The organism is Streptomyces sp. NPDC093544 (genome assembly GCF_040683495.1).
Classification (GTDB): Bacteria; Actinomycetota; Actinomycetes; order Streptomycetales; family Streptomycetaceae; genus Streptomyces.
The window spans coordinates 168,759-218,420 of sequence record NZ_JBFBEA010000018.1 but is presented as its reverse complement, the minus strand read 5'-3'; the positions used below and the strand labels follow the sequence as shown (position 1 = coordinate 218,420).

The window sequence follows — 49,662 nt, the reverse complement described above, 5'->3', positions numbered from 1 at the left end:
GCGTCACCGGACCCCCGCATCCTGCCCAACGCCTGATCCGGCGGCGACGGGCGGATGTACCGGCCCCCGGCCCCGACCCACCCACCGGACCCCAGGCGCAACGACCCCGCCGCCAAACCGCAGACGCAACGGCCCCGCCGCCGGCGACCGCTCACGCCCCGTAGAACAACTCGTCCACCAGCGCCCGAGCCCGCCGAGTAGTCCGCCGATAGTCGTCCAGCATGTCCCCCACATGCCCAGGCCCATACCCCAAGTACCGCCCCACGGCAGCCAGTTCCCGCCCGTCCGAGGGAAACGTATCCCCGGCCCGCCCCCGCACCAGCATCACCGCGTTCCGCACCCGCGTGGCCAACACCCACGCCTCATCCAGAACCGCCGCGTCCTCCCCGCCCAACAGCCCCGCCGCACAAGCCGCGGCAAGACCACCCCGCGTCCGGGTGGTCCGCAACCCCGGCTCCGCCCACCCATGCCGAAGCTGCATCAGCTGCACGGTCCACTCGACGTCGGACAACCCACCCCGCCCCAGCTTGGTGTGCAGCGTGGGATCCGCCCCGCGAGGCATTCGCTCCGACTCCATACGGGCCTTCAGCCGCCGAATCTCCCGTACGGCATCGTCCCCGAGCCCCTCCGCCGGATACCGCAGCGGATCGATCAGTTCAATGAACCGCCGCCCCAAGTCTTCGTCCCCCGCGACGACTTCGGCCCGAAGCAACGCCTGCGCCTCCCACACCAGCGACCAGCGCCGGTAGTAAGCCTCATAAGAACGGAGTGTCCGTACGAGCGGCCCCGACTTCCCCTCGGGCCGCAGATCGGCGTCGATCAACAATGGCGGATCCGCACTGGAAATCTGAAGCAGCCGCCGCATCTCGGAGACAACCGCGTTGGCGGCCCGAGACGCCTCGTGCTCATCGACACCGTCCCGGGGCTCATGCACGAACAGCACATCGGCATCGGACCCGTAGCCCAGCTCATGCCCCCCGAACCGCCCCATGCCGATGACCGCGAACCGAGTCGGCAGGGTCTCCCCCCACCCGGCCCGCACGACGGCCCGCAGCGTCCCCGCAAGGGTCGCCGCCGTCAGATCGGACACGGCCCCGCCGACGCGATCCACCAGCGCGCCCTGGTCGGCGACGGCCGGGTGCTCCTCGGTGCCGTAGGAGGCGACGATGTCCATCGCCGCCGTACGGAACAGCTCACGCCGGCGCACTCCACGCGCCGCCGTGACGGCCTGCTCGCCTCCGCCGGCCCGCCCCACGGCCGCGAGGATCTCCTGCTCCAGATGGGCACGGGGCCGCGGTTCGAGCCCGCCCCTCCCCCCGTCCCCGTCGCCGAGCAGCGCGACCGCCTCCGGGGCGCGCAGCAACAGGTCGGGGGCGAGTCGCCCGGCGGACAGCACCCGCGCCAGGTTCTCGGCAGCGGCGCCCTCGTCCCTCAACAGCCGCAGATACCAAGGGGTCTTGCCCAACGCGTCGGACACCTTGCGGAAGTTGAGCAGCCCCGCGTCGGGATCGGCGGAATCCGCGAACCACCCCAACAGCACGGGCAACAGCGTCCGCTGAATCGCGGCCTTCCTCGAGACCCCGGAAGCCAGCGCCTCCAGGTGCCGCAGCGCCGCGGCCGGATCGGCGTACCCGAGCGCGACAAGCCGCTCGCGGGCCGCACCGGCACTCAACCGCGTCTCCCCCGGCGCGAGTTGGGCGACGGCATCGAGCAGTGGCCGGTAGAAGAGCTTCTCGTGCAGTCGCCGTACGACGGCGGCGTGCCGCTTCCACTCGCGGTTCAGCTCGGCGACCGGATCGGCGCGCAGGCCGAGCGACCGGCCGATGCGCCGCAGATCGGTGTCCTCCTCGGGCACCAGATGGGTCCGCCGCAGCCGATAGAGCTGAATGCGGTGCTCCATCGACCGCAGAAATCGGTACGCCTCGTCGAGCTGCACGGCATCCGCACGGCCCACATACCCGCCGGCCGCGAGCGCCTTCAGCGCGTCAAGGGTGGTCCCACTCCTCAGTGACGTATCGGCCCGCCCGTGCACCAACTGCAGCATCTGCACGGCGAATTCGACATCCCGCAACCCCCCGGGCCCGAGTTTCAGCTCGCGGTCGACCTCGGCGACGGGGATGTTCTCCACCACCCGGCGCCGCATCCTCTGCACGTCGGGGACGAAGTTCGCGCGCTCGGCGGCGTGCCAGACGAGGGGCGCGAGCGTGGCGACGTACTCCTCGCCGAGCTTGAGGTCCCCGGCCACCGGTCGCGCCTTGAGGAGCGCCTGGAACTCCCAGGTCTTGGCCCACCGCTGGTAGTACGCGAGGTGGCTGCTGAGGGTCCGCACGAGCGGCCCGTTCCTGCCCTCGGGCCGCAGGTTCGCGTCGACGGGCCAGATACTGCCCTCGACAGTGGTCTCGGAACAGATCCGCATCAGATGCGAGGCAAGCCGACTGGCAGCCTGAATCGCCTTACGCTCATCAGCCCCCTCCACCGCCTCGCCCACAAAGATCACATCGACGTCGGACACGTAATTGAGCTCGTGGCCACCGCACTTGCCCATCGCGACGACGGCGAGCCGGCACAGCGCGGCGTCGTCGGGCGCGTCGGCCTGCGCGATGGCGAGCGCGGCACGCAAGGTCGCCGTCGCGAGGTCGGCGAGCTCGGCGGCGGTCTGTGCGAGATCGGTGGTGCCGCACACGTCACGGGCGGCGATGGACAGCAGGCAGCGCCGGTAGGAAACCCTCAGGGACACCGGATCCGTCGCCGAGGCGAGCCCCCGCTCGAACTCCTCCACTCCGGGGTGCAGGTCCTGCGGCTCGTACCGCACAAGCTCCTGCCAGTCGCGCGGGTGCCGGGCGAGATGGTCGCCGAGCGCGGCGGAGGCCCCGAGCACCCCGAGCAGCCTGTCCCGCAGCGGCTTCGCCGCGATGAGCGTGTCAAGCAGTTCCCGCCGCGCCGCCTGCCCGTCCTGCGCCTCGACGAGCCGTACGAGCCCGAGCAGCGCCAGATCGGGGTCGGCGGTGGCCCCCAACGCGTCGAGAAGCACCGGGTCGGCCTTTATGGGCGCCAGCTCAGCACTCTCCAGAAGCCGCTCGGCGCCCGACGGATCAGTGAAACCGTGCCGCAGCAGCCGAGTGAAGGTACTGCTCCTGCGCCCCGGCGCCGTCATCCCCGGCCCTCCCGTCGGATCAAGGTCGTATACGGACTTGAGCGTAACCGGAGACCTGGTGGGAAGCGCCGGGGCGGGCGCCACGGCCGGGACCGATGACTTCGCCCGCTGTGCGAGGTCTCCTTTACAGCGGGACCATGTCGACCCAGGAGGACCCCCATGCCCGAAACGCAACCGCAGACCGAGCTGGACCCGCGCTACGGCAGCCCCGGAGCGACGCCGACCCCCTGGCCGCAGGCCCTGGAGCGGCTGGCCGCGGCCGAGCTGTACTGGCTGTCGACGGTACGGCCGGACGGGCGGCCGCATGTGACGCCGCTGATCGGCGTCTGGCAGACGGGTCGCTGCCGGGGGTCTGGGGGTATCCCCCAGTAAGCACAGCACGACGGGTGTGCAGGAGCGCAAGGCGCACAACCTTGCCGAGAACCCGGAGGTGGTCCTCACCACGGGCACCAACACCTGGGCCGAGGGTTACGACCTCGTCGTCGAGGGCGAGGCGGTCCGTGTGTCGGACGACGCCCTGTTGCGCGGCCTGGCCAAGGCGTGGGAGGAGAAGTACGGCGCCGAGTGGCACTTCGACGTACAGGAGGACGGGACGTTCGACGGAGGCGGCGGCCCCGCTCTTGTCTTCGCTGTGGCGCCCCGCACCGTTTTCGGATTCGGTAAGGGAGAGCCGTTCAGCCAGACGCGCTGGCGGTTCGAGTAATCCAGTAGACCCAGTACATGGCGCCGTTCGACATACGACGTACGGCATACGACAAAGGAGTCGCCCCATGGACATGACCCTCGAAGTGATCCTGCTGCCGGTCACCGACGTGGACCGGGCCAAGGAGTTCTACCGGGACAAGGTCGGCTTCCATGTCGACCTCGACGGAGAGGTGATGGAGGGCGTACGGATCGTGCAGCTGACGCCGCCCGGTTCCGGGTGTTCCATCGCTCTCGTCGACGGCCTCCCGATCCCGACGGGGACGCCGCAGCCGGGGACGTACCACGGGATGCAGCTCTGCGTGGAGGACGCCAAGGCGGCGTACGAGGAGCTGAGGGAGCGCGGTCTCGACGTCAGCGAGCCGCAGGCGTACTCACCGCAGGACGGCGCCACGTTCATGTACTTCAAGGACCCGGACGGCAACGGCTGGGCGATCCAGGAGTACCGCCAGCGGGCGACACGGCCCCTGCACCAGCTGCTCAGCGAACTGGCCGCGCAGCGCCAGTAGTTCACCGTCGACGAACACGGCGACACGACACTGGAAGCCGCATCGCCCGAGCGCCCCGGCTTGCCTTGCGACAGCGTAGGGGGACAAGAAGCCTTGAGCCCGCTTTCCGGCGGAGCCGCCCTCACCGAACCCCAGCTCACCCGCCGGCTCGCCGACCTGGGGATCGGTGAGGGCGGCGTCCTGCTGGCGCACGCTTCCCTGCGCTCCCTCGGAAAGGTCGAGGGAGGAGCTGCCACCGTGCTGCACGCGCTACGCCGCGCGCTCGGCCCCGACGGCACCCTGGTCGTTCCCGCGTTCACCTCGGACAACTCCGATACGTCGGCCGCCCACAGGGAACGTGTCCGTGGCCTGAGCGACGAAACCCGAACCGCCTTCCGGGAGCGCATGCCGCCGTTCGACCCGGCGACCACCCCGTCGACCGGCATGGGCATCCTGGCCGAGACGACCCGGCTCCACCCGGAGTCCCTGCGCAGCGCCCACCCCCAGACCTCGTTCGCCGCCCTCGGCCCCCACGCCGCGCTGGTGACCGACGACCACCGCCCCGACTGCCACCTGGGCGAGAAGTCACCGCTGGCCCGGCTCTACGAGCTCCGCGCCCAGATCCTGCTGCTCGGCGTCGGCTTCAACCGGTGCACCGCTTTCCACCTCGGCGAATACAGAGTCGACTCCCCTCCGCATCGCTCCTACAGGTGCGTGGTCCGGCTGGCCGGCCGACGCCAGTGGTGGGAGTACGACGATGTCGCCTTGGACGACAGCGATTTCGCCACCCTGGGCGCGGAATTCGAGCGCGCGACCCTGGGATCCGCCGTACGAACCGGCACGGTGGGGGCGGCCCGGTGCCGGCTGGTGAGTCTCGTGGACGCCGTCGACCACGCGCGGGGGTGGTTTCCCGAGCATCGCGCCATCGGCCCCTAGTTCTGTGGCGGACCTGCGGGGCGTCCCGTACGTCCCGTACGTCCTCTGCAACGACATGGCATGCGAGGCCGGCACATGTCCGGTTCTACGCGGCCGGTGCCGCCAGGCGGAAGCCCACGCCGATCGCTTCGAGATCCGGCTCGTAGGCGCCGTGCCGGCGGGCGCACCGGGCCAGGTCCCGGTCGTGGCGGAACGCGCCGCCTCGGGTGATGTGCCGGTCGAAGGCCCAGTCCTCGGTGTTCGGCACCTGGGCGGGCGCGCCGGGGTAGGGGGCGTAGAGGGTGGAGGTCCACTCGTCGGCGTTACCCGCCATGTCCAGCACCCCGAAGGGGCTGGCGCCCTCGAGGAACGAACCAACTGCCGTCGTGGTGCCGATACCGAGGTCCACCAGATTGGCCAGGCCGGTGCGGTACTCCGCACCCCAGGGGAACTCCCGGCCGTCGTCGCCCCGCGCGGCGCGCTCCCACTCGTCCTCCGTGGGCAGCCGTACCTCAAGGCCGTCGAGCCGTTCCCCGAGCCACCGGCAGTAGGCCGTCGCCGCCTCCCAGTCGACCCCGATGACCGGGTGGTCCGCCGGCGCCCGTGGGACCGGCCGGCCGGTGGCCGCTGCGAAGCGGGTCCACTGGCCGACCGTGACCGGTGTACGGGCGATCCGGAACGCCGGGACGTGGATCTCCGCGCGCGGGGCTTCCTTCATGTACCACTCCGCCGGCACCCCGGTGTCCGCATAGCGGCGGGCCACCGCCGCCACCTCGCCGGCCGGCGTCCCCCGACGCAGCAACCCGGCCGGAACCCCGACCCAGTTCACCTGCTCCACCCGCATGTCTCCTCCTCGGCTCGATCGGACAACCCCCATGATCACCTCGGTGGTCGGGGCGGGCATCGGCCGACGGACCCATTTCGAGACCGACCTTGGAACCAGGGCTTCGGGGCACGGACAGGAGTCGGCGTCAGGCGGAAGTCGATCCCACCGGGACGGCCTCCTCGTTGAAGCTCGCGATGTCCTCCAACAGTTTCGCCAGCATGTCCTCCCGGCTGTGGGCGACAACTCCCAGGCCGATCTTGCCGGTTCGCCACGGGGCGTCGTCCCGGGCCGGATACTCCAGCTGCACGAAGGGGAAGAGCTCTTCGAGGTCCTCCTTGCGCAGTGTGCTTCCGGAGTCCTGGCGGAGATGGATGTAGCCGTGCAGCTGCTCGGGTTCGTGAGGTGCCACGTTGGCCTTCTCGCCGAGCGAAATACTCACCTCCGCGTCGAAGAGGTTGACGCCGTAGGTCATCTCCAGCAGTTCGGGGTACTGCGTTCCGCTCAGCCGCATGGCGCACTCGCTGAAGGCGGTCCGCTCCTCGTTCTCGAACGCCTCCATGTGGAAGATGCAGTCGGGGGTTTCGAGGGACGCGAGGCTCTTCTCCGCCAGCGCGACCGCACGCCGGAGCGACTCCGCGGACTGTTCGGGGGACGCGATGTAGTCGACCAGGACGTGTCCCGCGGCGAGCTGTACGAGCGGCTCCCGGTAGCGGCCAAGGGCCGCCCACTGCAAGGCGCCGTCCTGCCAGATCCCGTCCACGTGCAGTTCCCGGCCGGAGACGAACGATTCGGCGACGAAGGCGACGTCCGAGGACTGGGTCGCCAGCGTTCCGAGGAACCGGTGCTTCTCGCTCGCGAGGAGCAGCTCGTGGAACTGATCCTCGCTGCGCACGACCGAGGTCCTGATGGAGCCGAAACCCGCCGCCGGCTTGACCACGAAGGGAAGTCCGAGGGCGCGGGACAGCTCGTCGAACCGGGTACGGGATGTGACGTACCGGCACCGGGCCCGGGGGATGTCGGCGGCGAGCTTGCTCTTCTGCTGGTACTTGTCGCGGAACACGGAGGCACGGGCGTGGTCCCGGCACCCCGGCAGCCTCAGCTCGTCTCGCAGGACGGCGGCGCTGAACACCCCCTGCTCGTGTCCGGTCACGACGCCCTTCACGTCCGACAGGTCGCTGCTCGCGACCGCTCGCAGGACTTCCTGGACGTCCTCCAGGTCGCTGACCCGGCAGAACTGTCCCTCCTTCAGGCCCGGGACGTCCTTCTCCACGACGAAGAACGGCACCTCGCCGTGGCGCTCGATGGCTTCGGCCAGAGGCTGGCGGTAGCCCAGCAGGATCACAGTCGACATATCAGAGCACTCTTTCTGTGAGTCACGATGTTTCGAGAACGGGAGAACTCGATAGCGGGAGAACTCAAGAACAGGAGATGGGGAGGGGATTTACGGGATCTGGACGAGAGCGGACCGCAGTTCCTCCACCTCGAAGTCCGTCATCCCGCTCTCCCGGGCCCACAGGTCCCAGCCGCCCCAGGTGCTCGACACGTGGTCGAGCAGTTTCTCCATGGCGTGCGGGGGCGCGTGGTGGACCTCGGGCGGCAGCAGGTTCATGGCGGCCTCGGCGCTGGGACTGCTGCCGTAGAGCTCCATGATGTTCGCGAACGCGGCGTCGGAGCGGTGGTAGTCGGCCACGATGACCTCGTGGGTGGCGCCGAGAAGCCCGAGGAGCGCGGCCACGAGGACTCCGGTGCGGTCCTTTCCCGCAGTACAGGCGATGAGCACCCCTCCTGCGGCGAGCGCACGTGTCACAGTCCTGAGCGCGTCGACCAGATCGGCGGAGCACTCGTCCAGCAAGTGCCCGTAGGTGACAGGGAGCAGATCGTCGACGGGGATCCGGCTCAGGTCCGGGATCGCCGTTCCCAGGGGGATCCGGTAGAGGGTCTGCGCCGCGGACACGGGGGCGGTCCCGTCCATGCCCGCCTCGCGCTCGGAGCGGAGGTCGACGATGCCGTGGATGCCGAACTCGGTCCCGAGCTCGCGCAGTCGGGCCGCGTCGAGCAGATGGAGGCCGGCTCCACGGAACAGTGCCCGCGGCGCTATGCATCCTTTCAACACCGGTGTTCCGCCCAGATCACGGAAGTTGACGGGGTCGCGCATCATCAGTTCCCCCTGGGGCGAGAAGGTCCGGAGCGCGCTGCGCCCATGTGTGGTGTCACCATTCGACGTTCAGACCCTCCACGCCGTAGACGAAGGCGCCGTCGGCGAACAGGGGAGGCGCCCCGTCCGGGGGAAGGCGCATGTTCGGAAAGAGCCTGGGCAGCGTCTCGAACACCGCGCGCAGTTCCGCACGGGCGAGGGTGTGGCCGAGGCACAGATGCAGGCCGTAGCCGAAGGCCAGATGCCGCGGTCCGACGCGCTCCGGGTGGATCCGCTCCGGCGCGCCGAACACGGCGGGATCGTGGTTGGCCCCGGCGAGCAGCGCGATGACCCCCTCGCCGGCGCGGATCAGCGTGCCGGACAGCACACCTCACCCGCGTGTACCGGAAACTCTCGATCAAGCGGCGGCCGGACCTCTCCAAGGTGCTGGGGTCATCCGGTCTCGGCATCGATCGGCAACACTCCTTCACCGGGAACATCAGCTGACCGCAGGCGCACCGGCCGGGGCAGCAGGTCAGCGGCGGCGGGGCGGCGGCGCACCCCGGAGAGGAGGGCGCCGCCGCCCCGTTCCAGGAGGGGAGACCAGCACGCCGTAGGGCCGACGGTCCACGACCGTCGGCCCTACGTGCCGTTCCGTTCTGGCGGGAAAACCCGCTGACCCTCGCCTACAGCACCGGCAGGTTCTTCCGGAGTTCGAACGCCGTCACCTCGGAGCGGTACTCCTCCCACTCCTGGCGCTTGTTGCGGAGGAAGAAGTCGAAGACGTGCTCGCCGAGGGTTTCGGCGACGAGCTCGCTGCGTTCCATGAGGGTCAGGGCCTCGCCGAGGTTCTGGGGCAGGGGCTCGATGCCCATGGCGCGGCGCTCGGCGTCGGAGAGGGCCCAGACGTCGTCGTCGGCGCCCGGCGGGAGCTCGTAGCCCTCTTCGATGCCCTTGAGGCCGGCGGCGAGGAGCATCGCGTACGCCAGGTAGGGGTTCGCGCCCGAGTCGAGGGAGCGGACCTCCACTCGCGCGGAGCCCGTCTTGCCCGGCTTGTACATCGGGACGCGGACGAGGGCCGAGCGGTTGTTGTGGCCCCAGCAGATGTACGAGGGTGCCTCGCCGCCGGCGCCCGCGGTGCGCTCCGAGCCGCCCCAGATGCGCTTGTAGGAGTTGACCCACTGGTTGGTGACCGCGGAGATCTCCGCGGCGTGCTTCAGCAGGCCCGCGATGAAGGAGCGGCCGACCTTGGAGAGCTGGTACTCCGAGCCGGACTCGTAGAAGGCGTTGCGGTCGCCCTCGAAGAGCGAGAGGTGCGTGTGCATGCCCGAGCCGGGGTGCTCGGAGAACGGCTTGGGCATGAAGGTGGCCTGGATGCCCTGCTCCAGCGCGACCTGCTTCATGACCAGGCGGAACGTCATGATGTTGTCCGCCGTGGACAGCGCGTCGGCGTAGCGGAGGTCGATCTCCTGCTGGCCGGGCGCGCCTTCGTGGTGGGAGAACTCGACGGAGATGCCCATCGACTCCAGCATGGTGATCGCCTGGCGGCGGAAGTCCATGCCGACGTTCTGCGGGGTGTGGTCGAAGTAGCCGGAGTTGTCCGCGGGGGTGGGCCGCGTACCGTCCAGCGGGCGGTCCTTCAGCAGGAAGAACTCGATCTCCGGGTGGGTGTAGAAGGTGAAACCCAGGTCGGAGGTCTTGGTGAGGGTGCGCTTGAGGACGTAGCGCGGGTCCGCGAAGGACGGGGAGCCGTCGGGCATCAGGATGTCGCAGAACATCCGGGCCGTGCCCGGGGCCTCCGCGCGCCACGGCAGGACCTGGAAGGTCGAGGGGTCCGGCTTGGCGATCATGTCGGACTCGTATACACGGGCGAAGCCCTCGATCGCGGAGCCGTCGAAGCCGATGCCCTCGTCGAAGGCCTGTTCCAGCTCCGCCGGGGCCACGGCCACCGACTTGAGGAAGCCGAGTACGTCCGTGAACCACAGGCGTACGAACCGGATGTCACGCTCCTCCAATGTCCGGAGCACGAACTCCTGCTGCTTGTCCATCTTCCGCTTCCACCCATCGTTGCTGGTCAGGCCGCCTGCTCCCACGCCTCGGGGACGGTCGGGGCTCCTGAGCATCCCACCACAACACCATTTCATGCGCGTTGCGGACCTTGATCGCCCGGCCTACCGGCGCCTTAACGCCTCGCATACGCCAGGTGTCCTGCTCTGATTCTGCTGCCGGGCCCTGCTCCGAGTCCTGCTGTGGGGCCTGATGCGGGTCCCGCTGTGGGGCCCGATGCGGATCCCGCTGTGGGTCCTGATGCAGGTCCACTCCGAGTCCGCTCCTGGGCCGCCCTGATCCTGCCCCTCTGCCCATCTTGCCTGCTCGGGGGCGCATCTGTAATGGGTGACCCCCCTCCCAGTACGATCAACCGTCCCGGCCGTCCCTCGACGTATAAGGACTCACCATGGGTTCCCCGAAGACCACCAGAAACGCCTCGCGAAAGGCGCGCATAGCGGAGATGCGTCGCGCCGAGCAGTCCCGCGAGCGTCGCAACCGGCTGCTCACGATCACCACCGGCGTGGTCATCATCGTGGCGCTCGGTGCGGGCGGTTTCGCACTCGTCCGGTCGCAGTCCGGCAAGGACGACACGGCGAGCGACTCGAAAGGGGCCCCCGGGCGCTTCGTCACGGGCTCGGACGGTGTGAAGACGTGGAGCGCGAAGCTCTCCCAGACGCATGTCACCAAGACCGTGGACTACCCGATGGAGCCCCCGGTCGGCGGTGACCACAACCAGGTGTGGATGAACTGCAACGGCGACGTCTACACCAAGGCGATCAACAACATGAACGCCGTGCACTCGCTGGAGCACGGCGCGGTCTGGGTGACGTACAACAGCAAGGCCGCGGACGCCGACGTGAAGGCGCTCGCGGAGAAGGTCAAGAAGACCCCGTACACGCTGATGAGCCCCGTCGAGGACCAGAAGGACCCGATCATGCTCAGCGCGTGGGGGAAGCAGCGCACGGTGACGAGCGCGACCGACGCGAACGTCGACAAGTTCTTCGAGTCGTTCGTGCAGGGCGACCAGACGCCGGAGCCGGGTGCCGCCTGCACCGGCGGGCTGTCCAAGTGAGCCGAAGGAACCGGGTCGTACGGATGAAGCAGATCGGGTGGATCTCGGGGGCCGCGGCGGCGGTGCTCGTCGCGGCGGGGGCGATCACGTACGCCGTCGCCGACGGCTCCGGTGACGACTCGGCGGTGGAGATTCCCGCCGCCGATTCCGCGGACGCGGGGTTCGCCCGGGACATGTCGGTCCATCATCAGCAGGCCGTCGAGATGTCGTACATCTTGCGGGACCGCACCAAGGACGTGGAGGTACGGCGTCTCGCCTACGACATCGCGCAGACGCAGGCCAATCAGCGGGGCATGCTGCTGGGCTGGCTCGATCTGTGGGGCCTGCCGAAGGTGTCGTCGGACGGGCCCATGACGTGGATGGGCATGGGCGGTATGGCCTCCGGCGAGGACGGTGCGCTGATGCCGGGCATGGCGACCAACACCGAGCTGAAGAAGCTGAACACGCTGAGCGGCAGGCCGGCCGAGGTCCTCTACCTCCAGCTGATGACCGAGCACCACGAGGGCGGGATCCACATGGCCGAGGGCTGCGTGGCGAAGTGCGAGGTCGACGTGGAGCGCAAGCTCGCGACGGGCATGGTCCAGGCGCAGCAGTCGGAGATCGACCTGATGGCGGATCTGCTGAAGGCGCGGGGGGCGAAGGCGCGTTCATGAGCACAAGGCGCGCGTAACTCCCAAATCCCCTGCGGATACGGTTCCTTGGGCTCTTCTTGGCTCACCCATTGTCCGCCCATTCCCCTGGCATGGACGGTTCATCGCAAGAGTGACCCCTGCGTGATCCATTCCCTGTGCACCCATCTGGCACGAGGAGTTCACGGATCACCGACCGACCACTACATGCGACGAACCGCATCGCAGGGGGTTACATGAGATCCAACCGCGCAGCGTTGCGCGCCGGAGTGAGCATGGCAGCGACACTGCCGCTGCTCGCCGGCGCGCTGGCGCTCGGCATACCCGCGGCCCAGGCCGCGGACGGCCCGAGCCGGGACACCCTCGCGGGCACGAAGCCCACCTGGGCGACGGCCAAGGCGGACAAGGGCGCCACCGCCGACAGTTCCCAGGTCTCCGCCCGGGTCTACCTCGCCGGCCAGGACGCCTCAGGTCTGGCCGCGTACGCCAAGGCAGTGTCCGACCCGGAGTCGGTCTCCTACGGGAAGTACCTCACCGCCACGCAGGTGCAGAATCGCTTCGGCGCCACCAAGGCGCAGGTCGCCGCGGTGACTTCGTGGCTGAAGTCGGCGGGCCTGAAGGTCACCGGCTCCACGGAGCACTACATCTCCGTGACGGGTGACGTCACCGCCGCCGAGAAGGCGTTCGACACCCAGCTGCACAACTACGCCAAGGGCACCAAGACCTACCGCGCGCCGTCGAAGACGGCCTCCGCGCCTGCCGCCCTGAACGGCGCCGTCCTGACCGTCACCGGCCTGGACACCGCCCCGCACAAGGCGACGCACAGCGACACGCTGCCGCCCCCGGACTCCGTGTTCAAGAACTCCGGGCCGTTCTCCTCGTACTACGGCTCGAACACCGCGAGCACGCTGCCGGACGCGTACGGCACGAAGATCCCGTACGCCGTCCAGGGCTACACCGGCAAGCAGTTGCGCGCCGCCTACGGGGCGGGCACGAGCACCGGCAAGGGGGTGCGGGTCGCCATCACCGACGCGTACGCCTCGCCGACCATCGCGTACGACGCGGCCACCTACGCCAAGAAGCACGGCGACGCGAAGTACAGCGGCGGTCAGCTGCGCCAGGTGCTGCCCAGCGACTACACGAAGACCGAGGAGTGCGGCGCCGCGGGCTGGTACGGCGAGGAGACCCTCGACGTCGAGGCCGTGCACGCGGTCGCGCCCGGCGCGAGCATCAGCTACGTCGGCGCCGCCTCCTGCTACGACGACGATCTGCTCGACTCGCTCAACAAGATCGTCGACGGGCACCTCGCCGACATCGTCTCCAACTCCTGGGGCGACATCGAGGCCAACGAGACGACCGACATCGCGGCCGCCTACGACCAGACCTTCCAGCTCGGCGCGGTCGAGGGCATCGGCTTCTACTTCTCCTCCGGCGACAACGGCGACGAGGTCGCCAACACCGGTACGAAGCAGGTCGACACCCCGGCCAACTCGGCTTGGGTGACGGCGGTCGGCGGTACCTCGCTGGCGGTCGGCAAGGGCGACAAGTACCAGTTCGAGACCGGCTGGGGCACCGAGAAGGCCGCGCTGTCCACGGACGGCACGAGCTGGACGGACTTCCCCGGCGCGTTCACCTCGGGCGCGGGCGGCGGCACCAGCAAGACGGTGGCGGAGCCCTACTACCAGAAGGGTGTTGTCCCGGCCTCGCTGGCCAAGGCCAACAGCACCGCGGGCAACCGCGTCGTCCCGGACATCTCGGCCGTCGCCGACCCCAACACCGGTTTCAAGGTCGGCCAGACGCAGACCCTGCCGGACGGGACGCAGGCGTACAGCGAGTACCGGATCGGCGGCACCTCGCTCGCCGCGCCGGTGATCGCGGCCGTCCAGGCGCTGGCCCAGCAGACGCGCGGCGGCAAGGCGATCGGCTTCGCCAACCCGGTGATCTACGCCAAGTACGGCTCGAAGGCGTACCACGACGTCACGGACAACCCCACGGGGTCCGGGCTCGCCGTGGCGCGCGTCGACTTCGTCAACGGCTACGACGCGACGGACGGTCTCCTCACCTCCGTACGCAGCCTCGGCAAGGACAGCTCGCTGAAGGCCGTACGCGGTTACGACGACGTCACAGGGGTGGGCACGCCCGCGAGCGGCTACATCCAGTCGTTCCGGCGCCACTGAGGTCCACACGGTAGTTCCCCGCGCCCGCCCCCGACGGAGGTCTCGTCGGGGGCGGGCGTACGTCCAAGGGCCGGGCGTACGTCCAAGGGCCGGGCGTACGTCCAAGGGGCGGGCGTACGTCCAAGGGGCGGGCGTACGTACAGGGGGCGCGAGGTGTCGCCGGGCGCCCCCCACCCCATCGCGTCGCTCTGACGATTACACTGACCCTCGTGCCTCCACTGAACTTCCGGTCGCTCTACCAGCACGGCTTCGCACGCGTCGCCGCCTGCACGGGCCACACCGTCATCACGGACCCGCACGCCAACGCCGAGGCGGTGCTGCGCCACGCACGCAGGTGCGCCGCGGAGGGCGTGGCCGTCGCCGTCTTCCCGGAGATGGTGCTGTGCGGCTACTCCATCGAGGATCTGCTGCTCCAGGACGCGCTGCTCGACCAGGTCGAGGAGGCGCTCCAGACCGTGGTGGCGGGGTCGGCCCAGCTGCTGCCGGTCCTGCTCGTCGGTGCCCCGCTGCGCCACCGCAACCGGGTCTACAACTGCGCGGTGGTCGTGCATCGCGGCCGCGTCCTCGGCGTCGTGCCCAAGTCGTACCCGCCGAACTACCGGGAGTTCTACGAACGTCGGCAGATCGCCGCCGGCGACGACGAGCGCGGCGGCACGATCCTGGTCGGCGGGGAATCGGTGCCGTTCGGCGTGGACCTGCTGTTCGCGGCGGACGACGTCCCCGGTCTGGTGCTGCACACGGAGATCTGCGAGGACATGTGGGTGCCGGTGCCGCCGAGCGCCGAGGCGGCCCTGGCGGGCGCGACCGTCCTCGCCAACCTCTCCGGTAGCCCGATCACCGTCGGCCGGGCCGAGGACCGCAAACTGCTGTGCCGCTCGGCGTCATCGCGCTGCCTCGCCGCGTACGTCTACGCGGCGGCGGGCCTCGGCGAGTCGACCACCGACCTGTCCTGGGACGGCCAGACCCTGATCTACGAGAACGGGGTGCTGCTGGCCGAGTCCGAGCGCTTCCCGCTCGACGACCAGTTCGCCGTCGCCGACATCGATCTCGACCTGCTGCGGCAGGAGCGGCAGCGGATGGGCACCTTCGACGACAACCGCCGTACACACGCCTCCCGTACGGCCGACTTCCGGACCGTGTCGTTCCCACTCGACCCGCCCACCGGGGACCTGGGCCTGCGGCGGCGTATCGAGCGCTTCCCGTTCGTGCCCGCGGATCCCGACCGGCTGGCCCTGGACTGTTACGAGGCATACAACATCCAGGTCGCGGGGTTGCAGCAGCGGCTCGCGTCGATCGGTGGCGCGAAGGTGGTCATCGGGGTGTCCGGCGGGCTCGACTCCACGCACGCGCTGATCGTCGCCGCTCGCGCGATGGACCGCGCGGGCCGTCCGCGCAGCGACATCCTGGCCTTCACGATGCCCGGCTTCGCGACCAGCGACCACACCAAGGGCAACGCGCACAAGCTGATGGCCGCCCTCGGCGTCACCGCGGCCGAGCTGGACATCACGTCGACCGCCCGGCTGATGCTGAAGGAGATGGGTCACCCGTTCGGCTCCGGCGAGCCGGTGTACGACGTCACCTTCGAGAACGTCCAGGCCGGACTGCGCACCGACTACCTGTTCCGGCTCGCCAACCAGCGCGGCGGCATCGTGCTCGGGACCGGTGACCTCTCCGAGCTGGCGCTCGGCTGGTCCACCTATGGCGTGGGCGACCAGATGAGCCACTACAACGTCAACTCGGGCGTGCCGAAGACGCTGATCCAGCATCTGATCCGCTGGGTCATCGGCACCGGCGAGTTCGGCGAGGAGGCCGGCAAGATCCTCGCCGCGATCCTCGACACCGAGATCAGCCCGGAACTCGTACCGGGCGAGGAGATGCAGTCCACCGAGTCCAAGATCGGCCCGTACGCGCTGCACGACTTCACCCTGTTCCACGTGCTGCGCTACGGCTTCCGGCCGTCGAAGATCGCCTTCCTGGCCTGGCACGGCTGGCACGACGCGGACGCCGGTGCCTGGCCGCCGGGCTTCCCCGAGGCCAAGCGGGTGGCGTACGACCTGCCGGAGATCCGGCAGTGGCTGGAGGTGTTCTGCCGTCGCTTCTTCGCGTTCGCGCAGTTCAAGCGCTCGGCCATGCCGAACGGGCCGAAGGTCTCGGCGGGCGGTTCGCTGTCGCCGCGGGGCGACTGGCGGGCGCCGTCGGACAGCTCGGCGACGGTCTGGCTGCGTGACCTGGCCCGCTTCGACTAGGCCGTTTTCGCCCCCGCCGCCCCTACCCGTCCCGTCCCTAGGGGGCGCTGCCCCCTTCGACCCCCGTTTTCGGGGGCCGGCCCCCGGACCCCCGCTCCTCAAACGCCGGAGGGGCTGAGTCTTCGCCGGCCGGGGGCTCGATCTTTCAGCCCGTCCGGCGTTTGAGGACGAGGCCCCTTCAGGGCCAAAGCGGGGGTCTGGGGCGGCAGACCCCAGAGATGGGACGGGCAGGGGCGGCGGGGCGAGACTCAGTGGTGCACCGACTCCGACAGCTCCGGCACGTGGGAGGCGACCACGCGTTCCCGCCCCGGCACCACCCGCCGGCGCCGGTCCACCGCATACGCGACCCCCGCAACACCCAGCCCCAGCACGGCCAGCCCCGCGCCCACGACCGCCGGGGACGTCACCCCGAAGCCCGCTGCCAGCGCAAGGCCTCCTACCCAGGCCCCACCCGCGTTCGCCAAGTTGAACGCCGCCTGGTTCGCCGAAGACGCCAACGACGGGGCCGACGACGCCTTCTCCATCACCATCAGCAGCAGCGGCGAACTGGTCACGAACGACGCCGTACCGAGCAGGACCACCGCGAGCGCGGCGCTCCACGCCGTCCCCATCAGTACCGGGAACAGCGCCAGGACCACCGCGAGCGAGACGAGGCCGCCGAAGAGCGTGCCCCGCATCGACCGGTCCGCCAGACGCCCGCCCAGCAGGTTGCCCGCCGTGGCGCCGACACCGAACAGCGCAAGCAGCAGGGTCACGCTGGAGTCGGCGTACCCGGCGGCGTCCGTCAGCATCGGCGTGATGTAGCTGTACGCGGCGAACAGCGCGCCGAAGCCGGCGACCGTCGTGCCGAGGGCCAGCCAGACCGGGAGCGAGCGCAGGGCGGCCAGTTCGCCGCGCAGGCCCGCGGCGGGCGCGCTGGTGCCGTCGTGGGGGACGAGGAGCGCCAGGGACACCACGGCCAGCAGGCCGATCACGCTGACGCCGAGGAAGGTGGAGCGCCAGCCCATGTGCTGGCCCATGAGCGTGGCCACCGGGACACCCACGATGTTCGCGACCGTCAGGCCCAGGAACATCAGGGAGACGGAGCGCGCCTTGCGCTCGGGGGTCACCAGGCCGGTGGCGACGACGGCGCCCACGCCGAAGAAGGCGCCGTGCGGCAGGCCGCTGAGGAAGCGGGCGGCCAGCAGCCAGTGGTAGTCGGGGGCGAAGGCGGAGAACGCGTTGCCCGCGACGAAGAGGAGCATGAGGGCTATCAGGACCTTGCGGCGGGACATCCGTGCCGTGGCCGCGGCCAGGAGCGGGGCGCCGATGACGACACCGAGGGCGTACGCGGAGACCAGGTGACCGGCGACGGGAATCGATATGTGCAGGTCGTCCGCGACTTCGGGCAGCAGGCCCATCATCACGAACTCGGTGGTACCGATGCCGAAGGCGCCCACGGCTAGGGCGAGCAGGGCCAGGGGCATGAGAGGCCTTTCAGGGGAGCGGAGGGCGCGCGGAGGTGCGTGGGGACGTACGTGCGCGCGGGGCTGCGCCCGTGCACACCGGCGTGCACGGGACGCGTAAGTTCACTTGAGGAACAAAGCCTCTCAGGCTCAGTATTCCAAGAGGTTAAGACCCGGTTGCGGAGATCTTCACGCGGGCGGCGATCGGAAGGTGATCGCTGGCGGTCCTCGGCAGGGTCCACGAGGTCACCGGCTCGATCCCCTTGACCATGATCTGGTCGATCCGGGCCATCGGGAACGCCGCGGGCCAGCTGAAGCCGAAGCCGCTGCCCGCCGCGCCCTGTGTGGAGCGCATCTGCGCGGTGACGGCGTTGAGCGCGCGGTCGTTCATCGTGCCGTTGAGGTCGCCGAGCAGGACGACCTGCTTGATCGGGTCGTCGGCGATCGCCTCGCCCAGCGCGTCGGCGCTCTTGTCGCGCTGGCGGGCCGTGAACCCGGCCTCCAGCTTCACCCGTACCGAGGGCAGGTGGGCGACGTACACGGCGATCGGGCCCTCCGGCGTCGTCACCGTGGCCCGCATCGCGCGCGTCCAGCCCAGCTTGATGTCCACGGGCAGGGAGTCGGACACCGGGTACTTGCTCCACAGGCCGACGGTGCCCTGCACCGAGTGGTACTTGTACGTCGACGCGAGCGCCTTCTCGTACGTCGGGACCGCGGTGGCCGTCAGCTCTTCGAGGGCCACGACGTCGGCGCCGGACGCGGCCACGTCACCGGCGGTGCCCGACGGGTCCGGATTGTCCGCGTTGACGTTGTGCGTGGCGACGGTCAGGTTCCCGGCGCCACCGTGCTTGTCGGTGAGGAGTCCGCCGAAGAGGTTCAGCCAGACGATCGCGGGCAGCAGCACGGCGATCAGGGCGGTCACCGACTTCCGTACGAAGGCGAGGACCAGCAGCACCGGCACGGCGAGGCCGAACCAGGGCAGGAACGTCTCGGTGAGACTGCCGAGGTTGCCGATCACGTTCGGGATGCGCGAGTGCAGCAGCATCACCAGCGCGAGGATCACCGCGAGCGCGGCGAGAATCAGACCCCGGCGCCAGATGCCGCGGTCGCCGCGCCAGCCGTCGAGCAGACGCCGAAGCCGGGACCCTCTGCGGTCCGGCCCCTGGCCGCCGCTGCCCGTCTCCGTCATATACGCCTGCGCCATACCGTCGCCTCACAACTTGCCGTGCACACCGTCTGCCCCGCGGTTACGACCCTAGGGGATGAACCGTGTCCTTCCCGCCGTCCCATGACGGCCGTACGGGCACGAGGACGCGCAACCTCGCGTCCGGAGTTCCGAATACGGAGGTGGAACGCGTCCCCTGTGACAAAACGCGCACATACACCCCGTCAGAAATCAGCTGAACCGCCGGGTGAGTGGCCGAGTCAACTACGACTTGGCGGGGCGCAGTCCCTCCAGTACCGCGTCCACGATCCGTTCCGCGAGGTCTTCGGGGAGTTCGGCCTGGGGGCGCAGGAGCGCGCGTACGAGCATGGGGCCGACGAACATGTCGTTGAGCAGTTCGATGTCGATGTCTTCGCGGAGTTCGCCGTTCCGCTGTCCGCGGCGCAGGACTTCGAAAGCGATCAGGCGGCGCGGTTCGACGACGGTCGCGTGGTACGCGTCCCAGACCTTGGGGCTGCTCTTCATCTGCGCGTAGACGTTGTGCAGGATCACCGACGACCGGGTGACCAGGCCGCGCTGACGCAACTGCTCCAGGATGACGATCAGGTCCTCGCGCATCGAGGTGCCCGGGAGCTCCAGATCCTGCGGCTCGGCGGAGCGCAGGACGTCGACGAAGAGTGCCTCCTTGCCGCTCCAGCGGCGGTAGATGGTCGCCTTGCCGACACCCGCGGTGCGGGCGACGCGCTCGATGGAGACCTCCCCGAGCGGTACGCCCTCCTCCAGGAGCTTCATCACACCCTCGATGATGGAGCGTTCCACGGCCTCGCTGCGGGGGCGCCCCCTTGGGGAGCCCTCTTGCCTGTCCTGGCTTTCAGCGAGGCTCATTTCGAACTCCGTCCGTTCCTCGGTTGTGGGGGTGATTCTCCCTGGTCTCCCCGTGTGTTGCCCGTGGTTACGACCCCGCGTTCACCAGCTCCTGCTCCTCCTTGTCCTCCTGAGGTGCCGGAGTGCGGCCCGGCAGGAACAGGAACACGATCACCGCGCCGATGACGGCGACGCCCGCGCCGCACAGCGCGGTGACGTGCATGGCGTGCAGGAAGGCGTCGTTGGCGGGGGTGATGAGGGCCTTGCCCTCGGGGCCGAGCCGGGCGGCGACGCCGAGCGTGGCCTCGATGGACTCGCCCGCGGTGTGGCGCAGGCCTGCCGGGACCAGGGAGAGCTTGTCCTCGATGCCGCTGCGGTAGGCCGCGGAGAGCACGGAGCCGAGGACGGCGATACCGAGGGCGCCGCCGACCTGGCGGAAGGTGTTGCTGAGGGCGGACGCGGAGCCCGCCTTCTCACGCGGCAGAGCCTGCATGATCACGACGCTGGTCGGGGTCATGATGTGCGCCATGCCGGTGCCCATGAAGAAGAAGATGACTTCCAGGATCCAGATCGGCGTGTCCGCCTCAAGCGTGGCGAACGCGGCAAGCATCGCGGCGATCATCAGCAGTCCCGCCGTGCAGGTGGCCTTGTTGCCGAAGCGGTCGACGACGAGGCGGGCGCGCGGCGCGAAGATGAGCTGGGCGACGGCGAGCGGCAGCATCAACAGGCCGGTCTGGAGCGGCGAGTAGCCCCGCACGCTCTGCGTGTAGAAGACCGAGAAGAAGGTCACGCCCATCAGCGCGAAGAAGACGAGCGCGATGGCGGACATCGCGGCCGAGAAGACCTTGTTCTTGAAGTAGGTGACGTCGATGGACGGGTGGTCGCTGCGCTTCTCGAAGACGACGAAGCCGACGAGCACCGCAATTCCGGCAGCGATGGTCACCAGGACCGTCGGGTCGGTGAAGTCGGCCAGCTGGCCGCCCTTGATGATGCCGTAGACGAGCAGGACGAGACCGACGACGGACAGGACCACGCCGATCGCGTCGACGCGGCCGGGGTTCGGGTCGCGGGAGTCGGGGACCAGCCACACCATCAGGACGACCGCGAGGATCACGATCGGCACGTTGACCAGGAAGACCGAGCCCCACCAGAAGTGGTCCAGGAGTACGCCGCCGGTGATCGGGCCGATCGCGATGGCGAGGCCGACGCCGCCGGCCCAGATGCCGATGGCCTTGGGCTGCTCGTCGCGCTCGAAGACGTTCATCAGGACGGAGAGGGTGGCGGGCATCACGAAGGCCGCGCCGAAGCCCATCACCGCGCGGAACACGATGAGCTGGACCGGTGAGCCGGACTCCGCGGCCAGCGCCGAACCTATGCCGAACAGGACGAGACCGGCGAGCAGCACCTTCTTGCGGCCGAGCCGGTCGCCGAGGAGGCCCGCGGTGAAGAGCAGTCCCGCGAAGACGAGCGTGTAGGCGTTGATGGCCCACTCCAGCTCGCTCTGGGTGGCGCCAAGACCGACGGGCGCGGGCGTCGAGATCGTCTTGATCGCGACGTTCAGGATCGAGTTGTCGAGCACCACGATCAGCAGGCTCAACATGAGCACGCCGAGGATGGCCCAGCGACGCCTGTGCACCGCCTCGGGCACGTGTCGTTCGGAAGCGGGAGCGGAAGTTGTCATGGCGACAAGCCTAGCGATATTCGATACGACACCGTCTCGTATCGGAAATGCTTTACGGAGACCTTACGAAGGGACCTAGGTCGCAGGGAGGGGGCCCCGCGAGGGGTCTGCGAGTGAGTCTCCGGGCCCGGTCTAGCCGCGGTTGGCACGAGGTGCCACCATGGAGGTGATCCGGGGACGCCGTCAGGGCGCCTCGAGATGACAGAAGGAGCCGTTGCGATGACGCAGATTCCGGCTGCCGCGAAGCAGCCTGCGGAGGGTGTCCGCCCGTCCACCGACAGCAGCAAGGCGCTGTACGGGGGCAAGAGCACCCGCCGCATCACGGTGCGTGACATCACCGCCGCCAAGGAGCGCGGTGAGAAGTGGCCCATGCTCACCGCGTACGACGCGATGACCGCGTCCGTCTTCGACGAGGCCGGCATCCCGGTCATGCTCGTCGGCGACTCGGCCGGCAACGTCCACCTGGGATACGAGACCACCGTGCCCGTCACCATGGACGAGATGACCATGCTGTCGGCCTCGGTCGTACGAGGCACCTCGCGCGCCCTGATCGTGGCCGACCTGCCCTTCGGGTCCTACCAGGAAGGCCCGGTCCAGGCACTCCGCTCGGCCACCCGCCTCGTCAAGGAGGCCGGGGTCGGCGCGGTGAAGCTGGAGGGCGGCGAGCGCTCGCACCGCCAGATCGAGCTCCTTGTGGAGTCGGGGATCCCGGTCATGGCGCACATCGGCCTGACCCCGCAGTCCGTGAACTCCATGGGCTACCGGGTACAGGGCCGCGGCGAGGAAGCCGCCCAGCAGCTGCTGCGCGACGCCAAGGCGGTCCAGGACGCGGGCGCGTTCGCCGTCGTCCTCGAACTGGTCCCGGCGGAGCTGGCCGCGGAGGTCACCCGCACCCTGCACATCCCGACGGTCGGCATCGGCGCGGGCCCCGACACGGACGCGCAGGTCCTCGTGTGGACCGACATGCTCGGCCTGACCGGCGGCAAGATGCCGAAGTTCGTCAAGCAGTACGCCAACCTGCGCGAGGTCATGGGCAACGCGGTGAAGGCGTTCGCCGATGACGTCATCGGCGGAACGTTCCCGTTGGACGAGCACTCCGTGCACTAAGGACCCAAGGTCCACCAAGCCACTGCGGCACCGAGGCGACCCGTCGAACTTCCCCCGTCGACGGGTCGTCGCCCATATTGCGCCTACACCGGCGCCGCTCCCGCGGACCAAATTGCTCGCCGCGGGGGTTCCTCAATCGATGGTTGCGGTGCGCACCTGTTTCAACAGACGCGCCCCGTCCTCCCCGGCGAACCACCGCGTATGCCCCACGAAGTACTCGTACGCCAGTGCCGTGTTCTGCGCGGACCGGGTGACGCCGTGGAAGTAGCCCATCTCGGAGAGCGCGAACTCGGCGTGTACGAGCGGCAGCAGTTCGGGCAGGGCGGCCGACTCGACGGCGCTGAGCGGGCGTACCGAGGTGTAGCCGTCGAGGAGTGCGTCCACGTCCTCGAAGCGGATCGGGCGGGCCGGGTCCAGCCACTGCACGGTGTTGCGCTCGATGGCGGTGGCCAGGTCGTGGACGGCGGTCGTGCGATCGCTGAGGCCGAAGTCGAGGACGGTGGACACCTCGCCGGACGCCGTGTCCCACAGCAGGTTCGAGGCGTGCCAGTCGTTGTGGGTCCACAGCGGGGTGAGGCGGCTCAGGTACGGCAACAGGCGCTCGTAGAACGGGAGATGGACCTCGCGCAGGTCCTTGCGCCAGGGCCGGCGCGCCAACGCCGCGGCGACTGCGGGGCGTCCGGCGGCGTACGCCTCCAGGGCCGCCTCCGGGTCGACCGCCGCGAACACGCTGAAGGAGGAGACCAGGTGCCGTGGGCGTCGGCGCGGGGCGTCGAACCCCTCGGCAGCCAGGTGCAGTTGGGCGAGCGCGGTGCCGGCGGCACGGGCATGGCGCACGGAGACGAAGGGCGACCAGGACAGCGCGTCGCGGTACAGGTCCGTCCCGGTGCCGGCCGAGTGGACCTCGTACACCCACTCCCCCCGTGCCTGGGCACCCAGCACCTCGACGACCGGTGCGCCGCGTCCGCGCAGGTACCGCAGGAAGGCGTGTTCCTCGGCCAGACCTTCGAGGGTGCGTACGACGCTGTGGTGGCGTTTCACGAAGAGGCGCCGACCGTCCTGCTCGACGAGGGCGGCGGCGGACAGTGGGCGCGGGCTGCGCCACAGCACCCGCGCGGGGCCGACGACGGCCTCGACCTCGGCGTCGGTGAGGGGCGGCCAGTCGGGGGCGACGGGGTCGGTGCCCATGCCGTGGGCCAGCAGCCTGTTCATCGGGTGACCACCTCGTCCGCCTTCTCCGCCACGTCGGTCCTGCCAGGTTCTTTCGCCCTGCCGCTCAGCGCGTCGAACAGGCGTCGCTCGGTCGCCGCGAACTCCGGTTCGGTCAGGGCCTCCAGGCCGCGCGGGCCCGAGCGCGGTACCTCGACACGCTCCACGACAGTAGCCGGGCGGGGTGAGAGCACGTGCACGGTGTCGGCGAGCAGGACGGCCTCGCGGATGTCGTGGGTGACCAGGACGATGGTCCAGCGGTAGCGCTGCCACATGTCGGCGAGCCACAGCTGCATCTCGGTGCGGGTGAGCGAGTCGAGCGCGCCGAACGGCTCGTCGAGCAGCAGCACGGGCCGCTCCAGGACGACCGTGCGCAGGAGGGCCGCGCGCTGCCGCATGCCGCCGCTGAGCTGGAAGGGGTAGGAGGACTGGAAGCCGTCGAGCCCGAAGGCCTCGAAGAGCTCGCCCGCCCGGCGCCGCGCCTCCTTCTTCCGTACGCCCTGGGCCTCAAGGCCGAGCGCGGTGTTGTCGAGCACCGTGCGCCAGGGGAACAGCAGGTCCTTCTGTGGCATGTAGGCGACCTTGCCGGAGGCCACGGACGCGGGGGCGCCGTCGACGAGGATCTCGCCCGAAGTGGGCGTGTCCAGGCCGGAGATCAGGTTGAACAGGGTGCTCTTGCCGCTGCCGCTCGGGCCGATGACGGCCGCGAACTCACCGGGTCTCACGGTGAGTTCGACGTCACGCAGCACTTCGAGCGACCCGAACGCCTTTCCCGCGCCCCGTACTTGGAGACCGCCCCGTACTTGGAGGCCTCCCCGCGCTTCGGGGCCTCCCCGCGCCTGGAGACTCATGTCCGGCCCTCCTTCAGCAGCGCCCGCTCCCACGGCAGGACGAGCCGTTGCAGCAGAAAGGTCGCCCCGAACAAGGCGATGCTCAGCAGGGCGGTGACCATGACCGCCGCGAACACGAGGTCCGTGCGGAACGCGCTCTTCTGCGCCTGCATGTAGATGCCGAGGCCCTTCTCGGCGCCCGCGTACTCGGCGAAGACGGCGCCCACGACGGCGTACGTGATGCTGACGCGCAGCCCGGTGAAGAAGTGGGGCAGCGCGCTCGGGACGCGCACGAGCCGGAAGGCGCGCCAGCGGCCCGTGCCGAGCGAGCGCAGCAGTCGCATCGCGTCGCGGTCGGTGGACGCGAAGCCCGCCGCCAGGTTGGCGGCGAGCGGGAAGAACGTCGTCAAAGTGACCACCAGCATCTTCGGCAGCAGCCCGAAGCCGAACCAGATGATCAGCAGGGGCGCCACGGCGACGATCGGGATGGTCTGCGAGGCCACCAGAAGCGGGTACAGGCCCCGGCGGGCCGCCGCCGAGAAGTCCAGGATCACGGCGACCAGCCAGGCGGCGGCGAAGGAGAGCGCGAAGCCGAGCAGGGTCTCCTGGAGGGTGGGCAGGGTCTGGTCCCACAGGTCGGTGCGGTTGGCCCAGCCCTGGTTGAGGACCCGGCCGGGGCTGGGCAGCACCGTCGGGTCGACGCCAGCGGCGGTGACGTACGTCTGCCAGCCGCCGATGACGACGGCGAGGACGAGGAGCGGTGGCCAGACGGCACGCAGTGCCGCCTTCACTGGGTGGCCGCCGGGAGGTAGTCGTTGGTGAAGAACTCCGACGCGTCGGGGGCCTTGGTGAGCTTCTTGCCGTTCTCGTCGGTCAGCAGCCCGGACTTGAAGTCGAAGTCGGCGAAGTCCTGCCAGCGCTCGACGCTCTGGGCGCCGATCGTGCCGTCCTCGGCCCGGTAGTACTCCTTGGCGAGCAACTGCTCGCTCTCCTTGACCAGTTCGGTGTTGGTCAGCGTGCTCTTGTTGGCCGCGACCAGCAGGTCGGCCGCCTGGTCGGGGTTGTCGGCGGCGTACTCGTAGCCCTTGTTGACCGCGGAGACGAACTTCTTGGCGACCTCCGGGTTGTCCTTGAGGTACTGGCTGGAGGAGGCGATGAGGGTCGAGTAGATGGCCGGGACGCCGTAGTCGGCGAGCGCGAAGTCCTTGAGCGGCTTGCCCGTCTCCTTGGCCTCCAGCCCCTCCCAGGTCGGCATCGGCATCGCGAAGTCCGCCTTGCCCGCGTAAAGGGCCGCGTACGCCGAGGTGTTGAGCGTGATCTGCTTGAAGTCGCCCTTGCCGCCGTCCGCCTGGATGACCTTCTGGAGCAGGGCCTTCTCGTAGGGGGCGCCGAACCCCGCGTACGTCTTGCCGTCCAGGTCCTTGGGGGACTTGATGTCGTCGCGGTCGGCGCGCACCGAGACCGTGACGTTCGTCTTCTGCGTGACGGCGTACACCGACTTGATGTCCTGGCCCGCGGCGCGCGCTGTGGTGATGCCCTCCTGGTAGGAGATGCCGAAGTCCGCCTTGTGGTTGGCGATCAGCGTCTCGGGCGCGGTCGTGCCGTACGGCACGATCTTCAGGTCGATCCCGGCGTCCTTGAACCAGCCCTTCTGCTGGGCGACGTAGATACCGGTGTGGTTGGTGTTGGGGGTCCAGTCCAGGGCGAGGGTGACCGTGGTCGTGCCGTCCTTCGCGGCGGCGGACGTGGAGTCCTCCGAGGCGCAGCCGGTCAGGGCGAGAGCGGCGGCGGTGGACAGGGCGAGCAGGGCGGTACGGCGTCTCATGGGGATCCTCGGAGGGGGCGCGGCGGTGGTGGTCGGACGTGGGGTGTTCCTCACGTCAGGGACGTGGGGGTGTTCCTCACGGCCGACACAGCGCGCTGCTGACGCGCATCAGGTCCACGGCCATACGCTTCGTCAGTTCCCTTGCCTGGCAGGTCACTTGGTGCCTACCGGGGCGGCTTCGAGCAGGTCGTTCGTGTACGACGACGCCCAGTCGCGGGCGTGCGCTATGGCGCCGTGCCGGGCGAGCCAGTCGGCGTACGGGCCCATGCGGGTCTCGTCGATCACGCCCCAGCGGCCGTCGGCGCCGGTCCAGGTCGGGGCGACCAGGGCGAGGGAACGGGCGATCAAGGGACGGGAGAAGTAGGGGATCACGCGCTCCAGCAGGGAGCGGGTGTAGTCCTGTTCGGCGGCGGCCGCCGCGTAGCCGCGGGCGGTGGCGGACAGGAAGGCGCGCACCAGGTCGGGACGGGTGCCGGCGAAGGTCTCGTTCGTGCCGAGGAGGTAGCTGTGGTAGCGGGGGGCGCCTATCTCGTCGACCGGCCAGGTGACCCGCCGGTCCTCGGGAAGGTCGCCGCGCAACGCGTCCCAGGACCAGTAGTTGCCGAAGGTGGCGTCGGCCTCGCCGGACGCGATGTCGTCGACGGTGAGTTCGCGGTAGCCGGCGTCGACGGTGATCACCGCGTCCGGGTCGCCGCCGTCGGCCGCGACGAGGTGGCGGACCATGGCGCGGCCGCGGGGGGTCGGGTTGTAGGCGAGGCGTCGCCCGGCGAGGTCGCGGGGGCGGGTGATCCCGGTCGAGCGGGCGGTCTGGATCGCTTCCAGGGCGCGGTGGTTGACGGCGGCCACGGCGAGCAGCGGCTGGGCGTGTGCGGCGCGGCGGGCGAGGAGGCGGTTCGGCGGGAAGATGCCGAAGTCCACCTCACCGCGGGTGAGGTACTCCAAGGTGTCGCCGCGTCCCGGATCCTGGACGGCGAGTTCCACGTCGAGGCCCGCCTCGCGGTACCAGCCGCGGTCCCGGGCCACGTACAGACCGGCGGAATTCGGCCAGGGGTGGAAGTAGTCGAGCATGACTCGGACGTGCGACATGGGGGAACTCCACGTACGGCACTCAGGCGTGCGGGCCTGGTGAGCGAGAAAGAGGGAGGGGAGGAGAAGGGGGACCGGTCCAGGTCAACAACAGGAGCGGGCCGCCACGGCGGGCGCCGGGGGACAGAGGTGCTCGACTGCTGAAGACATGCGGTACTCCTACGCGGGCACTGAGGCGGAGCCTCTGAGTGTCAAGTGGTGCGGTCGGCGTTCCCATGGGGATCGTGGCCGGCCATTGCCGACTCGGATCCCAGACGCCCTCTCAGCCCAACCGGGTAGGGGCTCCCGCGTAGATGTCCGAAACCATAACCCCCGGCTGCCGTCCTTGCGCAAGCACGATCCACAATGTGGGACTAATCTGCCCAGCAAGCGAGATATCGCAGCTCAGGGACTCACTCCGCACATACCTCCGCGTTAGCATCCGGCCATGACCGACGCCCCGCCCCCCGCACCCTCGCTGCCCGGCCCCCTGCTTCCCGGGCCGCTGGTCGACGACGCCTGGCTCGCGGCCCGCCTCGACGACCCCCGGCTGGTCGTCCTCGACGCCACCGCGCTGCTTCCCTCACCCGGCCACGACGGCGACCACCGCTCCGGCAGCGGCCACGCCCAGTGGGCCGGGCGGCACATTCCGGGCTCCCGGCACGCGGATCTCACGGGCGAGTTGTCCGACCACTCGGCGCCGTACCACTTCGCGGTTCCCGCGCCTCAGGCGCTGGCCGCCGCGCTCCAGCGGCTCGGCGTACGGGACGGCAGCGAGGTAGTCGCCTACGACAGCGGCGGCGGCATCTGGGCGGCCCGGCTGTGGTGGATGCTGCGGGCGATCTCCGTACCGGCGGCGGTACTCGACGGGGGCCTGGGGGCCTGGGACGCGGCCGGGCGGCCGGTCGTCGCCGGGCAGGAGGAGCACGGACCTGCGGAGCCCGGACCGACGGAGCACAGACAGGAGGGGCCCGGACCGACGGAGCTCGGACAGGAGGGGCCCGGACCGACGGAGCCCGGACAGGAGGGGCCGGGACCGACGGAGCCCGGACAGTCGAACGGCACCCTCACCCCCGGACCCACGAACCGCACACTCACCCCCGTCCCCCTCCCCCACGCCTGGGCGTCCCTCCCCGACGTGGACGCCGTTGTACGCGGTGAGCGGCCCGGGACGCTCGTATGCGCCCTTCCGGAGTCCGGGTTCAAGGGCAGTGCGCCCACCCGGTACTCGCGGCGCGGGCACATCCCCGGCAGCCTGAACCTGCCCGGCCGGGGTCTGCTCGACGAGGCCGGGCGGTTCCTGCCGCGCGCCGAACTCGCCGCGCGCGTCGGGGCGGTGCTCGACGACACCGCCTCCCCCGTCGTCCTGTACTGCGGCGGCGGGATCTCCGCGGCCGGCGCCGCCCTGGCGCTGACACTGCTGGGCCGCACGGACGTCACGCTGTACGACGGCTCCCTGGAGGAGTGGTCGGCGGATCCGGCGCGACCCCTCGTACAACAGGGCTGACCTGCGATGACATCAGGACCGACAGGAGAAGACACCCACCTGTCGGTGGCCTGTAGGCGGCTGTGGGCAGGCTGTCGGTGGTTTGTCGGTGGCGGCTGGCACCTTGATGGTCATGACGCGAATCGACAACAAGCCCCGAAACGGCCAGAGCGCCGTCACCGTACGGGGGCTGGTCAAGCACTACGGCGAGACCAAAGCGCTGGACGGCGTGGACCTGGACGTGCGCGAGGGCACCGTGATGGGTGTGCTCGGGCCGAACGGCGCCGGCAAGACCACCCTCGTCCGTATCCTGTCCACCCTCCTGGCCCCGACCGCCGGCCAAGCCACCGTCGCCGGCTACGACGTCGTACAGCAGCCGCGGCAGCTGCGCCGGGTGATCGGTCTCACCGGGCAGTACGCCTCCGTCGACGAGAAGCTCCCGGGCTGGGAGAACCTCTACATGATCGGCCGGCTCCTCGATCTGTCCCGCAAGGACGCCCGGGCCCGCGCCGACGAACTGCTGGAGCGCTTCTCGCTCACCGATGCGGCCAAGCGGCCTGCGAGCACGTACTCCGGCGGTATGCGACGAAGGCTGGACCTGGCGGCCTCCATGATCGGGCAGCCGACCGTCCTCTTCCTCGACGAACCGACCACCGGGCTCGACCCGCGCACCCGCAACGAGGTGTGGCACGAGGTGAAGCGCATGGTCGGGGAGGGTGTGACCGTGCTGCTCACCACCCAGTACATGGAGGAGGCCGAGCAACTCGCCTCCGAGCTGACCGTCGTCGACCGCGGCAAGGTGATCGCGAACGGCCGGATCGAGGAGCTCAAGTCCCGTGTCGGCGGCCGTACCCTGCGCATCCGCCCGGCCGACCCGCTGCAACTGCGTCCGCTCGCCGCCGATCTGGACGGCCTCGGCATCACCGGGCTCGCCAGCACGACCGTGGACATCGAGCGCGGCGCCGTACTGGTTCCGATCCTCAGCGACGAGCAGCTCACCGCCGTGACCGGAGCGGTCATCGCGCGGGGTATCACCATCTCCTCCATCAGCACCGAACTGCCCAGCCTGGACGAGGTGTTCCTGTCCCTCACCGGCCACCGCGCGAGTGCCCCGCAGGACACTGCGCCCACCGACGCACGCGAGGAAGTCTCCGTATGACCGCCGCCACTCTCACCCCCGATTCCAAGGCCGATTCCAAAGCCGACTTCACGGCCGACGCCCGCATCCCGCTACGCGCGCATCTGCGCCACACCGGTGCTCTCGTCCGCCGCAACCTCCTGTGGATCCGCCAGGACCCGGAGTCGATGTTCGACGCGATCCTGTTCCCGGTCATCTTCACCCTGCTGTTCGTGTACGTCTTCGGCGGCTCCATCGGGCAGTCGCTGGGCGGCGGGCAGGAGGCGTACGTGCAGTACGTCGTGCCCGGCCTGATGGCCATGATGGGCATGAACATGGCCCAGGGGGTCGGCACCGGCTTCAACCAGGACTTCAACACCGGGGTCATGGACCGTTTCCGGTCCCTGCCGATCGGACGCGGCTCCGTGCTGTTCGCCAAGATCGCGGTGGAACTGATGCGGATGCTGTTCGCGACCACGGTCCTCATGGTGGTCGGCGTCCTCGTGGGCTTCGACATCACCAACTGGCCCGGTCTGTTCGCCGCCGTGGCCCTGTCCACGGTGTTCGGCTCGGCGCTGATGTGGGTGTTCCTCACGCTCGGCGTGATCATGAAGAGCGCGCAGTCCGTGCAGGCCATGGGCTTCCTGGTGCTGATGCCGCTGCAGTTCGGATCGTCGATCTTCGCGCCGACCCAGTCGATGCCGGGCTGGCTGCAGAAGTTCACCGACTACAACCCGCTGTCCGCCCTGGCGGACACCGCCCGAGGGCTGATGGTCGGCGGCCCGGTCACGCACGACCTGTGGGTGACCCTCGGCTGGTCGGCGGCCCTCACCGCGGTGATGGCACCGATCGCGATCCACAAGTTCCGCACCAAGAGCTGACGTTCGGCTCAGCGACCGACTTCCGCGGTCCGCGTCAAGCGACTTCCCCGGTCCGCGTCAGATGAGGGCGGCGGCCTCCTCCATGGAGAGCCCGCCGCCTTCGGCGTACGCGGCCCGGTACGCCGCGTCGTCGAGTACGGCCCGCAGACCCGCCTCCGCCCGGGCTCGCATCTCTTCCTCCACGGGGGCCGCGAAGTGACCTGGCGGCAGGAAGTGGTCGGCGGCGCCCAGGAGCCGGGCCGCGTCGCGGGCGCGGTCGGCACCGTACAGACCGGTGACGGCGATGACGGCGGTGGTCAGATGTGTGGAGATCACGTTCGGCGTGATCATCCGCGACAGCGGGTCCAGGGACCGCTCCACGGCCCGCCGGGCCTTGTCCCGAGCGTCCGCGTACTGTCCGTCGAGCGCGTCCAGCCAGGCGTCCACCCCCATCACGAACCCGTCGAAGATCACGAATGTGCTGGCCCCGAACTCCTCGCGGAGCAGTCGCAACTGCTCGCGTCCCTCGGCGATCCGGCCGGTGCGGCCGAGCCACGTGGTGAGGAAGAGCCGGCCCGCGGGCATGGCCTCGTTGACAGCGCCGTGGTCCTGCGCGAGCACCTCACGCAGCATCCGCTCGCCCCGCTCGGGCTCGCCCAGCTCCATGTACATGGTGCCGAGGCGGACGCTCAGCACGGCCGCCTGGGCGCGGGCACCGAGCCGCTCGGCGTACGCCGTCGCCTCCGCGTAGTCCGCGGCGGCGAGACGGTACTCGCCCTTGCGCTCATGGGCCTCACCGCGCGCCGAGAGCGCCTCGGCGGCACCCCAGGCGTCGCCGACACGGCCGAAGATCTCCAGCGACTCCTCGGCGTCGCGGGTCGCGTCGCCCGCCCAGTCGGCGCGGTTGGCGAGGATGTTGGCGCGCATCTGGAGGGCGACAGCGAGTTCCCATTCGAGGCCGAGCTCGCGGCACGTGGCGACGGTCACGTCGATGACGGAGCGCATCCGGTCCATGTCGCCGGTGAGCAGGACGGCGTAGAACCAGAGGCTGCCGGGGCTGCGGCAGGTCTGCGGGAGGCCTGGCCGGTAGGTCTCGGCGACAACCCGCAGCCTCGCCTGGGCCTCCGGGGTCTGCCAGGCCTCCAAGTCCATGTCCATACCGGCGAGATGGACCAGATTCACACCGCGCCGCGCCTCTTCCAGGACCTCCGCACTCAGCGGCGGCGGGGTGGCCGTGACGCTCTCGTACAGCGGGGCGGCCGGGCGCGCGGGCGGTGCGAACGGGTCGGGGCCGAGGGCCATGACCTCGGAGGACCAGGTGCGGGCCTCGATGCGCTGATCGCGCATCTGCCAGTACCAGTTCAGCGACAGGACGAGGCAGACGGCCTCCTGCTCGTCGCGTTCGGTGACGGCGTGCCGCAGCGCGGTGCGCAGGTTCTCGTACTCACGTTCAAGGAGCGCGATCGCCGCGGCCTGACCGTGGCCGCGCAGTTCGGGGTCGGTGGTACGGGCGAGTTCGCGGTAGTACGTGAGGTGGGCGCGCTCGGCGGTGGCCCGGTCGCCGGACTCGTCGAGGCGCTCGCCAGCGTACTCGGCGACGGTCTCCAGGAGCCGGTAGCGCATCCCGCCGTCCGCCGAAGGGGCGGCCACGACAAGGGACTTGTCGACAAGGGAACCCAGCGACTCCAGTGCGGCGGGTCCGCAGACGGCCTCGGCGGCGGCGAGGGAGCAGCCGCCGGCGAACACGGACAGCCGCCGCAGCACGTCGCGTTCGTCCTCGTCGAGCAGGTCCCAGGACCAGTCGACGACCGCGCGCAGGGTCTGCTGCCTCGGCAGGACCGTACGGGCCCCCGAGGTCAGCAGGCGGAACCGGTCGTCGAGACGGTCGGCGATCTGCCGCGCGGTGAGCAACCGCAGCCGGGCGGCGGCGAGTTCGATGGCGAGCGGCAGGCCGTCGAGGCGCAGGCAGATCTCGGCGGCCGCCTCCGGATCGTCCTCGATCCGGAATCCCGGCCGGGCCGCCGCCCCACGGTCGGCGAGCAGCCGCAGCGCCACGGGCTCGGGCAGCGGCTCCACCGGGCGCAGCAACTCCCCCGGTACGCCGAGGGGTTCGCGACTGGTGGCGAGCACCGTCAGTCCGGGGCAGCGCTCAAGGAGCTCCTCGACGAGGTGTGCGGCGGCGTCCACGACATGCTCGCAGTTGTCGAGGATCAGCAGCATGCGGCGCTTGGCACAGTGCTCGGCGAGCCGGTTGAGGGGGTCGTCGTTCCGGTCGGAGACCGCCCGCATCTCTTCGGCGCCGGCACCGCGCAGCACGGTCTCGCGCGCGCCGACGGCGGTGAGCACGGCCTCGGGCACGGCCTTCGGGTCATCCACCGGGGCGAGTTCGGCCAGCCACACCCCGTCCCGTGCCGCGTACTCCACGGCCTCCGCCGCCTCCTGCGACAGCCGTGTCTTCCCCGCCCCGCCGGGCCCGAGCAGGGTCACGAGCCGTGCCGCCGCGAGATCGCCACGGATGGTGTCGATGTCGGCCTCGCGTCCGACGAAGGAGGTGAGACGGGCGCGGAGGTTGCCGGGACGGGCGGGTCGCGGCGCGGGGGTGCTCGGCTGCGCCGGGGTCAGCAACTGGGTGTGCAGGGCGCGTAGTTCGGGTCCCGGGTCGGAGCCGAGGCGGTCGGCCAGGAGCTGTCGTACGGACTCGTACGCGGCCAGGGCCTCCGCCGGGCGGCCCGCGTCGCGCAGGGCGCGCAGCCGCAGGGCCTGGAGGGGCTCGTCCAGGGGGTGGCTGTCGCAGAGGGCGGTGAGTTCGGGCAGGGACTGTTCGGCGTCGCCGAGGGCGAGGGCCGCGGTGAAGCGGGCGCGGCGCACATCGAGGCGGCGGGTCTCCCAGCGGGCCGCCTCGGAGGTGCGGTCGGGGAGGTCGGCGAGGGCCGGGCCGTGCCACAGCGCGAGGGCGTCGTCGAGGACGACCGCCGCCTTCGCGGGGTCGCCGTCGGCCAGCGCCCGGGTTCCGTCGCCGGCCAGCCGCTCGAAACGGTGCAGGTCGATGTCGTCCCGGCCCACGGTCAGCCGGTAGCCGCCGTCCACCGAGTCCACCGCGTCCGCGCCGAGCGCCCTGCGCAGCCGCCCGACCAGCGCTTGGAGCGCGGCCGACGCGTCCGCGGGCGAGTCGCCGTCCCACACCTCCTCGACCAGGACGGACACCGGCACGGTCCGTCCCGGTCGCAGCGCGAGCACGGTCAGCAGAGCACGCAGCCGCGCCCCGCCGACCGGGACGGGCGTGCCGTCGGGGCGGAGTGCCTGGGTGGTGCCGAGAATGCGGTAGCGCACGGGGTCCATTGTCACTGGTGACGCCCCGGCCCCGCTTCCGGGTTTCGGACCCGTGTGAACCGGGAGAAGTGGAGGAGGAGGTCTGCGGTCGTCACGGCAGGCATCTCCTCAGTCGAATCAGTTGCAGCGTAGCGGCTGTCAGGAACCTCTGGCCGTCCGCAGGACGTTCTTCCCAGACCACCGGTACGGTCGACCGCACACCCCCCAGCCCACCCCAGGAGCCCCACCCCATGACCACCACAGCCTCCCGGCGCAGTGACCGGAGGATCAGCCCCGTCTTCATCGGGATCGTGGCCGTGACGGCGGTGACCGGCTGGGCGACCTGGACCGGGTTCGCCGAGCAACCCGGCCTGGCCGTGTTCCTGTTCGTGACGGCGGCGTGGATCGTCTCGCTCTGTCTGCACGAGTACGCCCACGCGCGCACCGCCCTGCACAGCGGGGACATCTCGATCGGCGCGAAGGGCTATCTGACGCTCAACCCGCTCAAGTACACGCACGCGCTGCTGAGCGTCGTACTGCCGGTGATCTTCGTGATCATGGGCGGGATCGGTCTGCCGGGCGGTGCGGTCTTCATCGACCGGAGCCGGATCCAGGGCCGCTGGAAGCACAGTCTGATCTCGGCGGCGGGCCCGCTGACGAACGTCCTCTTCGCGATCGTCTGCACGGCGCCGTTCTGGCTGGGCGCCCTGGACGGGGTGCCGGATCCCTTCCGCTACGCGCTGGCGTTCCTCGCGATGCTCCAGATCACGGCCGCGATCCTGAACTTCCTGCCGGTGCCGGGCCTCGACGGCTACGGCGTCATCGAGCCCTGGCTGTCGTACGGCGTCCGCCGCCAGGTGGAGCCGTTCGCGCCGTTCGGCCTGCTCGCCGTGTTCGCGGTGCTGTGGATCCCGTCGGTGAACACCGAGTTCTTCGACGCGATCTACTGGATCCTGGGCGGCCTGGGGATCGACGACGTCGAGCGCTACTGCGGTCAGAACCTGTACCGCTTCTGGGACGGCGTCAACGAATACTGCACCGTCAACCAGTGACGGACCCCGACCCCGCACGCGTCTTCCCGCGCCGCGCGTAGTACCACGTCATGTTCGACGACAGTCCGGCCAGCAGCACCCACACGATCCCGAGCCAGCTGCCCTGGACGAAGGAGACCACCGCCGCGGCGACGGCCAGGACGCAGACCGCGAATGCGTAGAAGGCGAGTCGCCGGGCCGGGGCGGGTGGGGGCAAGAGGGACATGAGATCGGCTCCTGTCGGGGGGACACTGCTGGCCACCAGTGTCCCCCACGCCGCTTATACGTCCGTCACCCGCAGGCCCGCGTGGGCCTTGTACCGCCGGTTCACCGAGATCAGGTTGGCGACCAGGGACTCGACCTGGTGGGCGTTGCGCAGCCGCCCGGAGAAGACGCCGCGCATGCCGGGGATGCGTCCGGCTAGCGCCTGCACGATCTCGACGTCCGCGCGCTCCTCGCCGAGGACCATCACGTCGGTGTCGATCTCCGCGATCTCCGGGTCCTGGAGGAGGACTGCCGACAGGTGGTGGAAGGCCGCGGTGACCCGCGAGTCCGGGAGCAGGGCGGCGGCCTGTTCGGCGGCGCTGCCCTCCTCCGGCTTCAGTGCGTACGCGCCCTTCTTGTCGAAGCCGAGGGGGTTGACGCAGTCGACGACGAGCTTGCCGGCCAGTTCCTCGCGCAGGGACTCCAGGGTCTTGCCGTGTCCGTCCCACGGCACCGCGACGATCACGATGTCGCTGCGCCGCGCGCACTCGGCGTTGTCGGCGCCCTCGACGCCGTACCCGAGTTCCGCGGCGGCGCTCTGCGCGCGGTCCGCGGCACGCGAGCCGATGATCACCTTCTGGCCGGCCTGGGCGAGCCGGTAGGCCAGGCCCTTGCCCTGGGGGCCGGTGCCGCCGAGTACGCCGACGACGAGCCCGGACACGTCGGGGAGGTCCCAGGGGTCCTTGGCGGGGGCCTTCTGGGCGGCGTTCGGTGCGTTGTCAGTAGAGGTCATGGGCCGACTTTACGTGCGTGGATCCCGGGTGTGCGGGTCAGGTGAGAGCCCGCACGGGGATGCGCCGGAAGGTGATCGTCTCGTACGCGCCGAAGTCGCCTGTCTCGTAGAGGAGTCCGACGGTCGCGGCGTCGACGCGGACGAGATCGGAGTACGCGGCGGGCAGTCCGTCGACCGTGTGCGCGGGGCGCCAGGTGACGCCGTCGTCGGTGGAGGCGCGGACGGTCATCAGGGCGCGGTAGCCGGGGGCGGCGGGGCTGGAGCAGAGGAGCAGGTCGGGGTCGCGGAGCTGGAGCAGGCTGGCCTGGACGACGGGTGCGGTGAGGCCTGCCTGCGGGCGGAAGGGTTTGGCCAGGGTTTCGCCGCCGTCGTGGGAGTAGGCGTCGGCGCGGGTGCCGGGGGCGGTGGAGTCGTTGCGGGTGTTGAAGTAGACGCGTCCGTCGGGGAGTTCGGCGGCGGTGGTCTCGTTCACGTTGATGTAGCCGTTGGTGTTGTCGTCGACGTATCCGATGGTCCAGGTCCGGCCGCCGTCGTCGCTCAGCAGGCAGTGGCCGCCGTTGTACCTGCCCTCGGTGCCGTTGTCCGTGCCCTTCGGCGGTAGGGAGTGGTTGGCGGGGACGACGACCCGGCCGGAGGCCAGCTGGAGGGCGTGGCCCGGCGTGGTGGCGTACCACCGCCAGGTCTCCCTCTTCGTCCGCGCGGTGATGTCCACGGGGCTGGACCAGGTGAGGCCCTCGTCGTCGCTGTGCTGGATCCAGACGCGGCGGCCGTCGGCGGCCGACACCTCGCCGCGGCGGATGGCGTCCTCGGTGGCGAGGGCCGCGTTGCGGACGTGGACGAGCAGGACACGGCCGGTGTCGAGGACGACGGGGGCCGGGTTGCCTGCGAGGTGCTCGCCGTTCTCGGCGGCGACCTGGAGCGGGCCCCAGGTGCGGCCGCCGTCCGTGGACCGCTTCAGCACGATGGCGATGTTCCCGAAGTCCTCCCGGGAGCCGACCCGGCCCTCGCAGAAGGCGAGCAAAGTCCCGCCGGGGGTGGCGACAACGGCCGGAATACGGAAGCTTGCGTAGCCTTCCTGGCCTGCCTTGAAGGGGACGGACGTCTCGATGTTCTCGATGTTATCGATGTTCTCGGTGATCCCGGTGATCCCTGTGCTCCCTGTGGTCCCGCTGCCCTCGATGTCCTCGGTGCTTGTCATGCGTCTCTTCTTACCGCTTGATTCGGCCCGTTGCCCAACTTGGGGTAATTCGGGGTGAACTCCGTGTCACGAGTGGCCGGTTGCGGCAGGATGCGTGTCCATGGATGCCGTACGGGTCGCGTTGCTGCGCGAAGTGCTTGCCGGGACCGAGTGGTTGGGGGCCACACGGCGGTTCGCGGGGGTGCTGCGGGGGTCCGTGGTGTCGTACGGGGGCGGGTTGCTGCTGGTGGGTACGGAGGAGTACGAGCCCTGGCATCTCGCCGCGCATCTGGTTGACGAGGCGGCGTGGTCGGGGACGCCGGAGCTGTCGCCGACGCTGGTGCGGCATGCGGCGCGGGGCTCGGATCCGGCCCACCTGGCGGTGGGGCTCGGGCGTATCGAGGCCGCGCGGCGCGGGGAGACGCTGCTCGTGGTGTCCCCGGACGCGCCCGGTGCGCCGCTCCTGGAGCGGGTTCATGACGCCCGCCGAGCCGGGGCGACGGTGCTGGCGCTCGACGCGGGGGACCGCGAACTGGGGGCGCTGGCGCACGAGGCGCTGGCCGTGCCGGACAGTTCCGATCTCGACCTGGACACCATGCAGCACCTCGTCAGCGCGGCGGCCGGTGAGAACGCGCTGCCCTCGCCGCGGGGGCGGCGGCGCTTCCGGGACCGGCTGTCCCGGCTCGCGGACCAGCTGACGGCTCCGCCGTCGGCTCGGTGGTGACCTTCCCCACCCGCCCATCCGACTCGGCCTCCCTTCCCGCCTGCGGCGAACACCCTCGCACCACCTTTCGCGCCCGCCCACCCGACTCGCCCCTCCGCCTCGCCTGCGGCGGGCCGGCTCGGACCCGCTGCCGCCTGGGGTGAGCAGCCGTCGGTGGCCCCCGTAGCCGAAATGCAGTTGCCTCATGCCGGAGCCTCGCCCAGCATGGCCCGTCGTGACCGACGACGACCCCGCACACTCCGCCCCCTCACCCGGGCTCCGTTCGCTGTTGCCCGACCTCGCACCCTGGCGGGCCTCCGCCGAGTTCCGTCGGGTGTGGACAGCCGGGTTGATCACGAGCTTCGGGAGCTTCCTGACCTTCGTCGCGCTGCCGGTGCAGATGAAGGAACTGACCGGGTCCGCGGCGGCGGTGGGCGCGATCGGGGCCGTGGAACTGGTGCCGATGGTGGTGTTCGGGCTGTACGGCGGGGCGCTCGCCGATGCCCTGGACAAGCGGAAGTTGATCGTCTACACCGAAGCCGGGCAGGGGGTGCTGTGCGCGGGACTACTGGTGAACGCGCTGCTGCCGGACCCGATGGTGTGGCCCCTGTACGTGATCGCCGCGCTCTCCTCGGCACTCGGCGCGGTCCAGCGCCCCGCGCTGGACTCGCTCCTCCCGCGGATCGTGGCGCACGAGCACCTGCCGGCCGCGGCCTCCCTCAACTCCCTGCGCTGGACGGTCGGCGGTGTCGCGGGTCCGGCGCTCGCCGGTGTCGTCGTGGCATACGCCGGGCTCGGCTGGGCGTACGCCGTGGACCTCGCGACCTTCGTGATGTCGGTGGTACTGATCGTCGGGCTCGCCGCCTCGCCCGCCGCGCACGAGGCCGCCAAGCCGTCGCTGCGGTCCATCGCGGAGGGCGCGCGGTACGCGTGGAGCCGCAAGGAGCTCCTCGGCACGTACGCCATCGATCTCGCCGCGATGTTCTTCGCGATGCCGCTCGCCCTGCTGCCCTTCCTCGCCGACGAGCTCGACGCCGAGTGGTCGCTGGGGCTGATGTACGCGGCACTGCCGGCCGGGGCGCTGCTCGTGACCCTCACCAGTGGGTGGGCCTCGCGGGTCCACCGGCACGGGCGGATGGTGATCGTCTCGGCGGCCGGCTGGGGATTCGCCATGGTCGCCGCGGGTGCGGTGGGCAACGTATGGCTGGTGTTGCTCTTCCTTGCCCTCGGCGGCGCCTTCGACATGGTCAGCGGGATCTTCCGGGCCGCCATGTGGAACCAGACGATCCCGGACGAGTTGCGGGGCCGGCTCGCCGGGATCGAGCTGCTGTCCTACTCCGCCGGGCCCCAGCTGGGGCAGGTCCGTGCGGGCGGAATGGCCGCGTGGACGAGTGTCCGGACCTCGATCTGGGCGGGCGGGCTGCTCTGCGTGGGCGCGGTGGGGCTGCTGGCGCTGTGCCTCCCGAAGCTGATGACATACGACGTACGGACGAATCCGCACGCGCGGCGGATGCGGGAGGCGCGGCGGGCGGTCAGCGGGGTTTCCTCGGCTTGACGCCGGTGGGGGGAAGCCCGGCCTGTGGCCGGGCTCTTTTTCCCACCCGCACCACCCGCACCACCCGCACCCCCGTGACTGTCAGCTGACAGGTGCAGGCCCCCAGCGCGGGCTGAGCACCATCGGCGGCCGCGGGTCGCCGCCCCACCCCGCCCCACAGGCCGCCGGCGGGCCGCAGCCCGCCCGCGGGCTCAGTCCTCGTCAGGGCCGGGCGCCGCACCCTTCGCGTCGTGCCACTTCGGGTCCGTCTCCCATTCGAGGTTGCGTTCGCGGGCGATCTCCATCGCGCGCTGAGCCTCGGCCCGGGAGGCGTAGGGACCGAAGCGGTCCTTGCCCGGGCAGTCGGGGCCTTCCTCGACGGTCTTGTGTTCCAGGCAGTAGTACCACTCGCCGGGCTTGCCGACGGTGCGCTTCTTGAAGAGGGCCATGACCGGCTCCTTTCGCCACGGACATGGTCCCCCACGCCCGCTGGTTAGACTCGCTGGCATGTCTGGCCAGTCGCTGCTCGTACCAGGGGAGCTCTCTCCCACCCGTTCCGTCCCGGGAAACATCAGGCGCCCCGAGTACGTGGGCAAGCCCGCTCCCACGCCGTACACCGGCCCGGAGGTGCAGACGCCCGAGACGATCGAGGCGATGCGGATCGCCGGGCGGATCGCCGCGCGGGCGATGGCCGAGGCCGCGAAGCTCATCGCACCCGGTGTGACGACGGACGAGCTGGACCGGGTCGCGCACGCCTACATGTGCGACCACGGCGCCTACCCCTCGACCCTCGGCTACCGCGCCTTCCCCAAGTCGCTGTGCACCTCTCTCAACGAGGTCATCTGCCACGGCATCCCCGACTCCACGGTGCTGCGCGACGGCGACATCATCAACCTCGACGTGACGGCGTACATCGGCGGCGTCCACGGCGACAACAACGCCACCTATCTCGTCGGTGACGTCGACGAGGAGAGCAAACTGCTCGTCGAGCGGACCCGCGAGTCGCTGAACCGTGCCATCAAGGCGGTCAAGCCGGGCCGCCAGATCAACATCATCGGGCGCGTCATCGAGTCGTACGCGAAACGCTTCGGGTACGGGGTGGTCCGGGACTTCACGGGGCACGGGATCAACTCCTCCTTCCACTCCGGGCTGATCATTCCGCACTACGACAGCCCCCACGCGACGACCGTCATCCAGCCCGGGATGACCTTCACGATCGAGCCGATGCTCACGCTCGGCACACACGAGTACGACATGTGGGACGACGGCTGGACGGTCGTGACGAAGGACCGGAAGCGGACGGCGCAGTTCGAGCACACGCTGGTCGTCACCGACAGCGGCGCGGAGATCCTCACCCTGCCGTGACCCCGGACACCCTGCCGTAGCCCCCGATCCCCCCACGTACTTCCGAGCCTCACAGCCCGCCCTGTTCCCGGGGCGGGCTTTTTCATGTGGGTCTGATCGGGATCCAGGGTACGTTTTTACCGACAGCACGTCGGGAACCAGTTGACTTAGGTAAGGCTAACCATAGAAAATCCGACTTGCTGCTGTCTTTCCCTTCACCACCGGAGGTCCACCATGAACTCGTCGGGTACGGCGTTCTCGACGCTCATCCGCACCGCTTCGCACGAGCAGCACACGGAGGCGGAGACCTCGACGTTCATGAGCGACCTGCTCGGCGGCAGGCTCGGGGTCGACGCGTACGCGCGCTACACCGAGCAGCTGTGGTTCGTGTACGAGGCGCTGGAGACGCACGCCGGAAAGCTGGCGTCCGATCCGGTGGCCGGACCCTTCGTCCAGCCCGAACTGTCGCGCCGCGCCGCCCTGGAGGCCGACCTCGCCCACCTCCGTGGCCCCGACTGGCGCGCGGCCCTCACCGCCCTGCCCGCGACCCAGGCATACGCGTCCCGCATCGCCGAGTGCGCCCGCACCTGGCCCGGCGGCTACGTCGCCCACCACTACACCCGCTACCTCGGCGACCTCTCCGGCGGCCAGATCATCCGCGGCAAGGCCGAACAGACCTGGGGCTTCGCCCGCAAGGGCGACGGCGTCCGGTTCTACGTCTTCGAGGAGATCACCAACCCCGCCGCCTTCAAGCGCAACTACCGCGAGCTCCTGGACGCCATCCATGCCGACGACCTGGAGAAGCAGCGGATCGTGACGGAGTGCAAGCGGGCTTTCGCCCTGAACACCGACGTCTTCCACGCTCTCGGGGAGGAGTTCCCCCTGACCGCGTGACGTTCCAGCCCGTCCGGCGTTCGAGGACGAGCGCGTCCAGCGCGACAAGGGGGTCTGGGGGCGGAGCCCCCAGGTACGGGAAGGGTAGGGGCGGAGGGGGCGGAAACCCCTTCACCCTCACCCCCGTACCAACCGCACCCGACCCCCCACCTCAACCCATCCCCCCGGCTGCGGCGCCGTAAGTATCTGCGACCCGGCCCCCTGGACGATGTTGAGCGCCCGCCCCAGCCGAGCCGTCAGCTGGAGGGCCGCCGCCCCCGTGGCCTCGTCCTCCTCGATGCCGTCCCCGCGCCCGGGGAACCCACGGGCGCGGATCCGGCCCGCGGCCTCGTCCTCCCATGCCCAGGCGTAGATCCACTCCCCGGAGGGCGGCACAGGCAGCGCGTCCACCTCGTCAGAAGTGGCGAACTGGCGCAGCGTGCGCGGTTCCGGCCACTCCGGACGGGCCTCGATCCAGCTGAACTCACCGTCCAGCCGAACCCCCACCACCCCGGCAGGCGTGACCAGTTCGGGCACATCGAGCAGCCAGCCCGTCCCGACACAGGGATGCCCGGCGAACGGCAGCCGCAGCGTGGGCGTGTAGATGTCGATGACCCCGCGCTCGGGGTCGTCCACGAACACGGTCTCGCTGAAGCCGAGTTTCGCGGCGAACGCCTGCCGCTCCTCGATGTCCGGCATGTGGGAGCCCTCTCGGACGACCCCGAGTTCGTTGCCGTATCGCCCGCCTGGCCCGCAGAAGACCCGCAGCACGTCGTAGTCAGTCACTCCGGCATTCAAACACCACTCGCACAACGAGCCCGCCCCAGTCCACGGAACCGCCGAAGAGCGGCCAGGGCCGGGGCGGGCTGAAAGGTCAGTGGCGCCGGTGGACACGGGCTAGGACACCGTACGCCGCCTGCGCGTCGCGACCACCACACCGGCGCCCGCCGCGACGACCACCGCGGACGCGGCGCCGAGCGCGCCGACCGGTACGTCCGAGCCGGTCGAGGCGAGCGAACCGCTCGTGCCGCCGGTTGTGGAGCCAGTCGTGGAGCCGGTCGTGGAGCCGGTCGTGCCGGTGCCGCCCGTGGTGCCTGACGTGCCCGAGCCACCCGAGGTACCGGAGCCGCCTGTGGTCGACTCGCCGTCATCGTCCGGCAGTTGGGCGTCCTCGTCGACCGCGACGGCCAGGTCCACCGGGTCCAGCTCGGTACCCGCCGTGTAGAACCCGCCGAACGCCTTCGCGCCGGAGTCCGTCAGCGTGGCCGTGACGTCGTCGAGCTCGATCACGCCGTCCTGGACCGTCAGTTGGCCCGACGCGGCCTTGAGCTTCGCGAGGACGACGTCCGCGGACTTCTCGCCGAGGCTGTCGACGTCGGCGGTCAGTTCGCCCGCGCCGCCGTCGAGTTCGGTCTTGAGGTCGCTGAGGGTGAGGTCGAGGCCGTACTCGCCGTTCGTCTCGTGGCCCTTGAAGTTCACCGCGCCCGCGAAGGCGGCGGAGAGGGTGTCGGCGTCGGTGTCATAGGTGCCGGTGCCGTCGACGAAGGTGAAGACGCCGTTTCCGGTGCCCTGGGTGGCGCCGCCGGACGCGGCGATCTTGCCCTTGGCGACGCTTCCCACGACGTAAGAGCGGAAGGACTCCTTCACGCCCCAGCCGAGCGTGCCGTCGACGATCTCGCCCTTGGTGGCGGAGGTCTCGGAGGGCGAGGCGCTGGTCGTCCGCGTGGGCGAGGGCGTCGTGGTCTTCGTCGGGGTCGGGGTCGGGGTCGGCGTCGTGGTCTTCGTCGGGGTCGGGGTCGGGGTGGGCGTCGGCGTCGGCGTCGTCTTCTGCACCAGCGTCAACGGGTCCCCGGCCGCGTTCTCGTAGCTCGCGCTACCGAAGACGTCCGCCGCCTCCGCCGTCAGCTTCGTCGCCATGTCCTTCATGTCCCGGGTGACGGTCACCGTGGCGAGCGGCGCGTCCTCGGACTTCGTGGTGACCGGCGTCGCGCCCGGCGTCGTGCTCGTCTTCGTCACGTCGGCGGTGATCTCGGTGGTGGCGCTGTCGAACTTCACGTCGGACAGGGTGATGTCGAAGCCGTGCGCCTTGGAGACGATGTTCAGGCTGCCCTTGAAGCCGAGGTCGAGCGTGTGCCCCTCGGTGTCGTAGGTGCCGGTCCCGTCCACGAAGGTGAACGCGCCGTTGCTCGCGGCCTGCGTGGCGCCCTCCGCGGGCGTGAAGGTGCCGGCCGCGATCCCGGTCACGTAGGTGCGGAACGACTGCTTGATCCCCCACGTCAACTCGTAGCCGGTGAGAGGGGTTTCGGCCGCCGCGGCGGTGGTCGCGCCGGCGGTGGCGAGCGCGGTGGCGCCCAGTGCGGCGGCCGTGGCGACGGCTGCGGCGAGGGCGAGAGGGCGGCGTGCTCTGGCGGGCATGGCGGTGGTTCTCCTTGGTGGGTGGTCCGCCAAAGGGCGGACGGTGTAAGGGGGTTCAGTCCTCGTCGGGGACCGCGGTGGCCGTTCGGGTACGGCGCCTGCGGACGGCGAACGCGAGGGCCGCGCCCCCCAGCAGCAGGACGCCGGCTCCCAGGCCGAGGGGAAGGACCGGTGCGCCGTCGGAGGTGTTCGCGGCGGCCTCGGTCGTGTCGGTCTTGGCTTCGGTCGCCGTCTCAAGGGCCGAAGGGGATTCGCTCGCGGTGGTCGAGCTGCCCAGGTCGGGCAAGGCGGGCAGGGCCGCGTCGTCGGTGAGGGCGACGGCGAGCGAGAGGGGATCCATCGCCGTGCCCGCCTGGTACATCCCACCGAAGGCCTTGGCGCCCTGGGCGGTGAGCTTCGTCGGCACCTCGGTCAGCGCGACGAGGTCGCTCTTCGGGGCGAGATCCTTCGCCGTGAAGGTGGCGAGCGCGACCTTCTTGCCGGTGAAGTCCGCGCTCGTCACATCGGCGTACAGGGTGCCCCTGGCGTCCTCGACGGTCACTCGGAGGCCGCTCAGCAACAGGTCGAGGCCCTGTTCGCCGGTGAAGCGCACCGCGCCCTCGAACTCCGCCTCCAGCGAGCGTGCGTCCTTCTTGTACGTCCCCTTGCCGGCGGGGAAGCGGAAGAGCGCGCCGCCGTCCTGGGCGCCCGACGAGAGGGTCCACTTGCCCTGGGCGATGTCGCCGGTGACGTACTCGCGGAAGGTGCGGCGCACGCCCCAGTCGACGGCGCCGTTCGCGATGGCGCCCGAAGTCTCCTTCTTCTCGGCCGACTTCGTGGGCGTAGGCGTAGGGGTGCTCGACGCCTTCGGCTTGGCCGCCGCCTGTACGTCCACGGACAGGCTCACCGGATCCAGCGCGGTCCCGGCCGTGTAGTACCCGGCGAAGGACTGCGCGCCCTGCGAAGTCAGCGTGGCAGGAAGGTTGTTGAGCTGGACAGCATTGCCGCCGCCCAACATGTCGATCCCGCCCACGGAGAGGGAGGCGAAGGGCACCTGCGAGGACGTCGTGACCGCCCCGGTGCCCTTCACCTTGCTGATGATGTCGACGTAGAGGGTGCCGCTGCCGCCGGAGATACGGACGGTGGGGCGGCTGATCGTCAGGTCGAGCTGATACGTGCCGTCGTCCTCCTTGTGCCCGACGAAGTGGACGCCGCCAGAGAAGGAGGAGGAGAAGGAGCCGGTGCCGCCGTCGTACGTACCCGTCGCCGAGTGGAAGCGGAACTGACTTCCGCCGACCGTGGCCGCCCCGCCTGTGAGGGAGTAACTCCCCTTGGCGATGGGCCCGGTGACATAGCTCTGGAAGGAGGACTTGATTCCCCAGTCGAGCCGGCCGCCCTGCACGCTGCGGCCGGCGGCGTGCGCGGCGGTGGCGGGGAGCAGCGCCCCCAGCAGAGCTCCGAGCGCGGTCACACAGACCGCGGTGATCAGGGCCCTCAGGCGCACGGGCATGGGTGTCCTCCGGGTACGAAGTCAGGATCCGGCCACTTCTGGCGGGGAAGGTAAGGCTAACCTAAGCTATGCCCGCACGTGCCGGAAGAGGCCGGATGAAGGCCGAGAGCCGGATGAAGACCGAGAGGATGGATGGACGAGGATGAGGATGAGGGACGGGACAGCGCATCGTCGGCGCACACGATTGGGGGGCGCCCTGCTGTCCGCACTCGCCCTCTTGACGGCCGCGACCGGATGCGGAGGCTCCGCCGAGAGCGCGGAGTCGACCGACAAGACCTCTCCCTCCGCCACCGCCGACCGCGTCGAACCCCTCGCCGATCCCGCGAAGCCCCAACTCCCCGTCACCGTCAGCTCGTCCGACGGCAAGAAGGTGACGGTCCGGGCCGCCGACCGGATCGTCCCGCTCTCCGGCAGCCTCAGCGAGATCGTCTTCACGCTCGGGCTCGGTGACCGGGTCGTCGCCCGTGACATCACCGCCACCTTCGCGCAGGCGGAGAAGCTGCCGGTCGTCACCCGCAACCACGACGTCTCGGCGGAGAGCGTCCTCTCCCTCAAGCCGGACCTCGTCCTCGCCGAGACGACGACCGGACCCGACGAGGCCATGGAGCAGATCCGCGACGCGGGCATCCCCGTTCTGGTCGTCGGCCCGGCGCAGGGCCTCGACGACGTCGGCCCGCGCATCCGGGCGGTGGCCGACGCCCTCGGCGTACCGGCCGACGGCAAGCGGCTCACCCAGCGCTCGGAGGACCGGATCGCCGCCGTACGCAAGGCGATTCCGGCCCGCGAGGAGCATCCGCGCGTCGCCTTCCTCTACCTCCGCGGCTCCGCCTCCGTCTATCTCATCGGCGGCAAGGGCTCGGGAGCCACCTCGCTGCTCGAAGCGGCAGGAGCGGTGGACGCGGGCGCCGAGTCGGGCCTGGAGAAGGACTTCGCGACCATCACCACCGAGGCTCTGGCCCAGGCCGCGCCGGACGCGATCCTCGTGATGACCAAGGGACTTGAGTCGGTCGGCGGGATCGACGGCCTCGTCAAGATCCCCGGTGTCGCGCAGACCCCGGCCGGGATGGAACGCCGGGTCGTCTCGATCGAGGACGGGGTGCTCCTCAACTACGGGCCGCGCACGGACGAGGTCCTGAAGTCGATCGTCGAGCAGCTGTACGGGGACACCAAGTGACGGTGCGCGAAGAGGCGGTGCCCGAACGGGCGGCACCTGAAGAGTCGGCACCTGAAGACGCCGTGGCCGACGAGCCCGTACCCGGAAAGGCCGTACACAGAAGGGCTGTACGCGGAAAGGCCGTACCAGGAAAGGCCGTTGGAGCCCCCACGGACTCCCGCGCCCGCGCCACCCGTGGCACCACCTGGTTCCTCACCGCCGGACTCGTCGCCGCCCTCCTCGTACTGGTCCCCGTCGCCGCGGGGCTCGGCGCCTATCCGATCCCCACCGGTGACGTACTCGGTTCCGTGCAGCACCGGATCGGCCTGGGTGGCGCCGAGTTGGACCGGGTCGCGGAGTCCGTGCTGTGGAACGTCCGCTTCCCGCGGATCGTGCTCGCGCTGCTCGTCGGGGCCTCGCTGGGCTGTGCGGGCGCGCTGATGCAGGGCGTGTTCGGCAATCCGCTCGCCGAGCCGGGGGTCATCGGCGTCTCCTCGGGCGCGGCGGTGGGCGCGGTCGCCGCGATCTCGCTCGGTCTGAACTTCCTCGGTACGTGGACCATCCCGGCCTTCGCCTTCGTCTCGGGTCTTGGCACGGTGCTGCTCGTGTACGCGATGTCGCGCTCCGGCGGACGGACGGAGGTGGTGACGCTGATCCTCACCGGTATCGCGCTGAACGCCTTCGCGGGTGCGCTGATCGGGCTGTTCATCTTCTTCGCGGAGAGCACCGCGGCGGTCAACCAGATCACCTTCTGGCAGCTGGGCTCGCTCTCCCAGGCCACCTGGCCCAAGGTGCTCGCCGTACTGCCCTGCGCGGTCGCCGGTCTGGCCCTCGCGCCCTTGTACGCCCGGCGGTTGGACCTCCTGGCGCTCGGCGAGCGGCCCGCCCGGCATCTGGGCGTGGACGTGGAGCGGCTGCGGATCATCCTGGTGTTCGTCATCGCCCTGCTGACCGCGGCGGCCGTGAGTGTCTCCGGGATCATCAGCTTCGTCGGTCTCGTCGTGCCGCATCTGCTGCGGATGGCGGCGGGACCGGGGCACCGCTTCCTCGTTCCGGCCAGCGCGCTGTGCGGCGCGCTCGTGCTGCTCGGCGCCGACCTCGCGGCCCGTACCGTCGCCGTCCCCGCCGAACTCCCGCTGGGCGTCCTCACCGCCCTGCTCGGCAGCCCGTTCTTCCTCTGGCTGCTGCGCAGGACCCGTCGTAGGCAAGGAGGCTGGGCATGAGGTTTCCGCGTACGGGGCGCCCCACGCCCCCTCCCCCGGCCGCGCCCGGCGACGTACTCGCCGAGGCCGAAGGGCTCCATGTCCGGCTCGGCGCCCGCGAGGTGCTGTGCGGCGTGGACGTCAGTGCCCGGGCCGGCGAGGTCCTCGCTCTGGTCGGCCCCAACGGCGCTGGAAAGTCGACCCTGTTGGGCGCTCTGGCCGCCGATCTGCGGCCCTCCGCCGGAGTCGTACGCGTCCACGGCCGCCCAGCCGCACAGTGGTCCGCGCCCGAACTCGCCCTGCGCCGGGCCGTGCTCCCCCAGTCCGCCACGCTCTCCTTCCCGTTCACGGTCGACGAGGTCGTACGAATGGGCCGGGCACCCTGGGCCGGGCAGTCCGACGACGACGATGTGGCCGTGGCCGACGCCATGGCGGCGACGGAGGTCGCACCGTTCGCGGACCGTCCCTTCTCGGCGCTGAGCGGCGGTGAGCGGGCGCGGGTCGCGCTCGCCCGGGTGCTCGCCCAGCGCGCTCCCCTGCTGCTGCTCGACGAGCCGACGGCCGCTCTCGACCTGCGGCACCAGGAGTTGGTGCTCCGGGTCTGCCGGGAGAGGGCGCATGCGGGGGACGCCGTGGTCGTGGTGCTGCACGATCTGGGGCTCGCGGCGGCGTACGCGCACCGGGTGGTGGTGCTGTGTGCCGGGCGCGCGGTGGCCGACGGGCCGCCGGCCGGGATCTTCACCGACGAGTTGCTCTCGGACGTCTACAAGCAGCCGGTCGAGGTGTTTCCGCATCCGCGCACCGGCGAGGTCCTGGTCGCTCCACGCCGCCGATCTTGACCAGCTGTTTACCGTTCCATGGGATGCGGATTGAGCCGCCGTGATCAGGCCGCGCTCATACACCGTCCGTGAGAGCTGAATCACTGAACGGACGGGTACCACTCAGGTAAGCCTCAGATAAGTTAGGTACGCCTCACCTCGATCTTTGCCGTTTCCGTGCACCCGCCGAGCCCCGCCTGGAGCCTTAATGCGTCCCGTCCGACTCTCCGTCGCCACAGCCGTCGCCGGCGCGGCGGTTCTGACCGCCGTCACGGGCTGCACCGAGAAGAGCGATGCGTCGAGCAGTGACAACCTCATCGAGGTGACCGCCACCGACTCCACGTGCGAGGTGTCCAAGACGGAGCTCCCCGCCGGGCACGTCAAGATCTCCGTGGAGAACAAGGGTTCCAAGGTGACCGAGGTCTACCTCCTTTTCCCGGACGACCGGATCGTCACCGAGCGCGAGAACATCGGCCCGGGCACCAAGCAGACGGTCACCGCCGAGGTGAAGGCCGGTGACTACCGGATCGCCTGCAAGCCGGGCATGAAGGGCGACGGCATCCGCCAGGAC

Annotated in this window: 42 protein-coding genes and 1 pseudogene (1 of these 43 cut by a window edge); 20 read left to right on the top strand and 23 right to left on the bottom strand. The window is 70.4% G+C overall.

What is annotated here, in order from left to right:
* Positions 1 to 151: 151 nt before the first annotated feature.
* Positions 152 to 3,154: a bifunctional [glutamine synthetase] adenylyltransferase/[glutamine synthetase]-adenylyl-L-tyrosine phosphorylase gene (locus tag AB0N66_RS27345; protein WP_365439830.1), complete on the bottom strand. Its 3,003-nt coding sequence runs from the start codon at positions 3,152 to 3,154 to the stop codon at positions 152 to 154.
* Between the two features lie 159 nt (positions 3,155 to 3,313).
* On the opposite strand from AB0N66_RS27345, the pseudogene AB0N66_RS27340 reads away from it, so the two are divergent.
* The 3 genes and pseudogenes from AB0N66_RS27340 (at position 3,314) to AB0N66_RS27330 (ending at position 5,280) form a co-directional block, all read left to right on the top strand.
* Positions 3,314 to 3,857: pseudogene (locus AB0N66_RS27340) on the top strand (pyridoxamine 5'-phosphate oxidase family protein).
* 67 nt (positions 3,858 to 3,924) lie between these two features.
* Positions 3,925 to 4,365 (top strand): VOC family protein, encoded by a 441-nt coding sequence (locus tag AB0N66_RS27335; protein ID WP_365439828.1) that lies wholly within the window; start codon positions 3,925 to 3,927, stop codon positions 4,363 to 4,365.
* A 93-nt stretch (positions 4,366 to 4,458) separates the two neighbouring features.
* Positions 4,459 to 5,280, top strand: coding sequence for an AAC(3) family N-acetyltransferase (locus AB0N66_RS27330; RefSeq protein ID WP_365439826.1), 822 nt, complete (start codon positions 4,459 to 4,461; stop codon positions 5,278 to 5,280).
* 85 nt (positions 5,281 to 5,365) lie between these two features.
* Here the strand turns inward: AB0N66_RS27330 and AB0N66_RS27325 are convergent, their stop codons facing one another.
* The 5 genes from AB0N66_RS27325 to AB0N66_RS27305 form a co-directional block, all read right to left on the bottom strand.
* On the bottom strand, positions 5,366 to 6,103 hold the full coding sequence (locus tag AB0N66_RS27325; protein ID WP_365439824.1) for an SUMF1/EgtB/PvdO family nonheme iron enzyme: 738 nt from the start codon (positions 6,101 to 6,103) through the stop codon (positions 5,366 to 5,368).
* Between the two features lie 127 nt (positions 6,104 to 6,230).
* Complete coding sequence (locus AB0N66_RS27320; protein WP_365439822.1) at positions 6,231 to 7,436, bottom strand: ATP-grasp domain-containing protein; 1,206 nt, start codon at positions 7,434 to 7,436, stop codon at positions 6,231 to 6,233.
* Between the two features lie 90 nt (positions 7,437 to 7,526).
* On the bottom strand, positions 7,527 to 8,243 hold the full coding sequence (locus AB0N66_RS27315; RefSeq protein WP_365439820.1) for a tyrosine-protein phosphatase: 717 nt from the start codon (positions 8,241 to 8,243) through the stop codon (positions 7,527 to 7,529).
* Between the two features lie 52 nt (positions 8,244 to 8,295).
* Positions 8,296 to 8,607 carry a cytochrome P450 gene (locus AB0N66_RS27310; RefSeq protein ID WP_365439819.1) on the bottom strand — a complete coding sequence of 104 codons (312 nt, stop codon included), beginning with the start codon at positions 8,605 to 8,607 and terminating at the stop codon, positions 8,296 to 8,298.
* Positions 8,608 to 8,905: 298 nt separating this feature from the next.
* Positions 8,906 to 10,267 carry a glutamine synthetase family protein gene (locus AB0N66_RS27305; RefSeq protein WP_365439817.1) on the bottom strand — a complete coding sequence of 454 codons (1,362 nt, stop codon included), beginning with the start codon at positions 10,265 to 10,267 and terminating at the stop codon, positions 8,906 to 8,908.
* 407 nt (positions 10,268 to 10,674) lie between these two features.
* On the opposite strand from AB0N66_RS27305, the gene AB0N66_RS27300 reads away from it, so the two are divergent.
* The 4 genes from AB0N66_RS27300 to AB0N66_RS27285 all read left to right on the top strand — a co-directional run bounded on the left by AB0N66_RS27300 (position 10,675) and on the right by AB0N66_RS27285 (position 16,392).
* A complete protein-coding gene (locus tag AB0N66_RS27300; RefSeq protein ID WP_365439815.1) occupies positions 10,675 to 11,340 on the top strand; it encodes a DUF3105 domain-containing protein in 666 nt (221 codons plus the stop codon).
* Positions 11,341 to 11,363: 23 nt separating this feature from the next.
* Positions 11,364 to 11,993, top strand: coding sequence for a DUF305 domain-containing protein (locus AB0N66_RS27295; protein WP_365439813.1), 630 nt, complete (start codon positions 11,364 to 11,366; stop codon positions 11,991 to 11,993).
* A 251-nt stretch (positions 11,994 to 12,244) separates the two neighbouring features.
* A complete protein-coding gene (locus AB0N66_RS27290; protein WP_365439811.1) occupies positions 12,245 to 14,146 on the top strand; it encodes a S53 family peptidase in 1,902 nt (633 codons plus the stop codon).
* Positions 14,147 to 14,364: 218 nt separating this feature from the next.
* Positions 14,365 to 16,392, top strand: a complete 2,028-nt coding sequence (locus tag AB0N66_RS27285) for an NAD(+) synthase (RefSeq protein WP_365439847.1) — start codon at positions 14,365 to 14,367, stop codon at positions 16,390 to 16,392.
* Between the two features lie 248 nt (positions 16,393 to 16,640).
* Here the strand turns inward: AB0N66_RS27285 and AB0N66_RS27280 are convergent, their stop codons facing one another.
* From AB0N66_RS27280 to AB0N66_RS27265, 4 genes are all read right to left on the bottom strand, one after another.
* Complete coding sequence (locus tag AB0N66_RS27280) at positions 16,641 to 17,858, bottom strand: MFS transporter (RefSeq protein WP_365439809.1); 1,218 nt, start codon at positions 17,856 to 17,858, stop codon at positions 16,641 to 16,643.
* A gap of 145 nt (positions 17,859 to 18,003) precedes the next feature.
* Positions 18,004 to 19,041 carry an endonuclease/exonuclease/phosphatase family protein gene (locus AB0N66_RS27275; protein WP_365439807.1) on the bottom strand — a complete coding sequence of 346 codons (1,038 nt, stop codon included), beginning with the start codon at positions 19,039 to 19,041 and terminating at the stop codon, positions 18,004 to 18,006.
* A 225-nt stretch (positions 19,042 to 19,266) separates the two neighbouring features.
* Entirely contained in the window at positions 19,267 to 19,887 is a 621-nt protein-coding gene (locus tag AB0N66_RS27270) for a TetR/AcrR family transcriptional regulator (RefSeq protein ID WP_365439805.1), read from the bottom strand.
* Between the two features lie 67 nt (positions 19,888 to 19,954).
* The gene (locus tag AB0N66_RS27265; RefSeq protein WP_365439803.1) at positions 19,955 to 21,547 is read right to left on the bottom strand and encodes an MFS transporter; all 1,593 of its coding nucleotides are present in this window, start codon (positions 21,545 to 21,547) and stop codon (positions 19,955 to 19,957) included.
* 219 nt (positions 21,548 to 21,766) lie between these two features.
* Between AB0N66_RS27265 and panB the strand changes: the two genes are divergently transcribed.
* Positions 21,767 to 22,654, top strand: a complete 888-nt coding sequence (gene panB / locus AB0N66_RS27260) for a 3-methyl-2-oxobutanoate hydroxymethyltransferase (protein WP_365439801.1) — start codon at positions 21,767 to 21,769, stop codon at positions 22,652 to 22,654.
* Between the two features lie 132 nt (positions 22,655 to 22,786).
* Here the strand turns inward: panB and AB0N66_RS27255 are convergent, their stop codons facing one another.
* The 5 genes from AB0N66_RS27255 to AB0N66_RS27235 form a co-directional block, all read right to left on the bottom strand.
* On the bottom strand, positions 22,787 to 23,866 hold the full coding sequence (locus AB0N66_RS27255) for a phosphotransferase (protein ID WP_365439799.1): 1,080 nt from the start codon (positions 23,864 to 23,866) through the stop codon (positions 22,787 to 22,789).
* Positions 23,863 to 24,714 (bottom strand): ABC transporter ATP-binding protein, encoded by an 852-nt coding sequence (locus AB0N66_RS27250; protein WP_365439797.1) that lies wholly within the window; start codon positions 24,712 to 24,714, stop codon positions 23,863 to 23,865. Before AB0N66_RS27250 ends, AB0N66_RS27255 begins: the two co-directional genes overlap by 4 nt.
* A complete protein-coding gene (locus AB0N66_RS27245; protein ID WP_365439795.1) occupies positions 24,711 to 25,484 on the bottom strand; it encodes an ABC transporter permease in 774 nt (257 codons plus the stop codon). The genes AB0N66_RS27250 and AB0N66_RS27245 overlap by 4 nt, the downstream gene beginning before the upstream one ends.
* The gene (locus AB0N66_RS27240) at positions 25,481 to 26,518 is read right to left on the bottom strand and encodes an ABC transporter substrate-binding protein (protein ID WP_365439793.1); all 1,038 of its coding nucleotides are present in this window, start codon (positions 26,516 to 26,518) and stop codon (positions 25,481 to 25,483) included. The genes AB0N66_RS27245 and AB0N66_RS27240 overlap by 4 nt, the downstream gene beginning before the upstream one ends.
* Before the next feature lie 153 nt (positions 26,519 to 26,671).
* The gene (locus AB0N66_RS27235; RefSeq protein WP_365439792.1) at positions 26,672 to 27,604 is read right to left on the bottom strand and encodes an ABC transporter substrate-binding protein; all 933 of its coding nucleotides are present in this window, start codon (positions 27,602 to 27,604) and stop codon (positions 26,672 to 26,674) included.
* A 427-nt stretch (positions 27,605 to 28,031) separates the two neighbouring features.
* Here AB0N66_RS27235 and AB0N66_RS27230 point away from each other — a divergent pair, with 427 nt between their 5' ends.
* From AB0N66_RS27230 to AB0N66_RS27220, 3 genes are all read left to right on the top strand, one after another.
* Positions 28,032 to 29,090, top strand: a complete 1,059-nt coding sequence (locus tag AB0N66_RS27230) for a rhodanese-like domain-containing protein (protein ID WP_365439790.1) — start codon at positions 28,032 to 28,034, stop codon at positions 29,088 to 29,090.
* Positions 29,091 to 29,202: 112 nt separating this feature from the next.
* Positions 29,203 to 30,228, top strand: a complete 1,026-nt coding sequence (locus tag AB0N66_RS27225) for an ATP-binding cassette domain-containing protein (RefSeq protein ID WP_365439788.1) — start codon at positions 29,203 to 29,205, stop codon at positions 30,226 to 30,228.
* On the top strand, positions 30,225 to 31,067 hold the full coding sequence (locus AB0N66_RS27220; RefSeq protein WP_365439786.1) for an ABC transporter permease: 843 nt from the start codon (positions 30,225 to 30,227) through the stop codon (positions 31,065 to 31,067). The genes AB0N66_RS27225 and AB0N66_RS27220 overlap by 4 nt, the downstream gene beginning before the upstream one ends.
* A 57-nt stretch (positions 31,068 to 31,124) precedes the next feature.
* On the opposite strand, the gene AB0N66_RS27215 is transcribed toward AB0N66_RS27220, so the two are convergent.
* On the bottom strand, positions 31,125 to 34,385 hold the full coding sequence (locus AB0N66_RS27215) for a BTAD domain-containing putative transcriptional regulator (protein ID WP_365439845.1): 3,261 nt from the start codon (positions 34,383 to 34,385) through the stop codon (positions 31,125 to 31,127).
* Between the two features lie 221 nt (positions 34,386 to 34,606).
* Between AB0N66_RS27215 and AB0N66_RS27210 the strand changes: the two genes are divergently transcribed.
* Positions 34,607 to 35,407 carry a site-2 protease family protein gene (locus AB0N66_RS27210; protein ID WP_365439784.1) on the top strand — a complete coding sequence of 267 codons (801 nt, stop codon included), beginning with the start codon at positions 34,607 to 34,609 and terminating at the stop codon, positions 35,405 to 35,407.
* Here AB0N66_RS27210 and AB0N66_RS27205 read toward each other — a convergent pair.
* From AB0N66_RS27205 to AB0N66_RS27195, 3 genes are read right to left on the bottom strand one after another with little or no spacing between them, the layout of a single operon-like run.
* On the bottom strand, positions 35,397 to 35,612 hold the full coding sequence (locus AB0N66_RS27205; protein WP_365439782.1) for a hypothetical protein: 216 nt from the start codon (positions 35,610 to 35,612) through the stop codon (positions 35,397 to 35,399). The two genes, AB0N66_RS27210 and AB0N66_RS27205, sit on opposite strands and share 11 nt — an antisense overlap.
* Positions 35,613 to 35,666: 54 nt before the next feature.
* On the bottom strand, positions 35,667 to 36,383 hold the full coding sequence (gene npdG, locus AB0N66_RS27200) for an NADPH-dependent F420 reductase (protein ID WP_365439780.1): 717 nt from the start codon (positions 36,381 to 36,383) through the stop codon (positions 35,667 to 35,669).
* Between the two features lie 37 nt (positions 36,384 to 36,420).
* A complete protein-coding gene (locus AB0N66_RS27195) occupies positions 36,421 to 37,581 on the bottom strand; it encodes a sialidase family protein (protein WP_365439778.1) in 1,161 nt (386 codons plus the stop codon).
* A gap of 100 nt (positions 37,582 to 37,681) precedes the next feature.
* Here AB0N66_RS27195 and AB0N66_RS27190 point away from each other — a divergent pair, with 100 nt between their 5' ends.
* Both AB0N66_RS27190 and AB0N66_RS27185 read left to right on the top strand, forming a co-directional pair.
* Complete coding sequence (locus AB0N66_RS27190; protein ID WP_365439776.1) at positions 37,682 to 38,284, top strand: hypothetical protein; 603 nt, start codon at positions 37,682 to 37,684, stop codon at positions 38,282 to 38,284.
* A 214-nt stretch (positions 38,285 to 38,498) separates the two neighbouring features.
* On the top strand, positions 38,499 to 39,818 hold the full coding sequence (locus AB0N66_RS27185) for an MFS transporter (RefSeq protein WP_365439774.1): 1,320 nt from the start codon (positions 38,499 to 38,501) through the stop codon (positions 39,816 to 39,818).
* Between the two features lie 191 nt (positions 39,819 to 40,009).
* On the opposite strand, the gene AB0N66_RS27180 is transcribed toward AB0N66_RS27185, so the two are convergent.
* The gene (locus tag AB0N66_RS27180) at positions 40,010 to 40,246 is read right to left on the bottom strand and encodes a hypothetical protein (protein WP_365439772.1); all 237 of its coding nucleotides are present in this window, start codon (positions 40,244 to 40,246) and stop codon (positions 40,010 to 40,012) included.
* Positions 40,247 to 40,304: 58 nt separating this feature from the next.
* Here AB0N66_RS27180 and map point away from each other — a divergent pair, with 58 nt between their 5' ends.
* Together map and AB0N66_RS27170 are read left to right on the top strand one after the other, a co-directional pair.
* Positions 40,305 to 41,162 carry a type I methionyl aminopeptidase gene (gene map / locus AB0N66_RS27175; protein WP_365439770.1) on the top strand — a complete coding sequence of 286 codons (858 nt, stop codon included), beginning with the start codon at positions 40,305 to 40,307 and terminating at the stop codon, positions 41,160 to 41,162.
* Positions 41,163 to 41,375: 213 nt separating this feature from the next.
* Positions 41,376 to 42,035, top strand: a complete 660-nt coding sequence (locus AB0N66_RS27170; protein ID WP_365439768.1) for a biliverdin-producing heme oxygenase — start codon at positions 41,376 to 41,378, stop codon at positions 42,033 to 42,035.
* Between the two features lie 117 nt (positions 42,036 to 42,152).
* Here AB0N66_RS27170 and AB0N66_RS27165 read toward each other — a convergent pair whose 3' ends face one another.
* From AB0N66_RS27165 to AB0N66_RS27155, 3 genes are all read right to left on the bottom strand, one after another.
* The gene (locus tag AB0N66_RS27165) at positions 42,153 to 42,800 is read right to left on the bottom strand and encodes a PhzF family phenazine biosynthesis protein (RefSeq protein WP_365439766.1); all 648 of its coding nucleotides are present in this window, start codon (positions 42,798 to 42,800) and stop codon (positions 42,153 to 42,155) included.
* Between the two features lie 111 nt (positions 42,801 to 42,911).
* Complete coding sequence (locus AB0N66_RS27160) at positions 42,912 to 44,429, bottom strand: HtaA domain-containing protein (RefSeq protein ID WP_365439764.1); 1,518 nt, start codon at positions 44,427 to 44,429, stop codon at positions 42,912 to 42,914.
* 55 nt (positions 44,430 to 44,484) lie between these two features.
* Positions 44,485 to 45,918 carry an HtaA domain-containing protein gene (locus AB0N66_RS27155; protein ID WP_365439762.1) on the bottom strand — a complete coding sequence of 478 codons (1,434 nt, stop codon included), beginning with the start codon at positions 45,916 to 45,918 and terminating at the stop codon, positions 44,485 to 44,487.
* Positions 45,919 to 46,066: 148 nt separating this feature from the next.
* Between AB0N66_RS27155 and AB0N66_RS27150 the strand changes: the two genes are divergently transcribed.
* The 4 genes from AB0N66_RS27150 to efeO all read left to right on the top strand — a co-directional run.
* Positions 46,067 to 47,092, top strand: coding sequence for an ABC transporter substrate-binding protein (locus tag AB0N66_RS27150; protein ID WP_365439760.1), 1,026 nt, complete (start codon positions 46,067 to 46,069; stop codon positions 47,090 to 47,092).
* Positions 47,089 to 48,294 (top strand): iron ABC transporter permease, encoded by a 1,206-nt coding sequence (locus tag AB0N66_RS27145; RefSeq protein ID WP_365439758.1) that lies wholly within the window; start codon positions 47,089 to 47,091, stop codon positions 48,292 to 48,294. Before AB0N66_RS27150 ends, AB0N66_RS27145 begins: the two co-directional genes overlap by 4 nt.
* Positions 48,291 to 49,112: a heme ABC transporter ATP-binding protein gene (locus AB0N66_RS27140; protein WP_365439756.1), complete on the top strand. Its 822-nt coding sequence runs from the start codon at positions 48,291 to 48,293 to the stop codon at positions 49,110 to 49,112. Before AB0N66_RS27145 ends, AB0N66_RS27140 begins: the two co-directional genes overlap by 4 nt.
* 187 nt (positions 49,113 to 49,299) lie before the next feature.
* Positions 49,300 to 49,662: the beginning of an iron uptake system protein EfeO gene (gene efeO / locus AB0N66_RS27135; protein WP_365439754.1), read on the top strand. Its footprint extends 780 nt past the window's final position; 363 of the gene's 1,143 nt are visible here — the first part of the coding sequence; it begins with the start codon at positions 49,300 to 49,302; the stop codon falls past the right edge of the window.

Bases quoted from the DNA above. Each gene is read 5' to 3' on its own strand.
- AB0N66_RS27170 (WP_365439768.1), top strand. From the start codon at position 41,376: ATGAACTCGTCGGGTACGGCGTTCTCGACGCTCATCCGCACCGCTTCG.
- AB0N66_RS27240 (WP_365439793.1), bottom strand. From the start codon at position 26,518: ATGAGACGCCGTACCGCCCTGCTCGCCCTGTCCACCGCCGCCGCTCTC.
- AB0N66_RS27235 (WP_365439792.1), bottom strand. From the start codon at position 27,604: ATGTCGCACGTCCGAGTCATGCTCGACTACTTCCACCCCTGGCCGAAT.
- AB0N66_RS27335 (WP_365439828.1), top strand. From the start codon at position 3,925: ATGGACATGACCCTCGAAGTGATCCTGCTGCCGGTCACCGACGTGGAC.
- AB0N66_RS27155 (WP_365439762.1), bottom strand. From the start codon at position 45,918: ATGCCCGTGCGCCTGAGGGCCCTGATCACCGCGGTCTGTGTGACCGCG.
- AB0N66_RS27300 (WP_365439815.1), top strand. From the start codon at position 10,675: ATGGGTTCCCCGAAGACCACCAGAAACGCCTCGCGAAAGGCGCGCATA.
- AB0N66_RS27190 (WP_365439776.1), top strand. From the start codon at position 37,682: ATGGATGCCGTACGGGTCGCGTTGCTGCGCGAAGTGCTTGCCGGGACC.
- AB0N66_RS27215 (WP_365439845.1), bottom strand. From the start codon at position 34,385: ATGGACCCCGTGCGCTACCGCATTCTCGGCACCACCCAGGCACTCCGC.
- AB0N66_RS27180 (WP_365439772.1), bottom strand. From the start codon at position 40,246: ATGGCCCTCTTCAAGAAGCGCACCGTCGGCAAGCCCGGCGAGTGGTAC.
- AB0N66_RS27220 (WP_365439786.1), top strand. From the start codon at position 30,225: ATGACCGCCGCCACTCTCACCCCCGATTCCAAGGCCGATTCCAAAGCC.
- AB0N66_RS27150 (WP_365439760.1), top strand. From the start codon at position 46,067: ATGAGGGACGGGACAGCGCATCGTCGGCGCACACGATTGGGGGGCGCC.
- AB0N66_RS27225 (WP_365439788.1), top strand. From the start codon at position 29,203: ATGACGCGAATCGACAACAAGCCCCGAAACGGCCAGAGCGCCGTCACC.
- AB0N66_RS27325 (WP_365439824.1), bottom strand. From the start codon at position 6,103: ATGCGGGTGGAGCAGGTGAACTGGGTCGGGGTTCCGGCCGGGTTGCTG.
- AB0N66_RS27270 (WP_365439805.1), bottom strand. From the start codon at position 19,887: ATGAGCCTCGCTGAAAGCCAGGACAGGCAAGAGGGCTCCCCAAGGGGG.
- AB0N66_RS27195 (WP_365439778.1), bottom strand. From the start codon at position 37,581: ATGACAAGCACCGAGGACATCGAGGGCAGCGGGACCACAGGGAGCACA.
- AB0N66_RS27345 (WP_365439830.1), bottom strand. From the start codon at position 3,154: ATGACGGCGCCGGGGCGCAGGAGCAGTACCTTCACTCGGCTGCTGCGG.
- AB0N66_RS27275 (WP_365439807.1), bottom strand. From the start codon at position 19,041: ATGGCGCAGGCGTATATGACGGAGACGGGCAGCGGCGGCCAGGGGCCG.
- npdG (WP_365439780.1), bottom strand. From the start codon at position 36,383: ATGACCTCTACTGACAACGCACCGAACGCCGCCCAGAAGGCCCCCGCC.
- AB0N66_RS27265 (WP_365439803.1), bottom strand. From the start codon at position 21,547: ATGACAACTTCCGCTCCCGCTTCCGAACGACACGTGCCCGAGGCGGTG.
- AB0N66_RS27320 (WP_365439822.1), bottom strand. From the start codon at position 7,436: ATGTCGACTGTGATCCTGCTGGGCTACCGCCAGCCTCTGGCCGAAGCC.
- AB0N66_RS27160 (WP_365439764.1), bottom strand. From the start codon at position 44,429: ATGCCCGCCAGAGCACGCCGCCCTCTCGCCCTCGCCGCAGCCGTCGCC.
- AB0N66_RS27305 (WP_365439817.1), bottom strand. From the start codon at position 10,267: ATGGACAAGCAGCAGGAGTTCGTGCTCCGGACATTGGAGGAGCGTGAC.
- AB0N66_RS27205 (WP_365439782.1), bottom strand. From the start codon at position 35,612: ATGTCCCTCTTGCCCCCACCCGCCCCGGCCCGGCGACTCGCCTTCTAC.
- panB (WP_365439801.1), top strand. From the start codon at position 21,767: ATGACGCAGATTCCGGCTGCCGCGAAGCAGCCTGCGGAGGGTGTCCGC.
- map (WP_365439770.1), top strand. From the start codon at position 40,305: ATGTCTGGCCAGTCGCTGCTCGTACCAGGGGAGCTCTCTCCCACCCGT.
- AB0N66_RS27295 (WP_365439813.1), top strand. From the start codon at position 11,364: ATGAAGCAGATCGGGTGGATCTCGGGGGCCGCGGCGGCGGTGCTCGTC.
- AB0N66_RS27230 (WP_365439790.1), top strand. From the start codon at position 28,032: ATGACCGACGCCCCGCCCCCCGCACCCTCGCTGCCCGGCCCCCTGCTT.
- AB0N66_RS27140 (WP_365439756.1), top strand. From the start codon at position 48,291: ATGAGGTTTCCGCGTACGGGGCGCCCCACGCCCCCTCCCCCGGCCGCG.
- AB0N66_RS27315 (WP_365439820.1), bottom strand. From the start codon at position 8,243: ATGATGCGCGACCCCGTCAACTTCCGTGATCTGGGCGGAACACCGGTG.
- AB0N66_RS27255 (WP_365439799.1), bottom strand. From the start codon at position 23,866: ATGAACAGGCTGCTGGCCCACGGCATGGGCACCGACCCCGTCGCCCCC.
- AB0N66_RS27280 (WP_365439809.1), bottom strand. From the start codon at position 17,858: ATGCCCCTGGCCCTGCTCGCCCTAGCCGTGGGCGCCTTCGGCATCGGT.
- AB0N66_RS27290 (WP_365439811.1), top strand. From the start codon at position 12,245: ATGGCAGCGACACTGCCGCTGCTCGCCGGCGCGCTGGCGCTCGGCATA.
- AB0N66_RS27250 (WP_365439797.1), bottom strand. From the start codon at position 24,714: ATGAGTCTCCAGGCGCGGGGAGGCCCCGAAGCGCGGGGAGGCCTCCAA.
- AB0N66_RS27210 (WP_365439784.1), top strand. From the start codon at position 34,607: ATGACCACCACAGCCTCCCGGCGCAGTGACCGGAGGATCAGCCCCGTC.